This is a genomic window from Burkholderia plantarii, from assembly GCF_001411805.1.
GTDB classification, from domain to species: Bacteria; Pseudomonadota; Gammaproteobacteria; order Burkholderiales; family Burkholderiaceae; genus Burkholderia; species Burkholderia plantarii.
On the sequence record NZ_CP007213.1, the window covers coordinates 802605 to 859476 of the forward strand.

Genomic DNA, 56872 nt, shown 5'->3' on the forward strand with positions numbered 1-56872 from the left:
TGGCGGCCGGCCGACGATCTGGCCGGCCTGCTGGCGCAGGCGTCGGCGGTGGGCATCGAGGCCGGCGCGGACGCGGCGGGCGAGGACGTGATCGGCCTGCGCGCGCTGGTGCTGTACGGCCTGAAGGGCGTCTGCGCCTATGCCCACCATGCACGCGTGCTCGGCTACGAACGCGACGAGGTGTTCGCGGGCGTCGAGGCGGCGCTGGTGTCGCTCGCGGCCGCGCCCACCGACATCACCGCGCTGCTCGGCCAGGCGCTCGAACTCGGCCGCCTGAACCTGATGGTGCTGGAACTGCTCGACAACGCGAACACCGGCCGCTTCGGCACGCAGCGGCCCACGGCGGTGCGCGTCTCGCCGGTGGCGGGCAAGGCGATCCTCGTGTCCGGCCACGATCTCGGCGATCTGCATGCGCTGCTGGAGCAGACGGCCGGCACCGGCATCCAGGTCTATACGCACGGCGAGATGCTGCCGGCCCATGCCTATCCGATGCTGAAGGCGTTCCCGCATCTGGCCGGCAATTACGGCGGCGCGTGGCAGGACCAGCAGAGCGACTTCGCGCATTTCCCGGGGCCGGTGCTGATGACGTCCAACTGCATCATCGAGCCGCTGCCGCAATACCGGCAGCGAATCTTCACGACCGGGCCGGTGGGCTGGCCCGGCGTGCGCCACCTCGAACATCACGACTTCTCGATGTTGATCCGCGCGGCGCAGGCGCTGCCCGGCTTCCCGGCCACCGCGCCCGAACAGACCATCACGGTGGGCTTCGGCCGGCACGCGGTACTCGGCGTGGCCGATCAGGTGCTGGCCGCGATCAAGGCCGGGCAGATCCGCCACTTCTTCCTGATCGGCGGCTGCGACGGCGCCGCGCCCGGTCGCAACTACTACACCGAGTTCGCGCAGCAGACGCCGGCCGACACGGTCGTGATGACGCTCGGCTGCAACAAGTACCGCTTCAACCGGCACGGGTTCGGCGAGATCGGCGGCATCCCGCGCCTGCTCGACCTCGGCCAGTGCAACGACAGCTACTCGGCGATCCGGATCGCGACCGCGCTGGCCGGCGAACTCGGTTGCGGCGTGAACGAGCTGCCGCTGTCGTTCGTGGTGTCGTGGTTCGAGCAGAAGGCGGTGGCGGTGCTGCTGACGATGCTTGCGCTCGGCCTGCGCAACATCCACCTCGGGCCGTCGCTGCCGGCGTTTCTAACGCCAGGTGCGCTGGCCGTGCTGGTGGAGCAGTTCGGCATCCGGCCGATCGGCGACGCGGGCGAGGATCTGGCGGCGGCGCTCGCGCACACGGCCGCGTGAGCGGGGCGGCGCGATGAGCTATCGAATCGAGCTGACGACCCGCGACGGCGCGCGCTTCGACTTCGGCTGCGAGCCCGGCCAGGACGTGCTCGCGGCTGCGGCCGAGGCCAGCATCACGCTGCCGTCGCAGTGCCGGCGCGGCAGCTGCGGCGCGTGCCAGGCGAACGCCGTCGACGGTGCCTACGCGATGCGCGACACCAGCGCCGACGCGCTGCCTGCCGGCCAGCCCGACGCCGTGCTGCTGTGCCGGACCGTGCCGCTCGGCGACCTGCGGCTCACGGCGCCCTACGACGCGGCCAAGGTGCTGCTGCATCCGGTGCCGGCGCGCGCCGCCACGATCGCGGCGCTCGACGCGATCGCCGCCGACACGCTGCGCGTCGAGCTGCAGGTGGTGCCCGACGGCGTGTCCGGCTCGGCCGTGGAGTTCGAGCCGGGCCAGTTCGCGGAGCTGGAGGTGCCGGGCAGCGGCCGGCGCCGGCCGTACTCGCTCGCCAACACCAGCAACTGGGACGGCCGCCTCGAATTCCTGATCCGGCTGCGCGCGGGCGGCTGGTTCTCGACCTACCTGCGCGAGCGGGCACGGCCGGGCGACGCGCTGACCGTCCACGTGCCGATGGGCGGCTTCGGCCTGTTTGCCGAGAGCCTTCGCCCGCGCTGGTTCGTGGCCGGCGGCACCGGCCTCGCGCCGATCCTGTCGATGCTGAGGCGCATGGCCGAGTATCAGGAGATGGTCGATGCGCGGCTGTTCTTCGGCGTCAACCACCAGAGCGAGCTGATCATGCTCGACGAACTCGACCGGCTGCGCGCCGAGCTGCCGCAGTTGCGCGTCGAGCTGTGCGTGTGGCACGCCGGTGAGGCGTGGGCCGGCTTTCGCGGTACGCCGGCCGAGGCCTTGGGCGCGGCGCTCGCGCGGGCCGGCGCGTCGCCCGATCTCTACGTGTGCGGGCCGCCGCCGCTCGTGCAGGCCGCGCGGCAGACCGCGCTCGCGGCCGGCGTGCCCGACGCGCAGTTCGCGAGCGAGCGCTTTGCCGTGTAGCGGCGCGGGTCGACGTCGCCGTGCGTGATGAAAAAACCTCGCCGCCGGGGCTTCCGGCGGCGAGGTTTCATTTTTGCACGGCAGAACGCGGGCTTGATATCAGCCGCGCTCGTCCTCGAGATAGGCGCGGATCACGTCGGCGAACGTCGCGTCGCCGACCAGGCCGAGCGACGCGGCGCGCGACACGTCCCAGCGGCCCGGCCAGCTGCCGACGATCGCCACCACGCGCGGGTCGACCGCGTGGCGGATCTTCGCCACCGGCGCGTCGCCGGCCACCTCGCGCAGCGCGTCGATCATCTCGCCGACGCTGACCGAGATCCCCGGCAGGTTGACGATGCGGCGGCCGCCGAGCTTTTCGCCGTCGAGTTCGCAGCCGGCCACCAGCGCGTCGATCGCGCGGCGCGGCGAGAGCAGCCAGAGTCGCGTGTCGAGCGGCACCGGGCAGACCGATTCCTCGCCGTTGAGCGGCTCGCGGATGATGCCGCTCGCGAACGACGAGGCCGCCGCGTTCGGCCGCCCCGGCCGCACGCTGATGGTGGGCAGCCGCAGCACGCGGCCGTCCACGAAGCCGCGCCGCGCGTAGTCGCAGAGCAGCAGTTCGGCGATCGCCTTCTGCGTGCCGTACGACGATTGCGGATTGAGCGCGGTGTCGTCCTGCACGACCTCGGGCAGCGCGCCGCCATAGACGGCCACCGAGCTCGTGAACACCACGCGCGGGCGATGGCCGCGCGCGCGGCACACTTCCAGCAGCGTGCGCGACGCATCGAGGTTGATGCGCATGCCGAGTTCGAAATCGGCCTCGGCCTGGCCGCTCACGATGGCCGCGAGATGAAAGATCGCGCCGGTGTGCGTGTCGATCGCGCGCTCCAGCACGGCGCGATCGGCGATGTCGCCGACCAGCGTGGTGACGCGCGCGTCGGCGAAGCCGGTGGCCTCGACCACGTCGAGCAGCAGCAGTTCGTCGATGCGCTCGGGCGTGCCGTTCGGGCCGGCGAGTTCGCCGCGGGCGAGCAGTTGGGTGGCAAGGCGGCGGCCGAGGAAGCCGGCGCCGCCGGTGATCAGGACTTTCATGGGTGTGTGCGTGGTTCGGTTGAGGGGCGCGCGACGGGGCGCGAAGCGTGGGCGCGGCGGCTCACAGGTACGGGCGCAGCCAGCCGAGGCCGGCCGAGGTGCCGGCCTTCGGCCGGTACTCGCAGCCGATCCAGCCGTCGTAGCCGAGCCGGTCGATCAGCGTGAACAGGTACGGGTAGTTCAGTTCGCCGAGGTCCGGCTCGTGCCGCTCGGGCACGCCGGCCACCTGGATGTGGCCGATGCCGGCGAAGTCGCGTTCGAGCTTCCTCGCGAGGTCGCCCTCGACGATCTGGCAGTGATAGCAGTCGAACTGCACGCGCAGGTTCGGCGCGCCCACTTCGCGGCAGATCGCCTGCGCGTCGTCCTGGCGGTTCAGGAAGTAGCCGGGCATGTCGCGCGTGTTGATCGGCTCGATCAGCACCTGCAGCCCGGCGCCCTGCGCGGCCTGCGCCGCGTAGGCGAGATTGCGCAGATAGGTGTCGCGGTGGCGCGCGCGGTCGGCGTCGGCGGCCACCAGCCCGGCCATCACGTGCAGCTTGTCGTTGCCGATCACGCGTGCGTAGTCGAGCGCGGTGTCCACGGCGCGGCGGAATTCGTCCTCGCGGCCCGGCAGCGCGGCGATGCCGCGTTCGCCGGCCGCCCAGTCGCCGGGCGGCGCGTTGAACAGCGCCTGCACGAGTCCGGCGCCGTCGAGCCGCGCCTTCAGCTCGGCGGCGGGGAACTCGTAGGGGAACAGGTACTCGACCGCCCGGAAGCCGTCGCGCGCGGCGGCGGCGAAGCGCTCGAGGAACGGCTGCTCGTGGTACATCATCGAAAGATTCGCGGCGAAGCGTGGCATGGCGGCGGTTCCATCAGAAGGAGGGAGCGGCGCCGCGCTCGGGCGTGCCCGGCGCGCGGCGGAGAAATGGATCAGGGTGGATCAGGGCTGCCCGGCGCGGCTCATCGGTTCACGAGCCTGGCGGGCGTCAGCCACACGGCGATCGAGCCGATTACGAGCATGCCGGCCAGCAGGTACATGCCCGACGCGGTGCTGTGCGTCGCGTCGCGCAGATAGCCGATCACGTAGGGGCTCGCGAAGCCGGCCAGGTTGCCGACCGAGTTGATGATGGCGATGCCGGCCGCGGCCGCGCTGCCGGCGAGGAACGCGGTGGGCAGCGACCAGAACAGCGGCGCGCAGGTCAGCACGCCGCCCGCCGCGATCGACAGGAACACGATCGACACGGCGGTGTTGTGCGGGAACAGCGCGGCGACGGCGAAGCCCACGGTGCCCATCGTCGACGGGATGATCAGGTGCCAGCGGCGCTCGCGGCGGCGATCCGAGCTGTGGCCGAACAGGTTCATCACCACGATCGCCACCGCGAACGGGATCGCCGAGAGCAGCCCGATCACGAAGGTGTCCTGGATCCCGGTCGATTTGACGAGCGTCGGCATCCAGAACGTGAGGCCGTACTGGCCGGTCACGAACGTGAAGTAGATCAGCGACATCCACCACATGCGCGGATCGGCGAACACGGCGCGCAGCGAATGCTTCTCGTGCGAGTTCAGGTGCGGCTGCGCGTCGATCTCGTCGATCAGCATCTGCTTCTCGCGCGCGTCCAGCCACTTCGCCTGGCGGATGCCGTTGTCGAGGTAGACCAGCGTGGCCACGCCCACCAGCACGGCCGGCACCGCCTCGATCATGAACATCCACTGCCAGCCGTGGAAGCCCGCGCCGCCGTGGAACTGCTGCATGATCCAGCCCGACAGCGGATTGCCGAAGATCCCCGAGACCGGGATCGCCGACATGAACACCGCGATGATCTTCGCGCGCCGGTGGGAGGGGAACCAGTAGGTCAGGTAGAGGATCACGCCGGGGTAGAAGCCCGCCTCGGCGAGGCCGAGCAGGAAGCGCAGGACGTAGAACTGCATCGGTGTCCTGACGAATACGAACGCGGCCGACAGCAGGCCCCAGGTGATCATGATCCGCGCGATCCAGATCTTCGCGCCGATCTTGTGCATCAGCAGGTTGCTCGGCAGCTCGAACAGGAAATAGCCGACGAAGAAGATGCCCGCGCCGAGCCCGAACACCGTTTCGCTGAACGCCAGATCCTGCGACATCTGCAGCTTCGCGAAGCCGACGTTGACGCGGTCCAGGTAGGCCACCACGTAACAGAGCATCAGGAACGGCACGATGCGCCAGAACACCTTGCGGTAGGTGGCATCGAGCGCGGCCGGATCGGCCTGGATCGTGTCGGGAGAAGCGGCGGCTTGGTACGGGGTCATCGTAGTCTCCAGCAGGTTGCGCGCGCCGTATGGTGGACGCGTCGTCGGTCGTTCGGGGCGGCGCGGCGTGCGACGCGGATGGTCATGCCGGCGGTGTCGGCGCGCTGGACGGGCCCGCCAGGCGTGGCCGAGGTGGCGCGGTTGATGCAGATGGCGAGTGTCACCAGCGCGCGCCGAAGCTGCGGCGCAGGTCGTCGAGCGCGGGCTCGTCGAGCGGCGCCGGCTTCGGGTTCGTCATCAGCCACAGCCGCGCGGTTTCCTCCAGTTCCTCGAGCACCGCCGAGGCCTGTTCGACCGACGGCGCCCACACCACCGGCCCGAGCCGTTCGAGCAGCACGCCGCGCACGCGGTCGGCCAGCGCGGCCACCTCGGCCGCGACTTCCGGATCGCCGGGGCGCCGGTAGCGGATCAGCGGCACGTGGCCGACCTTCATCACGTAGTACGGGGTGATCGGCGGCAGCACGTCCTCGTCGCGCCAGACACCCGCGAGCGTCAGCGCGACGAGATGCGTCGAGTGCGTGTGAACCACGCCGCGCGATTCGGGATTGCGCGCGTAGATGCCGCGATGCAGCGCGAGCGTCTTCGAGGCCTTGTCGCCGGACACGGTGTTGCCGTCGAGATCGACCTTGGCGATGCGCGCCGGATCGAGCCGGCCGAGGCACGCGTCGGTGGGCGTGATCAGCCAGCCGTCGTCGAGCCGCGCGCTGATGTTGCCGGCGGTGCCCACCGCGTGGCCGCGCGCGAACAGGCTCGCGCCCACTTCGCAGATGGTTTCGCGCAGTTGGTGTTCGTCTTTCATGCAAGGCTCTCCAGGCGTGCCAGTGCTCTGGCAAAGAAATCGACGGCGCCGAAATTGCCGGACTTCAGCGCCAGCGCGAACTTGCCGTCGAGCGTGGCGGTGGCGGGCACGCCGGGGTCGATCTGCGCGCCGATCTGCAGCGCGCGCACGCCGAGCGCCTGCACCACCGCGCCCGAGGTTTCGCCGCCCGCCACCACGAAGCGGCGCACGCCGCGCGTGAGCAGCCCGCGCGCGATCTCGGCCAGCGTCAGCTCGACCAGCGCGCCCGCGGCCTCGACGCCGAGCCGCTGCTGCACCGCCTTCACCTCGTCGGGCGTGGCGGTGGCGTAGATCAGCACCGGCTCGTCCGGATGCGCGTCGAAGAACGCGAGGGCGTCGGCCACCACCGGCTCGCCGTGCGCGATCGCGATCGGATCGAGGCGGAACGCCGGGCGGCTCGCGCGCCACTCGGCCACCTGCGCGTTGGTCGCCTTCGACGCGCTGCCGGCCAGCACCACGGCGCCGCCCTCGACGCGCGGCAGCGCCGCCGCGTCGCCGCGCCCGGGCAGCAGGCCCGCGCGGCGGAAGTTGGCCGGCAGGCCGAGCGCGATGCCCGAGCCGCCCGTCACGAGTACGTGATCGGCGCAGGCCTCGCCCACCGCGTGCAGGTCCGCGTCGGACAGCGCGTCGGTGATCGCGTAGCGCACGCCGTCGGCGCGCAGCGCGGCGAACGCCTCGCGCACCGCGCCGGCGCCGCGCGCGATCGTGTCGTAGCGCACCAGGCCGACCCTCGACGGCGTCTGCCGCTGCAGCACGCGCACCAGGTTCGCGTCCTTCATCGGCGTGAGCGGATGGTTCTCCATGCCCGATTCGTCGAGCGGCGCGTCCCCGACGAACAGGTGGCCGCGATAGATCGTGCGGCCCGTCTCGGGGAACGCGGGGCAGGCGATCGCGAGCGCATCGTCGGCGCCGAGCGCGCGGGCGAGCGCGTCGGCCACCGGGCCGATGTTGCCGGCGTCGGTCGAATCGAAGGTCGAGCAGTACTTGAAATAGAACTGGCGGCAGCCCTGCTCGCGCAGCCACGCGAGCGCGGCGAGCGACCGGGCGACGGCGTCGGCGGCCGGAATCGTGCGCGACTTCAGCGCCACGATGATCGCGTCGGCGTCGAGCCGCGCGCCCGGTTCGGGCACGCCGATGGTCTGGACCGTGCGCATGCCGCTCTTCACGAGCATGTTCGCGAGATCGGTCGCGCCGGTGAAATCGTCGGCGATGCAGCCGAGCAGCGGACGGGCGGGGGACGGGGAATCGGTCATGGTGATGAGGATGAGGGCGCGGATCAGCGATTCAGCGGGCCGGCGGCAGCGTGATGCCGGGGAAGGTCTTGATCACGGCGGAATCGTCCTCGCCGCCGTGGCCGGCGCTCGATGCGTTCATGAACATCTGGTGCGCGGTGGCCGACAGCGGCAGCGGGAACTTGCTGCGGCGCGCGGTATCGAGCACGAGGCCCAGATCCTTGACGAAGATGTCGACGGCCGAAAGCGGCGTGTAGTCGCCGTTCAGGATGTGCGGCACGCGGTTCTCGAACATCCAGGAGTTGCCGGCGCTGTGCGTGATCACCTCGTAGAGCGCGTCGGCGTCCACGCCCTCGCGCAGGCCGAGCGCCATCGCCTCGGCGGCCGCGGCGATATGCACGCCGGCCAGCAGCTGGTTGATGATCTTGACCTTCGAGCCCACGCCGTGTTCGGCGCCGAGCCGGTAGACCTTGCCCGAGATCGCCGCGAGCACGTCCTCGCAGGCCGCGTAGGCGGCGGCCGGCCCCGAGGTCATCATCGTCATCTCGCCCGAGGCCGCGCGCGCGGCGCCGCCGGACACCGGCGCGTCGAGCATCAGCAGCCCGGCCGCCTCGACGCGCGCGCCGAGCTGCCGGGCGAATTCCGGCGCGACCGTGGCGCTCGAGATCACCACCGCGCCGGGCCGCATGGCCGGCACCGCGCCGTGTTCGCCGAACAGCACGGTTTCGGTCTGCGCCGCGTTGACCACCAGCGTGACCACCACCTCGCACCGCGCGCCGAGTTCGGCGGGCGTGGCGCAGCCGATGCCGCCCTCGGCCGCGAACGCGTCGAGCACGCTGTCGCGCACGTCGCATGCATGGACGCGGAACCCGGCGCGCAGCAGCGAGCGCGCGACGCCGAGCCCCATCGCGCCGAGCCCGATGACGCCTACTTGTCGTGACATGTGAATCCTCGTATCGAACGGGTGCCCGGATGGCCGGGCGAATGGATCAGCAAAGGCCCGCCTGCGCGAGACGCCGCGCGGCGTTGACCAGGTGGATGCGCGCCGCGGTGCTGGCGGCCAGCGCGTCGCCGGCGCGGATCGCGTCGGCGATCGCCGCGTGCTCCTCGCGCACCTGGCGCGAGAAATCCTCGCGCGTCGCCTCGTTGCGGCGCGTGACGATCACGCCTGCTTCGAGGTACTGGTTCAGGAAGCTCAGCGTCTTCAGGAAATAGGGGTTGCCGGTGACGGCGGCGATCGTGCGGTGGAACGCGATGTCCTCGGCCACGCCGTCGCGACCCGCGGCCACGGCCGCGTCGATCTTCGCGAGCGCCTCGTCGATGCGGCGCAGGTCGGCGTCGGTTCGGCGCTGCGCGGCCTCGGCGGCCACCTCGGCCTCGATCGCGCGGCGCACCGCGAGCAGATGCACCAGCGAGCCCGCTTCCACGGCCTCCGCGTAGTCGATCCGCAGCGGCCGGATCGCGCCGTGCTGCGCGATGAACACGCCGCTGCCCTGGCGCGGTTCGACCACGCCTTCGTTCTTGAGCCGCGAGATCGCCTCGCGGATCACCGTGCGGCTCACGCCGAACTGCTGCGCCAGCACGGATTCGGTCGGCAGCTTGCCGGTGCCGGCGAAGCTGCCGATCTCGATCTGCGTGAGCAGTTGCTGCGCGACGGTGTCACTCATCGCGCGCGCCGGGATTTTCTCGAACATGGATCGGTCGGGTTTGTCAGGTTATGTGGTCATCATACAAATTTTGGAAGATGGGCCGTCATCGGGAATTACCCGGGGAAGGGCGATGCGTCGCGGGTGGGGCGGTGGCGGAAACAGGCGGGCACGGGCGCGGAGCGCGCGGCGTCCTGGAGGGGGGCGGTCCTGGAGCGGGTGGCGGGTTAGCTGGCCGGCGGAGGGTGTCCGCCGGCGCATCACGGCATCACGGCATCACGAAAGCTTCGCGTCCGGCGTGGCCCGTGCGTCGAGCGTCAATTGCATGAACGTCAGGTCGAGCCACTGGCCGAACTTCATGCCGACCTGCCGCAGCGTGCCGGTGTTCTCGAAGCCGAGCGTCTCGTGCAGCCGGATCGAGCCGGCGTTGTTGGCCTCGATGCCGGCCACCATCACGTGCTTGCCGATCGCGCGGGCGCGCTCGATCAGCGCCACCATCAGCAGCCGGCCGATGCCGTTGCCGCGCTGGTCGGCGCGCACATAGATCGAGTGCTCGACGGTGGCGCGAAAGCCGTCGAACGGGCGCCAGTCGCCGAACGACGCGTAGCCGTGGACCTGCTGCGCGTCATCCACGGCCACCAGCACCGGGTAGCCGGCGCGGCCGCGATCGGCGAGCCACGCGGTGCGGTTCGCCGTGTCCACGGCCGTCTCGTTCCAGATCGCCAGCGTGTTCATCACGGCGTCGTTGTAGATTGCCGTGATACCTTCGACATCCTGCTGGCGCGCGTCGCGAATTTCCATCCCAGCCTCCCCGGGCCGTCCATTAAATTGAAACGAGTGTACACGATAGTAGACGATATCGATCAACGCATCGGCGCGCGAATCCGGGCCGAGCGCGAGCGCCGTGGCTGGTCGCTGACGGATCTGGCGCGGCAGTCGGGCGTGTCGCGCGCGATGATCCACAAGATCGAGCGCGGCGAGAGCAGCCCCACCGCCACCTCGCTGGCCAAGCTGGCCGGCGCGTTCAACCTGACCATGTCGGCGCTGCTGGCGCTGGCCGAGCTGGCCGAAGGGCGCCTGCTGCGCGCCGACGACCAGCCGGTCTGGGTCGATCCGCAAAGCGGCTACGTGCGCCGCCATGTGTCGCCGAAATCGGTGTCGCCGCTGACGCTGGTCGAGATCGACCTGCCGCCGGGCGCCGAGATCCCGATGCCGGCCTCGGCCTATCTGCAGATGCAGCAGCTGATCTGGGTGCTTGACGGCGAGCTGGTGTTCGTGGAGGGCGGCGAGCCGCAGCGGCTGCGGGCCGGCGACTGCCTGGAGGTCGGGCCGCCGGGCGACTGCGTGTTCCGTAACGACGGCCGGGCGAGCTGCAAGTACGCGGTGATCGTGCTGCGCAAGCCCTAGCCTTGCCGTGCCGATGAATCAGCATCGAAAGCTGGACGAGACGGACATCGTTTGGGTGACCAGCCCGGAAGGGCGACCGCCTGGACGGCTCTGCATGCGGCTGGCACGACTCGGGCAAGGGCAAGGGCACCCCGAAAACCGCAGTTTTGATACGTCGATGAAGGTATTTCAATGGCCGGATAGCCGCGAACCGCGGCGCGCTCCTGACCCGCGGTCTGCGTCTCGGCTGCAGCGCCGCGGACCGGCCGCGATACGATTGCCTCGCGGCGCCCGGGCCCCGCTTGCATGGAGGCGCCGGTGGCGCCGCCGCTCGATGCGCCGCGACGACATTCCCCGCTCGATCGAGTCGACGATCCAGCGCGCCGATCGGCCGGCGTCACGCGCGGCGGCTGCACCTCGACGTCGTGTCTCGACGTCCGTCCCGATGCGAGTGGCCTGCCCTGAAACTGTCCGGAACGTTCGACACGAATCCGTGGACGGCCCGCCGGGGCCGTATGACTTGCCGACCGTCAAGCCGAGTCGCGGGCGCTCCGAATCAGCGCGACGGTCAGGTCGATATCGGCATCTTCGGTACGCCAGGACGAAACGCTGAGGCGGAATGCGGGACGTCCGTCCCAGACCGCCGGACCGAACCAGGCCTGGCCCGAATGCTCCACCGCCTGGCGGATCGCGGCCGTCTGCGCGTCGTCCTTGCCTCGCACCAGCACCTGGTTGAGAACGACGCGATTCAGCACGTCGAAGCCGGCATCGCGCAATCCCTGTGCCAATCGGGTCGCCTGGGCACAATGACGCTCCACCATCGCGGCCACGCCCTGCCGGCCGAGCGTGCGCAGCGCGGCCCAGATCGTGATGCCGCGAGGGCGTCGGGAGAATTCGAGCGTGAGGTTCTTCTGGGCCAGGCGCGAGCCGGTGGCGTAGACGGCATCGCTGCTCAAGGTTTCCGCCAGCGCGTCGGGATCGCGGCAGATCGCCATCGCGCAGTCGTAGGGGGTATTCAGCCACTTATGCCCGTCGGTGGTCCAGCTGTCCGCGAGCTCCACACCGTCCGTATGGTGTCGCAACGCCTGCGACGCGCGCGCCCACAACCCGAACGCGCCATCCACATGAACCCAGGCACCTGTTGCCTTTGCCTTCGGAATGAGTGCCGCGAACGGATCAAATTCACCAGTGTTCACCTCGCCGGCCTGCAGGCAAAGGATGGTGTTGGCGTCGAGTTCGGGCAGACGTTCGGGATCGACGCGGCCGTGCGCATCGGTGGCTGCCGCAATGACCTGCTCCGCGCCGAAGCCCAGCACCCGCAACGCCTTGAGCACCACGACGTGAATCCGCGCCGATACCACCACGCGAATTCGCGGCGCCCCGTAGAGTCCCTTTGCGTCGAGATCCCACCCCGCTCGCTTGAGCAGGGAGCGCCGCGCGGCCGCGAGGCAACCCAGCCCGCATGCCGTGGCCGACGTGCCGAAGCCCACTGCACTGCCACGCGGAAGATCGAGCGCTTCAAGCAGCCAGTTACCGGCCACCGCCTCGATGCGCGCGCTGACGGGAGACGTCATGGCCAGCGGTGCGCCTTGGTCCCAGGCCATCATCAACCTCTCGGCGGCGGCCGCGCCCGGCAACGACGCCCCGACGACGAAGCCGAAATAGCGCGGCCCATTGGAGGCCACCGTGGCGGGCGACCCGACGTCGTCGAGCAACGCCAGCGTATCGTGAGCCGAATGCCCCTGTGCGGGGAGCGGTTCGTCGAACGCGGTCAAGGCCGCGATCGCATGTGGCGTGGGAAAAACTCGCCGGGTTTCGACCGACTCGAGATATTGGGCCGCGCGCTGATCGGCGTCGGCAAGCAGGGCGATTTCGCCGGCTTTCATGTCGGCAATGCTGCCCGGGGCCGGAAGGGAAGTGGTCATGTCGTCGAGGAAGCGGAAACAGGGTGGGAGGGGCGTGGGCGCCGCGCGTCAGGCAACCGGCGTCGTCGGCAACTCGGTATCGGCATTCGAATTGGACACCGCGGCCACCGTGGCGGCCTTGGCCGCGGGAGCGCTGACCGCATCGAGCCGCTCGAGCTGCTCGGCGTTCAAGGTCAGATTCGTCGCACCGAGGTTGCTGACGAGTTGCGGCAGCGAGCGCGGGCCGATCAGCGGCAGGCCGCCGTGCGCCGCAACCCAGGCGATGGCGACCTGATCGGGCGTGGCCTGCAGCTCCCGAGCGACGTCGAGCACCGTATCAAGCACGTCGGTGCGCTGCCGCGAATCCTCGGCCTGGAACACGGCGCCGCCGAACGCTTCGCGTCGACCCGCTTCGCCGTTGCGATATTTTCCGGTCAACATCCCGCCGCCAAGCGGCGACCAGGTGAGCGTCGCGAGGCCCAGGGCACGGCAGGCCACGAACACGTCGGCCTCGGGTTCGCGATGCACGAGGCTGTATTCAAACTGCGCGGCCGCGATCGGCGTCGCGCGCGTGATCTCGGCAAGCGTGACTGCGCGGGCGAGGCGCCAGGCCGGGAAATTGGACAGGCCGGCGTAGAGGATTTTTCCGGCGCGGGCGAGATCATCGAGCCCGCGCACGATTTCCTCCGAGGACGTAAACACATCGGGCTGATGCACCCACAGCAGGTCGATTCGATCCGTCTTCAGGCGCTTGAGGCTTGCCTCCACCGACGCAACCATCGCCTTGCGGCTGTTGCCGGTCGTGAGACGATCGGGCGTCGGACTCGCACCGCTCGAGAACTTGCTGGCGAGGAAGAAATTGTCGCGCTGGCCCTCCAGCAACGTGCCGATGAATTCTTCGGACTGGCCGAACTGATAAACATCGGCCGTATCGATGAAGTTGCCGCCGGCTTCGGCGTAAGTCTGGAACAGCGCCGCGCTTTGCGCTTCGTCGGCGCCGTGGCCCCAGCGCGTGCCGAAGTTGGCCGTGCCCAAGACGATCTGCGATACGCGCACGCCAGTGCGCCCAAAATTCTGGTATTTCATCGACGTTTTCCTTTCATGAAAATACGGGTACATGCCCGTATTGGCCAAAAACATGCCATCTGGTCGAGGTAGAAGAGGGGGCCCGTTGGGCTTCCCTTCTTGACTGGACATCGAATGCGTTTCGGAGGTGCGCCTAATTGATTGCCTCGCCCAGTTCGGCCAGCACCGCACGCAGCGCCCTAATTTTTCCGGCCCCGATTTTCTCGACCACCGAAACCTGGCAGCGATCCCAAGCCGGCGTGGCACGACGCAGCAGAGCCCTGCCGTCCGCGGTCAGCGACACGACACGTTCACGCTGATCGCCGGCATCGATGTCGATGTGGGCCAACTCACGGCTTTCGAGGACCTTCACGTTTCGGCCGATCGTGGAGCGGTCGAGATCGACGAGTGCGCCCAACTGAGTCAGGCTGACAGGCTGGTGATCGGCGATGGTTCTCAACAGAAAATATTGGGCGATGTTGATGTCGAACGACTCGAGCGCGGCGTCGTAGGCCTCGGTCAGTTTCCGGGAGGCGCGGCGAAGGTCGGTGCAGATGCAGGGTGTATTCATAGATGCGAGTATATACCCGTAATTTCCGAAAAGGCATTCGTATCGTGCGATTCGTTCGCGAACGGCAGTTTGGTCGACCAGTTGTACCGGCTATCGCCGCTCGGCGAATCGATGCTGGCGCCGCTGGCCATGCCGATCGCCTGGGACGAGCAAAGCCATGGCGAAATCAAGCAGGCGCGCGAGCGCCATCGCGAGCGTTCGGGTTGAGCCGTGAGACCGGCTGGACCGGCTCGGCCACCAATCGCGCCTGGACGCCGGGGGGACGACTGCCGACGCCCGCGGCGCATCGACCGGCTTGCTGCTATCGGCGAGGCGCCTCCTTGACGAAGGCCTGGATGCGCCGCATCGCGAGAATCAGTTGCTCGCGCGACGTACACAGTCCGAATCGCAGATGAGTCGGGAAGTCGCCGAAATCGATGCCCGGCGCCACCGACACGCCCGCCTCCTCAAGCAGGCGCTGGCAGAATCGATAGCTGTCGTCGGTGAATCGGCCGGCATCGGCGAACACGAACAATCCCGCGTCGGGCGGATAGGCGATCTCGAAGCCGCATTCGGCGAGCATCGTCAGCATCGTCGTCGCGACGTGCTTCGAGTTCGGTCCTGCGTCGCGCGGCGATCTCGTCCACCTCGTCGGTGAAGCAGGCAAGCGCCGCCGCCTGGGAAATGTCGGGCGGGGAAAGGTAAAGGTGCTGCGCCAGCATCTCGCACCGATCGACCACGCGTTCCGGCACCACGATCCATCCGAGTCGCCATCCTGTCATCGCGTAATACTTCGAAAAGCTGTTGACGACGAACGCGTCGTCGGAATGCTCGAGCGCGGAGCGTTCGCGGCTGCCGTCGTTCAACCCGTGATACAGCTCCTCGCTGATATACAGGCCGCCTCGCCGCGCCGACAGATCCATCAGCGAACGCGCCGAATCCCACGGTATGACGGTTCCCGTCGGATTGGAAGGCGAACCGACCAGAATCCCGCGGGTCCGCGCCGACCAGGCTTCCTCGTATTCGCTCGCGCTCGCCCACAGGGCGCCGGACTGCGAGGCCTTCACCCCGACGATATCGCCGTTCACCACGCTGGCGAACACGGGATGCGACGGATAGCCGGGCACCGCGCTCAGCAGCGTTTCGCCGGCGCCGACGAAGCCCGCCATGATCAACATCAGGCCGGCCGACGAACCGGTGGTGACGATGATGCGACGGGCGTCGATCGACACGCCATATTTCCTGCGATAGAAATCGGCGATCGCCGCACGCAGCAATGGCCTGCCGACCGCCTCGGTATAGCGGCCCGTTCCTGCCTCGATGGCCCGCCTGGCAGCGGCCAGGACCGGCGCAGGCGTTCCGAAATCAGGCTCGCCGACGTCGAGTCGAATGATGTCGCGGCCCGCCGCGATCAATTCCTTCGCCCGCGATAACAGATGCAATGTGCGGAAAGGCTGCAGTTCGGTGGCGCGTGGTGCAAACCGCAAGGTATCCAGCATGTCTGATGAACCCATGTCGTGGTGGTTGGTAAGCTATGCGAATAAATTGAAGAACGAACCGGCGGAGCAGGATAGGATCGAAACAATGACGCGGCAAGGAGGCACGATCGCTGCGCCAGGTAACGTTTTGGTGACCTGGCCCGCGCTTGCCTTGTCGCTGCGCGCAGCGTCGCCGGTTCATTCGAGAAAGCGCGTGACGTGGTCGGCTCGTACCCGAGTCCGTCGCAGAGCGCTCCGGTGCCGGGCGTGGACGAGCAGGGCCGATGTCAGGCGCTCGAGCGCACGCAGCCCGTGCTGCCGATGGTCGGCTGCGTTGACGGTGTCGCTCGCGATTAGGTGCGCCACGGCACCACGACGCTGTTTGCCGCCCTGATGTGCTCGATGGTGCCGTGCTCGCTACCTGCAAGCCCCGTCGCCGACATCATGAATGTCGGTCGTTTCCGCGCGAGATCGACAACGACGATCACGATGTCGGGGCCGGGCCCGGCATGCGTGAGCGGTGCCGGGCGGCGTCAAATCAAGCCCCGCCGCCGCGCCCGCCGGCAGGTTCGAGCAGCCCGCAGACGACCGTCTCGGCATGGCTCGCCGCCAGGGCGTCGAGATCGGGCCGCAACGCGCTGTCGTCGGCGAACACCTCGCGGAAGAGGATCGCCATGATCATCGGTCCGACGATCGACAGCGCCTGCAGGCGCGCGTCGCCGCGCCGGACCTCGCCTCTTTTCTGCCGCTCGGTGAGCACGTCGGCCAGCAGATCGAGCACCCGGGCCACGACGTTGTCGTGCCAGATGCGCGCGAGGTCGGGAAACTTGCGCGATTCGCTGATCACCATCCGCGCGATCGCCGGCACGTCGCTGCCGGTCGCTGTCTGCGCGACCGCGCGCAGCAGCATCGGCACGAGTTCCCGCAGCGGCATTGCCGAGCCGGTTGCCGCTGCCTCCATCCCGCCGAGGTTGGCAGCGAACGCGTCGCGCGCGACCGCCCTGAACAGATCCTCCTTCGTCTCGAAATATCGATACAGGGTCCCCTTGGCGACGCCGGCGTGCCGCGCGACCTCGTCAAGCCTGGTGCCCGCATAACCGTGCCCGGCGAACACGCGGGTCGCCGCCTCGATGATCTCCGACGGGCGTGCCTCCTTGCGGCGCTTGCGCGGCGGGCGACTGGTTTCCTGTTCCATGGTGCTCCTCGTCAAGCTGGATTCGGCATCGTCGCGTCGGGTTGCGCGCGATGCGGTGGTTTCTTTACTTTTCGAGATAATGACTCTACAGTCACTATCTCCTCGTGCCTTGCCGGGTCGATCCGTGCAGGCGTGTTTCCACGACCGAAAGGAAGCGCCATGACCCAAGCTGACGTACTCATCGTCGGGGCCGGCCCCACCGGCCTCGTCCTTGCCATCTGGCTGACGAAGCAGGGCATCCCCGTGCGCATCGTCGACAAGCGTCGCGGCCCGGGAGAAACCTCGCGGGCGATGGCGGTGCAGGCCCGCACGCTCGAACTCTATCGCCAACTGGACATCGCCGACGAGGTGGTGGCCGCCGGCTACAAGACCCCGGCGATGAACATGTGGGCGCGCGGCAAGCGCAAGGCGCGGATCGCGCTGACCGATGCCGGCGAGGATATTTCACCTTACCCGTTCGTGCTCGTGTTTCCGCAGGACAAGCACGAGCGGCTGCTGCTCGCGCGGCTGCGCAGCCTCGGCGTCGAGGTCGAGCGCGAGACCGAACTGGTCGGCTTCGAGGCGCACGACGAGCACGTCGTTGCCACGCTGAGGACGCCCGACGGGCGCGAGCAGACCTGCCAGGCCAGGTTTCTGGCGGGCTGCGACGGCGCGCGTTCGACGATACGCCACGCAACCGGCAGCAGCTTCGAGGGCGGCACCTACAAGCAGATCTTCTACGTGGCCGACGTGGAGGCGAGCGGCGTCGAACCGGCCGGCGAAGCGCACATCGCGTTCGACAAGTCGGATTTCGTCCTGGTGATGGCTTACGGCGAGCCGAACCGGTACCGGCTGATCGGCACGGTGCAGGGCGAACCGGCCACGGACCCGGAGCGGCTGAGCTTCGACGACGTGGGGCACCGGGCGATCGAGGGCCTCGGCCTCGAGGTCGCCGGAGTGAACTGGTTTTCGACCTATCACGTGCATCACCGCGTGACCGAACGCTTCCGCCATGGCCGGGTGTTCCTGCTGGGGGACGCGGCTCACGTCCACAGCCCGGCGGGCGGGCAGGGGATGAACACGGGCATCGTGGACGCCATCAATCTGGCCTGGAAGCTCTCGGCCGTCCTGAAGGATCAGGCGCCCGACGCGCTGCTCGACAGCTACGACACGGAGCGGCGCGCGTTCGCCCACAAGCTGGTCGAGACGACCGACCGCGTATTCTCGTTTGCCACCGCCGAGGGCGGCTTCGCCGATTTCGTGCGGACCCGCATCGCGCCGGTGTTCGCGAGCGTCGCCTACGAGCTGGACAGCGTGCGCGACTACATGTTTCGCGTCGTGTCGCAGACCATGCTCGACTACCGCGACGGCCCGCTCGGCAGCGGCCTGGCCGGCAAGGTCGGCGGCGGCGACCGGCTGCCGTTCGTGCGCTTCGAGGCCGGTGACAACTACGGCTCCCTGACCCGCATCGCGTGGCAGGTGCATGTGTACGGCGCGCCTTCGGACGAGTTGCGGCACTGGTGCGACAGCCGAGGTATCGCACTGCATGCCTTCGCCTGGGTGGACGCGTTTGGCGAGGCCGGGCTGGCGCGCGACGCGGCCTACCTGCTGCGGCCCGACGGGTACGTCGGGATGGCGGTCCCGCACGGGGCGCCGCAGGCGTTGACCGCGTATGTCGAGCAGCACGGCTTGCGGTTCGGGCGCGATTGAGCGGCGCGCATGAGGATGAAGCCGGTTGCCGGGCGCGTCGCCGTCAAGCCGGCGAGCCAGGCTGCGAGCGCGTGCCGGCGCCGCGCGAATCCCATGTCGCCTCTCATGCCGCCGTTGGCCCGCAGCACCTCGCCGGTCGTGAAGCTCGCCTTCCCCGACGCGACGCAGGCGATTGCGTCCGCAATCACTTCCGGCGTTCCCGCGCGGCCGGGCGGCGCCGTGGCGAGCAACGCCGGCTTGCCCGCTTCGAAGCCCGTTATCCGGTCGAGCATGTCCGTCGGTATGGGACCCGGAGCCGCCGCCTTGGCGCGAATCCCCGACGCCGCCACCCCGAGCGCGGCGGATCTCGTGCGGCCCTCGAGCGGGCGTGCTTGCTGGCGACATGGAGCGCGTTGCGCGGCGCATCGCGAATTCCCGTCCGGAACGACACGCCGACGATGCTGCCGCTGCCCCGGGCCGCCATGGTGCGGATCTCGTGCTTCAGCGCGAGCCAGGTGCCGCGCACGTTGGCATCGGACGGGCGGATATTGAGCGACGCTCTGTCCGGCGATGGACGCCGGATCGCCTTCGCAGCCCGCGCGGTTCACCGCGATGTCCAGACGGCGGACACGGTCGACCCCGACGGGCAGATCGTCCGCATCCCGCGGCACGAGCAACACGACGACACGGAGCAGACGTTCCATCGCCGGCGAAGCAAATCCGGCGGCATGGACGTGCCCGAAGTCGGTCGACTCAAGGAACGCGAATCCGGCAATGCTCGCCTCGAGCGACTGATCGCCGGGCAACCGCTGGTGATCGACAGCCTGAAGGAATTCAGCTGAAAAAATGACGACCCCGGCGGGCCGGCGTGGCGCGCCGAGAGGTCCCGGCCCGACGAGGCCATCGCAACGCGAGGCATGTCGTTGCCCGGGGCCGAGTCGCCGAGTGCGGGCCTGTCTCCCGGCGCGCTGCCCCGTGTTTGCCGATCCCGTGATTTCCTCTGCTGGCTCCCGACTCGGCAGCGGCGGCAAATCCGCCATCCGCTCCCCGGGGGAGGCAGGTTTGCCTCGGCGGAGCGGTTTCACGTCGGCGCCGACACGAATCCGGCCGGTACCTTGCGGAATTACGCATTCGCCGGCCACCAGAACGCCTTCACGGACGGCAGCGTGAAGCATCCCGGCAGCGGCGTCATTTACAGCCGATTGTGGGGAGGCGCTACGTTCCGCAGTTGAAGATCGACCATCTTTTCCGATCCAGCCAGCGGTTGGACCCGGCCATGATCTCGCCGACCGGGGCAAAGCCGTGCGATGCTCCCGTCGCACCTCGACATGCGGCACACGGCTGCTTCGCCCCGCATCCGCCAGGCGAAGCAGCCGCCTCAGCGTTTCGCCACCTCGCCGTCGTTGGCGTCGGGCGGCACGTCGAGCCCGCCCGCGAACGCCGTGTACACGTCGACGACACGACGCGACAGCGTGTAGCTCGACTCGGTGTACGCCTGCGCCGACTGCAGGCGCGTGCGCTGCACGTCGAGCCAGTCGAGCAGGTCGATGCGCCCGGCGCGATACTGCGCGTCCGCCAGCGCCTCGGCCTGGGCCGCGTCGCGATCGGCCTCGCGCAGCGCGCCGTTGCGCGCCGCCTCGTGCAGATACGCGTCGAGCGCGACGTCGGCCTCCTCGAGCGCCGCGGTCACGGCGCGGTCGTAGTCGGCCAGCGCCGCGTCGGCCCGCGCGCCGGCGGCCCGCACCCGCGCGCGCAGCGCGCCGCCGTCGAGGAACTGCCAGCTCAGCGCGGCACCGCCGCTCCACAGCTTCGAGGCCGTCTCGTACAGCTGGTTCGGCGACAGCGCGCCGAGCCCGAGCAGCCCGGACAGCGAGATGCGCGGATACAGGTCCGCGCTCGCCACGCCGATCCGCGCGGTCTGCGCCGCGAGGCGCCGCTCCGCCTCGCGCACGTCCGGGCGCCGGCCGATCAGGCCCGCCGGATCGTCGGCCAGCACGAAGCCGGGCGCGCGTACCGGCACCGGCCGCTCGAGCGCGAGAATCTCGGGCGCGTCGAGCGGCAGCGCCGTGAGTGTGGCGAGCCGGTCGCGCCTGGCGCGAACCCGCGCGGCCAGCGGCTCGAGGCGCGCCTCCACGTCGGCGGCCTGGCCGGCGGCACGCACCACGTCGAGACGGCCGACGCGTCCGACACGCTCGCGCGCCGCCACCAGCGTCGCGATGCGCCGCGCCAGTTCGCGCTCGCGCGCAACCTCGGCGTATTGCTGCTGCGCCTCGCGCAGATCGAGGTAGGCCATGGCCACCTGCGCCACCACCAGCCGGCGCAGGTCGTCGCGCGCGTCCGCACTCGCCTGCGCGTCGGCGCGCGCGGCCTCGATGCCGCGCCGGATCCGGCCGAACAGATCGAGCTCCCAGTCGATGCCCGCGCTTGCCAGCGTCGGGCTGCCTACCTCGGGCACGCCGGTGTTGCTGGTCAGCGTCGAGGTCCGCGCTCGCGCGATCGAGGCCCCCGCCGACAACTCGGGCAGCCCGGCCGAGCGCGCCTCGGCCACGCCGGCCAGCGCGGCGGCGTAGTTCGCCTCGGTGGCGCGCAGGTCGTAGTTGGCCCGCCACGCGCGCGCGACGAAGCGGTTCAGCGCGGCATCGTCGAAGTCGGTCCACCACCGCGTGACGGGCACGCCGGGTTGAATCGAGGCGGTGCCGCCGACGGCGCCGTTCGCCACCGCGGCGACCGGCGTGGACGACGGCAGTCGCGCGAGCCGCGCGGTGTCGGGCAGGCCGCGGTGATAGTCGGGCCCCACGGTGCAGCCCGTCAGCGTGCCGAGCAGGCCGGCCGCCGTCATGATCGTGACGATGCGTTTCATGCCGCGCCCCCGGTCGAAGCATCGCGCCCCGTCACCGGCCGCCGGCGCGCGGCGAGCTGCCTTGCCAGCAGGAAGAACAGCGGCGTGAAGACGAGCCCGAACGCCGTCACGCCGATCATGCCGGCGAACACGGCGGTACCCATCGCCTGCCGCATCTCGGCGCCCGCGCCGGTGGCGAACACCAGCGGCACGGCGCCGAGGATGAAGGCGAGGGAAGTCATCAGGATCGGCCGGAGGCGAACCCGGGCCGCGCGGATCGCGGCGTCGGCGGCGGACGCGCCGTCGCGTTGCGCCTGCACGGCGAATTCGACGATCAGGATCGCGTTCTTGGCGGCAAGTCCGATCAGCACGATGAAACCCACCTCGGTGAGAATGTTGACGTCCATGCCGCGCAGGCTCACGCCGACCAGGGCGGCCAGCAGGCACATCGGCACGATCAGGATCACGCTTGCCGGCAGCGTCCAGCTCTCGTAGAGCGCGGCCAGCAGCAGGTAGACGAACGTCACGGCCAGCGTGCCGGCGATCCAGGTGGTGTCGCCGGCCAGTTTCTCCTGCAGTGCCAGCTCGGTCCACTCGTAGTCGTAGCCGTCCGGCAGCGTGTTCGCGAGCACGCGCTCCATCGCCGCGAGCGCCTGCCCGGTCGAATACCCGGGCGCCGCCACGCCCTGCACCTCGGCACCGGGGAACAGGTCGTAGCGCGCCACGCGGAACGGCGTGGTAACCGGCCGGAAGCTCGCGAGGCTGCCGAGCGGCACCATGGCGCCGCTGTCCGAACGCGTGCGCAACGTCGCGAGGTCGCCGATCTCGCGGCGGTACGCCTGATCGGCCTCGATGTCGACCTGATAGGTGCGGCCGTACAGGTTGAAGTCGTTGACATAGAACGCGCCGAGATAGCCGGACAGCATGCTGTTGACGCGGTCGAGCGGCACGCCGAGCAGTTGCGCCCGCACCGGATCGACGTCGGCGAATACGCCGGGCGCGCCGGCGTTGTACGGCGAGAACACGTTGGCCACTGCCGCTTCGTGGCTCGCCGCAGCCGTCACGGCCTGCACCACGTGCTGCAGCCCGGCGGCCCCATGCCCCTGGCGGTCGCGCACGAACAGCTTGAAACCGCCGCCGGTGCCGATGCCGGCCACCGCGGGCGGCGGCAGCACCAGCACGCGCGCCGTGCCGATCGGCGCCAGCGCGTGCCGGATCGCCGCCAACATGTGGCCGCCGTCGAGCCCGCGGCTGGCGCGTGCCTCGAAGTCGTCGAACACCACGAACACCACCGCCGCGTTGGGCGCGGTCGTGAAGGTAGCGCCGTCGGTCCCCGAGATCGCCGAGGTGTGGCGCACGCCGGGCAGCACGTCGAGGCGCCGGGATACGTCGCGCGCGACGTCGGTGGTGCGTGCGAGCGTGGCGCCCGGCGGCAGCTGGATCGAGACGATCGCATAGCCGCGATCCACCGGCGGCACGAAGCCGTGCGGCGTCACGTCGAGGCGCCACACGGTCAGCCCGATCAGCCCGGCGTAGACGAGCAGCAGGAATCCGCGGCGGCCGAACGTGAGTGTCACCAGGCGCGTGTAACGCCCGGCCAGCGCCGCGAAGCCCCGATCGAACCCGGCCAGCGCGGCGGCGATGCGGCCCGGCCGGTGCTGGCCGTGCGAGGCGGAGAACAGCAGCGCGGCCAGCGCCGGCGACAGCGTCAGCGAGACGAATGCCGACAGCGCGGTGGCCAGCGCGATGGTCACCGCGAACTGCCGGAAGAACAGGCCCGGAATTCCCGAGATGAACGCGGCCGGCACGAACACCGCGATCAGCACGAGCGCGATCGCGATCACCGCGATGCCAACCTCGGCCATGCCGCGATGCGCGGCGGCGCGCGGCGTCAGGCCCTCGGCGATGTGCCGCTCGATGTTCTCCACCACCACGATCGCGTCGTCCACCACGATGCCGATCGCGAGCACCATGCCGAACAGCGAGAGGTTGTTGATCGCGACCCCGAACAGCGGCATCAGCGCAAGCGTGCCGATCAGCGAGATCGGGATCGCCAGGATCGGGATGATCGCGGCGCGCCAGGTCTTGAGGAACACGATCACGGCCAGCGCCACCAGCACGGTGGCCTCCAGCAGCGTGTGCAACACGTTGTGGATGGAGGTGCGCACGAAGGCGGTGGGATTGTAGTACGCGTGATATTCGAGATCGCTCGGGAAGCGCGCCTTCATGGCGTCGAGTGTCGCGATGATCGCGTCGGCGGTGGCCAGCGCGTTCGATCCCGGCTTCTGCGAGATGCCGATGTCGACCGTCGTGCCGCCGTCGAGCAGCGTGTCGCTGCCGTAGTCTTGCGCGCCTAGTTCCACGCGGGCCACGTCGCGCAGCCGCACCACGGCGGTGTTGCCGGCGTCGTCGCGGGTGGCGCGGACCACGATGTCGGCGAACGCGTCGGTGTCGCGCAGCCGCCCGCGTGTCAGCACCTGCAGCTGGTAGGCGCCGCCCGTGCCGCTCGGCGGCGTGTTGAGCGTGCCCGGCGAGACTTGCGCGTTGGCGCGCCGGATCGCGTCGATCACGTCGTCGACGCTGATCGCGCGCTCGGCCAGCCGGCCCGGATCGAGCCAGACGCGCAGCGCGTAGTCGCGCTGCCCGCGCAGGTACACATCGCCCACCCCGTCGATGCGTGCCAGCGCGTCGCGAATGTCGAGCGTCGCGTAGTTCGACAGATACTGCTGGGAGAGCGTGCCGTGTGGCGAGACCAGGTAGACCACCATCATCAGGTCGGGAGAGGTCTTCCGGACCTTGAGCCCGATCTGCCGGACCTGCTGCGGCAGGCGCGCCTCGGCCACCGCCACGCGGTTCTGCACCAGCGGCGCCACCGCATCGACGTCGGTGCCGGTGCGGAACACCACGCTGATCGTGACGTTGCCGTCGCCGGTGGACTGCGAACTCATGTAGAGCATGCCGTCCACGCCGTTGACCTCCTGCTCGATCGGCGTGGCCACGGTGTCGGCGATCACCTCGGCCGAGGCGCCCGGATAGGACGCCTGGATCGTCACCGTGGGCGGCACGATCTCGGGGAATTCGGACACCGGAAGCCGCGTGCCGGCCACCGCGCCGACCAGCACCAGCAGGATCGAGCAGACCGCCGCGAACACGGGGCGGTCGATGAAGAAGCTGGAGAAACGCATGGTGCTCACTTGCCTCCCGGTGCGGCCGCCTGGCCGACCTTGACCGTATCGCCGGGCCGCACCTTCGCGAGGCCGTCGACGATCACGCGATCGTGCGGCGCGAGCCCGGCGAGCACGATGCGGCGCGTGCCGTCCAGCGCACCGGGCACCACCGGGCGCGGCTCCACCTTCGAGTCAGCGTCGACCACCAGCACGAAGCGCCGGCTCTGGTCACTGAGGATTGCCGCGTCGGGCACGCTGGCGGCGCTCGTCGGCTGGCCGAGCGGCAGGCGCACGCGCGCGAACAGCCCCGGCAGCAGCACGTGATCGGGATTGGGGAGCACCGCACGCAGCCGGATCGTGCCGGAATCGCGGTCCTCCTCGTTGTTGGCGAATTCGAGCGTGGCGCGGCGCGGCCAGCCCGTTTCGTCGCCGATCTCGACGGGCAGCGTCAGGCGGTGCGCCGGCAGCCCGGCGCGCGCGAGGCGCTGGTAGTCGGCCTCGGTCACGTCGAACGTGATGCGAATCGGGTCGAGCGTGACGATCGTGGCGAGCAGCGTGCCTTGTCCGCTGCCTCCGCTCACGAAGTTGCCGACGTCGACGCGGCGGTCCGACAGCAGCCCGTCGATCGGCGCGGTGACGTGGGTGTAGGACAGATCGAGCGTGGTGGCCTTTAACCGGGCGGCCGCCACCGCCACCTCGGCGTCGGCGCCGGCGGCGTCGGCCGTGCTCTGCTGCACGGCCTCGATGCTGACCGCGCCGGCCTGGCGCAACTGGCCGTCGCGCCCGGACTTCTGCCGTGCGAGCGTCTGGCGCGCCTGCGCCGCGCGCAGGTTGCCGGCGTCGCGATCGCGCGCGGCCTCGAAGGTGGCGGGATCGAGATCGAACAGCGGCGCGCCGGCGCGCACCGGCTCGCCGTCGCGAAAGCGGATCGCCTGCAGATAGCCCGACACGCGCGCGCGCAGCATGACCTTCTGCACCGCCTCGAGCCGCCCCGTGTAGATCGACTCTGCCTGGGTCGGCGCGAACATCGGTTCGACCACCTGCACGATCGGTATCGGCCGGCTCTCGGCCGGCGGCTTCGGCGAGCAGCCGGCCAGTAGCGCCGCGCCGACCAGCGCGGTCGCGACGTGTCGCGCGAGGGGCGCGGCGCGTGGGCGGACGCGAGCGCCGGCGCGCGGTGGCCGGCCTCGCGCCGGCGTCGGTCGGGAGGGTGCCGACGGTGCTGCCCCGTCGCCGGCAAGCGCGGCGCCGTGGCGCCGCAGGGTGGTCTTCATGTTGGCTGTCTCCGGATACGGGCTCGATCGCCTGGCGGCCCGCAATGGCGCGGCACGGCCTGAAACGTCGTGGCGTGACCGGCGCGCGGCCACCTCGCGATCGGGCACCGGGTCGTTCAGTGGATTCGGTCGCGCGCGTTCGTGCGGCCGGCGATGCGTCCTGGCGCACGATGCGATGGCGGGATGTAGGGTTTTTGCTTAGTCATGCTATTCATTACACGCACTGCGGGTGATCCGCTGGATGGAAAAGAGTCCGGTCCGAGGCGGGCCGTCGGTCGAGCCGGACGAGGCGGCGTTGGCAGCGCCCGGTCCGGTCGGCTGCCGTCGTGCCTGATTCGGTCCGGTCAAGGATAAGATCGATCCGGCCGGCTTTCAATTCGCATTCGGGGTGCCGACGGCGGTGGCGCGCGGCCGCTTCCGGGGCGACGCGAAGCCTTGCGCCGCAACGCTCATGCGCGTTGCGGCCGCCGCTCGTCGGCGGCGCGCGCGGCGGCGCCCGGCGTGCCTGCTCGCATTTCCGAGGCCGGATGCGGCGCTGGCGAGGCCCGTGCCTGACATGATTCGACATCAAGTTTTACAGTCGCCAAATTTGGCCGCCTTCGATTCTGTGTAAGCTGCTTCCCGGTATCGGCTCGCAGTCCGTACGCCGGTCGCGCGTGGAGATCCACCCGGCCCGCGGCTCGCGGCTCGATGGCGCCGAACCATCCTGTATCGCCGCATTCGCCCGTCAAGCGCACACCCATGTCAAGAGATCCGACCTCGCCTCCCGAACCACTTCGCGACCGCATCCTCGTGCTCGACGACGAAACCGAGATCCGCCAGATGCTGCAGCGCTATCTCATCGCGCAGGGCTTCGAGGTGCGCGCGGTCAAGGACGGCATGCAACTCGACGCGTGCCTGGAGCGGCAGCCGTACGACCTGCTGGTGCTCGACATCATGATGCCGAAGGAGGACGGGTTGGCGGTGTGCCGGCGCCTGCGCGCGCAAGGTCAGACGATTCCGATCCTGATGCTGACCGCGCGCGGCGATCCCGTGGATCGCGTGATGGGGCTCGAGATGGGCGCCGACGATTACCTCGCCAAGCCGTTCGTGCCGAGTGAGCTGGTCGCGCGCATCCGCGCGATGCTGCGGCGCAGGACGCTCCTGCTGCGCCAGGCCGGGCAGCTCGGCGGCATCGTCGCCGACGCCGACGCGCCGGCGCTGCGCTTCGGTCCCTATCGGCTCGACGTGCGCCGCCAGGAGCTGTTCCGCGACGCGAGCCTCCTCGAGATCGGCTCGGCGGAAATGCGCCTGCTGTGCGCGCTCGCGTCGGCGCCGAATCGCCCGCAGAGCCGGGACAGCCTGCTCGAGCGCGCGAGGGGCCGTGAATACGGCGCGCTGTTGCGCAGCGTCGACGTGCAGGTGCTGCGCCTCAGGCAGATGCTCGAGGACGACGCGTCCAAGCCGCGCCACATTCGCACCGTGTGGGGCGTCGGCTACATGTTGATAGCCGAATACGAGGCGTCATGAGCCCGTGGCCGAGGTCCCTGCTGGGACGGAACTTCCTGCTGCTGGTGGCGCTGGCGCTGGCCAGCCAGGCCGCCGTCATCACCGTGTTCCTGACCTTCATCCAGAAGCCGCGGATCGACGATGCCGCGTCCCTCGTGGCCTCGCAGATCGTCGCCATGCAGAAGCTGCTGGCCGCCCTGCCTGAGCACGAGCGCAGCCGCGAACTGCTGGGGCTGAACGGCATCCCGCAGGAGGCGGTGCCGTTCGAGCGGATGCGCGGCGAGCCGCCGTCGGGCTATGTGCTGCACGTGTTCTTCGAGGGTCTCGAGGCGCGGCTGCCGCCCGACACGACGATTCGCTGGGAACGCGAGGGCGAGCGTCGTTTCTGGGTACGGCTGAACGTCGGTGGCCGCTACGACTGGGTGATGTGGCATCCGGGCTCGGCGGTCGCCCACGTGCTGCCATGGGGTTTGATCTGCCTGTTGCTGACGGTGGCGACGGTACCCGTGCTCGGTGCCTATTTGATGCACCGTCCGGTGGACGCCGCATTGCGGCGCCTGGCGCGCGCGGCGGCCACCGTCGAGCGCGGCGAATGGCCCGACGCGGTGCCCGTGACGGGACCGCGCGAGCTCGCCACGGTGGCCGAAGCGTTCAACCGGATGGTCGCCGTGCTCGCCGATCTCGAGGCTACGCGCACGGAGATGCTGGCGGGCATTTCGCACGACATCCGCACGCCGCTGACCAAGCTGCGCCTCGTGGTGGCCGCGCCGGACGCGTTCGAGGCAGCGCAGGCCAGCGCGGAGCGCTTCATTCAGGATATCGACATGATCGTGCAGCAGTTCATCGATTTCGCGCGCGGCTGGAACGACGAGGCGGTCGTCGCCTGCGACCTGAACGAACTGATCTCGCAGCTCGCCGCCGACTACACCGGTCTCGGGCATTCGTTCGAGGCATCGCTGGAACCGCTGCCGCCGATTCCGGTGCGCCAGATCAGCCTGCAGCGCCTGTTGATGAACCTGATGCAGAACGCGGTCGTGTACGGCCGCACCGGGCTCGCCGTGCGCACCCGCGCCGAGCCGGGATGGGCGATCGTGTGCGTCGAGGATCGCGGCCCGGGCGTGCCCGATGCGATGCTGCCGCTGATCATGCAACCGTTTCGGCGCGGCACGCAGGACAGCGGGAAGGGCGGCACGGGCCTCGGTCTCGCGATCGTGGCGCGCATCGCCTCGCAACATGGCGGCCGCCTCGAACTGTCGGCCAACCGCCCGCACGGCCTGATTGCCACGGTTCGGCTTCCGCTCGCGCCGCCGCGCGCGAGCGGCGCGCGTCTGCGCGTTCCCTGAGGGCGGCACGAAGCGGGACCCGTGCCGCGCCGCGCGCGAGCACGCCGGCGCTCGTGATCAGAAGTGGTAGGCGACGCCGAATGCGCCGAACATGCTGGTGCGCCGCTCCACTATCGGGCTGTCGGCGGCGTCGCCGAGCAGCGTGCCGACGCCGAGGCTCGTGTTCATCGACCAGTGCCGGTTCAGGCGATGGTCCCAGGTCGTCTTGAAGTCGACCTTCGAGAACCCCGACGACGGCCGGTACACGGGCAGCCCGGCCGCGCTGTTCGCCGCCTGCTCCTCGTCGATGCCGAAATACGTGCGCTCGGCCGGACCGTTGGACCAGACGGTGTCCACCCCCACCGAGATCCGGTCGCCCGCGGCCTGGTACACCGTGTAGGCCACGCTCAGCGTCACGTGATTCCCGTATCCGGCATGGGCGGACTGCAGGAACTCGAGGTTCGCGCTGGCCGGGCCGTCGTGCCAGCGCGCGAACGCGCCGTACTCGAATGACGTGGCGATGTCGCCGGTGCCGTCGAGGATCGCCGCGTCGCCCTGGTCGCGGCCGCGCTCCGCGCCGACCAGCAGGCCCGCCGACAGCGACGGCGTCAGCGCGAAGGCGACGCCGCCGTCGAACCCCTGCACGAAGAACGTGACGCGCGAGCCGGTGCCGCTCGACAGGTTCAGCACCGGCAGCGGCCGGATGCGATAGGACTTGCCGCCGTCGTAGCGCGGCACGACGGCCGCGTCGAGGCCGATGCCGTTCTCCGGCGCGGCGCTCTGCGCGAAGGCGGGCGCGCCGTGCAGCAGGGTGCCGCCGAGCACGGTGCAGGCGAACAGGGCACGGCGCGCGGGCAGCCACGCGGGAATACGTCGCGTGAGTCGAAATGGAGACATGAGAGCGAAAGGATCGGTTGATGGAGCGGGTTGGAAGAACGGGTCCAGGCGTGGCGGCGCCGGCTCACACGGCGGCGAGGCGCGCGGCGTCGATGTCGTCGTGCGATTCGACGTCCGGCACGAAGATGTAGCCGAGCCCGCGCACGGTCTGGATGAAGCGCGGCATCGACGGATTCGCCTCGAGCACGCGGCGCAGACGCCATACCGCCACGTCGATCGTCCGATCGGTCGCGGCGTCGAGGCTGGGCCCGTGCAGCGTCTTGCGCAGGCGATCGCGCGTGAGCGTGCGCATCGGCGCGTCGACGAATACCTTCAGAAGCGCGAATTCGCTTTCCGAGATGGCCAGCCGGTGCTGTCCGGCGCGCAGCGTGCGCGCCTGGAAGTCGAGCGTGTAGTGACCGAACCGGTAGGGCGCGCGCAGCAGCGGCGCGGCGGACGGCAGTGGATGCGCGTGGCGGCGCAGCACGGCGCGAATCCGGGCCACCAGCTCGCGCGGGTTGAACGGCTTGACGAGGTAGTCGTCGGCACCGAACTCGAAGCCGATCACGCGGTCGCTTTCGTCCGCGCGGGCGCTCGTCAGGATCACCGGCAGGTCGTCGCCGGTGTTGCGCAGGTCGCGCAGCACGCCGAGTCCGTCGAGGCCCGGCAGCGCGACGTCGAGCACCGCGAGCGCGGGGCGCCGACGCGTGATGCTGCTTGCCAGCGCGCGGCCGTCGTCGAGCAGCGCGACCTCGAAGCCGCACGCGGTGAGGTAGCTGTTCAGCAAATTCCGCAGCTCGGGATCGTCGTCGACGACCAGAATCCGATTCGACATAGTGATGGAAGGCATGCTCGAGTGAGACCCGCGACGCTCCGTGGCGGATCGGCGCCGATCGTGAACCATGCCCCGCGCCGTCGTGCCCGGGGCTCCACGACGCAATGTAGGGAAGTCGCCCCCGCGCAGCTGTAGCAAATCATGTCGGCGCGTGTCGCCGGTGGCGCGCGGCCTCGGCGAGCGGCGCGCCGAACATGAAACCCGCGACGCGATTCGCGGCAGGGCGCGGCCGGGAAAGCGCCGTGACGCGTCGGGCCGGTCGTTGATCGATAACGGTTCGGCGGAGGTGGAAACGCTTCGTCATGGTGATGGCGCGAACGCGAGTGGCCGCGATCAGCCTGACTCGATAAGATCGGCGCATCACTTTCAAGCGGAGATTCGACCATGCGATTTTTGTTGGCATTCCTGCCGGCCTTGTCGTTTTTCGTGATGCAGCGCATTGCCGGAGTGCATCTCGCCCTCGTCGTGGCGGCGCTCGCGGCGGCGGGGCGCATCGCGTTCTACCTGCTGGTGTGGCGCACCGGTGTCAGGGCATTCGACCTCGGCTCGCTGCTGATCTTCGGCGGGCTCGCTGCCTGGGAGCAACTGACGGGGGCCAGCCTGTCGTTCGCCGAGATCCGGCTCGTGATCGATGCCGGTCTGATGCTGGTCGCGCTGATCTCGGTGCTGGCCGGACGACCGTTTACGCTGCAGTATGTCGAGCGCGGGACCCCGACCCACCCGCGGCTGCTCCAGGCCCACGCGGGCATCAGCGCGGCGTGGGCCGCGGCGTTCGCGGGCATGGACATGATCGACTTCGTGTGGATCGTCCATCCGGGCTGGCCGCAGGTCGCGCTGCTCGGCGCGACGGCGCTGCTCGGCTTCGCCGCGTTGCGCTTCACGCGATGGTATCCGCGCCGTCTCGGCCTGCGCGCGGCGGCCGCGCCGCGCTGAGCCACCGGCCGGGGCCGCCGCTTGGCAATGACATGCGGCGACATCTTTCATTACAGCGCGTCATGCCTCGACGCGCGACACTTCGGGCCCTGCTCATGGCCGCGCCTCCGGAGTTACTTCATGCCCCCCGTCTCGTTCCGCATCGTGCTCGCCGGTATCGCCACCACGGCCGCGCTGGCCGCCTGCACGTCGTTTCCGCACGGCACGCCGCCTGACCAGTCGGATCCCGCCATGCACGGCTTCGACGACGTCGATCGGCACCCGACCTGGAGCAACTGCCAGAGCCGCTGCGTCGTCGACGGCCGCCCGCGGTGCTGCGAGACGGCCGACTGACCGGACCGCGGACGCGGCGCCCGGCGGCCGGTGCCGCCGCGATGCCGTTCCAGGCCGCCCCGGGTTTCCTTCCTTCTTCTGTATCCCGCTCGAGCGATGAAAAAGTGGTTCGTATGGTTCGGTATCCTGATCGCCGTGCTGGCTGTTGCTGTCGTGGCACGACGCTTGCATCGCATCGACCTCGCGCGGCACGAGGCGAGTGCCACGGCCTCGGCCGCCACGCCGGTCGGCGCCGTGACGGTGAGGGTGGCCGACGTGCCGGTGTACGTCGATGCGCTCGGCACGGTGACGCCGACGCGCACCATCATCGTGGTGCCGCAGGTCAGCGGCGTGCTCGAATCGGTGGAGGTGGACGAAGGGCAGACGGTGCGCAAGGGCCAGGTGATCGCGCACATCGATTCGCGTGCGCTCGAGGCGCAACTGCAGCAGGCGCGCGGCACGCTCGCGCACGACGAGGCGCTGCTCGCCAACGCGCGCGCCGACCTGCAGCGCTACCGCGCGCTGATCGACGCCGGTTCGATCACGCGCCAGACGCTCGACACGCAGGCGGCCACGGTGCGCGAGGCGCAGGGCACGGTGCAGGCCGACGCCGGCAGCGTGCGCAATCTCGAGGTGCAGCTCGGCTACTGCACGATCCGCTCGCCGGTGGACGGTGCGATCGGCCTGCGTACGGTCGACCCCGGCAATTACGTGACCAGCGCCAACGCCTCCGGTATCGCCGTGATCACGCAACTGCAGCCGGCAACCGTGGTCTACGCCGTGCCAGAGGACACGCTCGGCGCCATTCGCCGTGCCATGGCTGCGGGCCCGGTCCCGGTGCTCGCCTACGATCGCGACAGGCACACGCTGCTGGCGCGGGGCGCGTTGCTCGCCGTGGACAATCTCGTCAACACCTCGACCGGCACCGTCAACGTGAAGGCGCGCTTCGCCGAATCCGGCGCAGCGCTCTACCCGAACCAGTTCGTCAACACGCGGATGCGCGTCGATACGCTCGCGCGGGTGCCGGTGGTGCCGAGCGTCGCGATCCAGCACGGCTCGAACGGCGACTTCGTGTTCGCGCTCGACGCGGCCGGCCATGCACGACTGCGCCGGATCAAGGCGGGCCCCGCGCTCGGCGACGAGACGGCGATCGTCGACGGCCTGAAAGCCGGCGAGCGCGTGGTGACCGAGGGCGCCGACCGACTCGACGACGGCTCGCCCGTGACCGTCGCGGCTCACTGAGCGGAGCGCTCGACGATGAACGTTTCCCGTCCCTTCATCGAGCGACCGATCGCCACTTCGCTGGCGATGATCGCGCTGCTGCTGGTCGGCGTTGCCGGCTATCTGCTGCTGCCGGTCTCGGCGCTGCCCGAGGTCGACTATCCGACCATCCAGGTCTACACGCGCGATCCCGGGGCGAGCCCGGAGGTGATCGGTTCGTCGATCACATCGCCGCTGGAGCGGCAGCTCGGCCAGATGTCGGGGCTCAAGAGCATGCGCTCGACGAGCTCGGACGGCACCTCGATCATCACCATGCAGTTCGATCTCGCGCTGTCGCTCGACGTCGCCGAGCAGGAGGTGCAGGCGGCGATCAATGCGTCGTCGAGCTATCTGCCCGCGAACCTGCCGTACCCGCCGGTGTACAGCAAGGTCAACCCGGCCGACGCGCCGGTGCTGCGCCTGTCGCTGACCTCGAACGTGCTGCCGCTGACGAAAGTCGAGGATCTGGCCGACACGCGCCTCGCGCAGAAGATCTCGCAGATCTCGGGCGTCGGCCTGGTGACGATCGACGGCGGGCAGCGGCCGGCCGTGCGGGTCCAGGCGGACATGGCCGCGCTCAATGCGCTCGGACTGTCGCTCGAGGATCTGCGCGGCGCGCTCGGCAAGGCCAACGTCAACCAGGCCAAGGGCAGCCTCGACGGCAGCCGGCAGTCGTACGCGATCGGCGCCGACGACCAGCTGACGACGGCCGCCGACTATCGCGACCTGATCATCGCGTATCGCAACGGCGCGCCGGTCCGGCTGTCGCAGATCGCCCGATCGGTCGACGCGAGCGAAAACGACGAACAGGCGGCCTGGACCAACGGCACGCCGTCGATCGTGCTCGACATCCGGCGGCAGCCGGGCGCGAACGTGATCGCGGTGGTCGATCGCGTGCGCAAGCTGCTGCCGCAGTTGAGCGCGAACCTGCCGGCATCGGTGCATCTGGCGGTATCGACCGACCGCACCGCCACGATCCGCGCCTCGATCGCCGACGTGCGGCTCGAACTCGCGACCGCCGTGGCGCTGGTGGTGATGGTGATCTTCGTGTTCCTGCGTAATCTGCCGGCCACCTTGATTCCGGCCGTCACGGTGCCGCTTTCGCTGACCGGCACGCTGGCGCTCGCGTATGCGGCCGGCTTCTCGCTGAACAACCTGACGCTGATGGCGCTCACGGTGGCCACCGGCTTCGTGGTCGACGATGCGATTGTCGTGATCGAGAACGTCACGCGCTTCGTCGAGCGCGGCGCGGCACCGCTGGAGGCCGCGCTGAACGGCGCCAGGCAGATCGGCTTCACCATCGTGTCGCTGTCGGCGTCGCTGATCGCGGTGATGATTCCGCTGCTGTTCATGGGCGACGTGGTGGGGCGGCTGTTCCGCGAATTCGCGGTGACGCTGGTGCTGGCGATCGCGCTGTCCGCGTTCGTCTCGCTCACGCTGACGCCGATGATGTGCGCGCGCTTGCTCAAGCCCGGCTCGCGGCGGCACCGCGACGACTGGGTCGATCGCATCAACCGCGGCTACCTGCGCGCGCTCGATACCGTGCTCGACCACCCGCGCGCGACGCTGGCGTTGGTGGCCGCCACCGCGCTGCTGACGCTCGCGATGCTGGCGGCGATGCCGAAGGGCTTTTTCCCGCGGCAGGACACCGGCTCGATCGAGGGCGTCGTGCTGGGGCCACCCGGCACTTCGTTCGTCGGCATGGCGGTGCTGCATCGGGAGGTCGCGGCGCGCCTCGCGCGCGATCCGGCGGTGGCCGGCCTGAGCGCGTTCGTCGGCATCGACCAGACCCGGCCGGTGCTGAACCAGGCCACGCTGTCGATCGACCTGAAGGACCGGCGCGCGCGCGACGGCATCGACGCGGTGATGCGTCGGCTCGCGCGGGACGGCGCCGGCGTGGCGGGCGCCCGGCTGTTCCTGCATCCGGTGCAGGACCTCACGCTCGACGACTCGACGGCGCCGTCGGCGTACAGCCTCGGCGTGCAGTCGGCCGACGCGGCGCTGCTGGCGCGCTGGAGCGGCGTGCTGGTTGACGCGCTGCGCCACGATGCGGCCTTCGCCAACGTGCAGAGCATGGCGATGCAGCGCGGCAGCCAGGTGCGGCTGCGCTTCGACCGTGACACGGCCGCCCGGCTCGGCGTGACGCCGCAGGCGATCGACGACGTGCTGTACGACGCGTTCGGCCAGCGCCAGGTGTCGACCCTCTACACGCAGGTCAACCAATACCACGTGGTGCTGGTATCGGGCGATCGCGGCGCCGATCTCGCGCATCTGCTGTCCGGGCTGTACGTGAACACCGCGTCCGGAAAGCTCGCGCCGCTCGCGGCGATGGCGAGCATGGAGGTGGTGCCGGTGCCGGTACGCATCGATCGCCAGGCGCAGTTTCCGTACGCCGACATCGGCTTCGATCTGCCTCCGCACACGAGCCTCGGCGCCGCGATCGCCGAGCTCGAGCGCGTGAAGCGGCGCGTCGGCCTGCCCGTCTCGGTGCAGGTGTCGCTCGAGGGATCGGCCGCGCTGTTCCAGGATTCACTGAGCCGCGAGGCGCTGCTCGTGTTCGCCGCGGTGGTGGTGGTGTATCTCGTGCTCGGCGTGCTGTACGAAAGCTTCGTGCATCCGCTGACGATCCTGTCGACGCTGCCGTCGGCCGCGTTCGGCGCGCTGCTGGCGCTGTTCGCGTCGGGCACGCCGTTCGACGTGATGGGCCTGATCGGCATCGTGCTGCTGATCGGCATGGTGATGAAGAACGCGATCATGATGATCGACTTCGCGCTGGCGGCGCGGCGCGAGCAGGGGATGTCGGCGCGCGACGCGATCCGCAGCGCGGCCGCGCTGCGCTTTCGCCCGATCCTGATGACCACCATGGCATCGCTGTTCGGCGCGCTGCCGCTCGCGTTCGGTACCGGCATCGGCTCGGAGCTGCGCCATCCGCTCGGCGTCGCGATCATCGGCGGCCTGTGCGTGAGCCAGTTGCTGACGCTGTTCTCGACGCCGGTCATCTATCTGGCGCTGCAGCGCGTCGAGGCGCGCCGCGGCGCGGTGCGCCCGGTGGAGCGCGCGCGATGAAGCCGTTCTCGCCGTTCGTGCGCCGCCCGGTCGCGACCAGCCTGATGGCGATCGCGATAGCACTGTGCGGCCTGCTCGGGTTCCGCCTGCTGCCGGTCGCGCCGCTGCCCGAGATCGACTTCCCGACCATCAGCGTGCAGGCACGCCTGCCGGGCGCGAGTCCCGAGCTCGTGGCCGCCTCGGTGGCGACGCCGCTCGAGCGCCAGTTCGGCCGGATCGCCGGCGTCACGCAGATGACCTCGGTCAGCTCGCTGGGCCAGACCCAGGTCACGCTGCAGTTCGATCTGGCGCGCAACATCGACGGCGCGGCGCGCGACGTGCAGGCGGCCATCAACGCCGCGCGCACCAATCTGCCGGCCAGTCTCGACGGCAACCCGACCTGGCGCAAGGTGAACCCCGCCGATTCGCCGATCCTCGTGATCGGCCTGACCTCCGGGGTGGCCACCCCGGGGCAGCTCTACGACGCGGCCTCGACGGTGCTGCAGCAGAAGCTGATGCAGACGCCGGGCGTCGGCAACGTGGTGGTGGGCGGCGCGGCCCTGCCCGCCACCCGGATCGAACTGAATCCGGAGCGCGCGAGCCATTACGGCATCGGCCTCGAACAGATCCGCTCGGTGATCGAGAGCGCCAACGTCGACCTGCCGAAGGGGTCGGCCGTGTCGGGTGCGCGGGCCTACGGCATCGGCGCCGACGACATGCTGTACGCGCCGGACGATTACGCGCGCCTCGTCGTCAGTCAGCAGAACGGGCGGATCGTGCGCGTGGCCGATCTCGGCACGGTGCGCGAGGACGTCGAGAATCTGCAGAACTACGGCCTGTCGAACGGCAGGCCCGCGGTGCTGCTGATCGTGTACCGGCAGCCGGGCGCGAACGTGATCGAGGCCGTGGAGAACGTCAAGGCCGCGCTGCCGGCGCTCGAGGCGGCCATCGTGCCGATCGCGCCGTCGGTCCGGATCGCGATCGACGTCGATCGCACCAAGACGATCCGCGCCTCGCTGCGCGACGTCGAGACCACGCTGCTGATCTCGATCGTGCTGGTGACGGCGGTCACGTTCTGCTTCTTCCGCTCGTGGCGCACCACGCTCGTGCCGGCCGTCATCGTGCCGCTGTCGCTGCTCGGCACCTTCGCCGTGATGGCCTGCCTCGGCTACAGCCTCAACAACCTGTCGCTGATGGCGCTGACCATCTCGACCGGCTTCGTGGTCGACGACGCGATCGTGGTGGTGGAGAACATCATGCGACACCGCGAGCTCGGCAAGGCGCCGCTCGACGCCGTGCTGGCCGGCGTGGCCGAGGTGGGCTTTACGGTGTTCTCGATCAGCGTCTCGCTGGTGGCCGTGTTCGTTCCGCTGCTGTTCATGGGCGGCCTGGTGGGCCGGCTGCTGCGCGAGTTCTCGGTCACGCTGTCGGTCGCGATCGCCATGTCGATGCTGCTGTCGCTGAGCGTGGGGCCGATGCTGATGAGCCGCGTGATGCGCGGCGCGGCGCCGGACGCCGGTGAGCGCGGGACGGCGATGTCCGGGCCGGTCGACACGACGGCCGTCGCGGGCCGCCTGCATCGGTTCTACGCGCGCTCGTTGCGATGGGTCGTCGCGCACCCGCTGCTGATGGGCGGCGTGACCGTGCTCGTGTTCGCGGTGAACCTCGCGCTGTTCGCGGCGGCGCCGAAAGGCTTCTTTCCGCAGGAAGACACCGGGCTGCTGCTCGGCACCCTGCAGGCCCCGCAGGCCATCTCCTATCTCGAGATGCAGCGCCAGTTCCGCCTCGTCAACGCGCGGATCGGCGCCAATCCGAACGTCGCCTTCGTCGGCGGCGTGGTGGGCGGTTCGAACGCGCTGAACCATGCGTTGCTGTTCGTCTCGCTCAAGCCGCTCGGAGCGCGGCGCGCCGGCGCCGACGCGGTGATCGGCCAGTTGCGCGCGCAACTGGCCGGCCTGCCGGGTTCGCAGCTGTATCTGCAATCGGTGCAGGACCTGTCGGTGGGCGGCCGCCAGAGCGGCGCGCAATATCAGTACACACTGACGGCCACCGATCAGGCCACGCTCGACCGCTGGGTGCCGAAGGTGGTGGCCGCCCTGCGCGGCCTGCCCGCGCTCGCCGACATCAACACCGATCAGCAGGACGACGGCCTGCAAGTGCGGGTCGACGTCGATCGCGAGCTGGCGACGCGGCTTGGCGTCGATGTCGATACGATCGACCAGACGCTCTACGACGCCTTCGGCCAGCGGCAGGTGTCGACCGTCTATCGCGCGGCGAACCAGTATCACGTCGTGATGGAGGTGGCGCCGTCGAACCGGACCGACCCGACCGTGCTGCGCAGTCTCTACGTGCCCGCCGGCCTCGCGCCCGCCAGCCTGAACGGTGCCGCCGCGCGAGCCGGCATGCCGGCGGCGACACCGTCCGCCGCGGCGACCGCGAGCGGCACCGCGCTGGTGCCGCTCGCCGCGTTCGCGCGTCTGGCAACGGGTCGCACCGCCATCGCCATCAATCATCAGGCAAGCTTTCCGGCCATTACCGTGTCGTTCAATCTGCGCCCGGGCGCCTCGATTGGACCGGTGACCAGGCAGATCGAGCGCGCGGTCGCCGCGCTGAACCTGCCGGCGGACGTCGGCGGCGCGTTCGCGGGCACGGCGCAGGCGTTCGCGCAGTCGCTGTCGAGCGAGCCGTGGCTGATCCTGGCCGCGCTGCTGTCGGTGTACGTGGTGCTCGGCATGCTTTACGAGAATCTCGTGCATCCGCTGACGATCCTCTCCACGCTGCCGTCGGCTGGTGTCGGTGCGCTGATCGCGCTGCGGGCCACGCACACCGAGCTGTCGATCATCGCGCTGATCGGCGTGCTGTTGCTGATCGGCATCGTCAAGAAGAACGCCATCATGCTGATCGACTTCGCCCTGAAGGAAACGCGCGAGCGCGGCGCCACGCCCGAGGACGCGATCCTGCGCGCCGGCATCGCGCGCGTGCGCCCGATCATGATGACCACGCTCGCGGCGATCTTCGGGGCGCTGCCGCTGGTGCTCGGCGGCGGCTACGGCGCCGAGTTCCGCTGGCCGCTCGGCGTCTCGATCATCGGCGGCCTGCTGTTCAGCCAGCTGCTCACGCTCTACACCACTCCGGTCATCTATCTCTGGTTCGACCGCGCATCGCGGCGCCAGCGAACCCGCAGGCAGGCTTCATGATTTCCCTTGACCGTTTTCGTGCGGCCCCGCGCCGCTGCGCGTTTGCCGTGATCGCCGCCGCGTCGGCGGCCGCGCTGCTGGGGGCCGGCTGCACGGCGGGCCCGGACTACCATCGACCGGCACTGGCCGTGCCCGCGCAATTCAGGGAGGCCGGCGCGCAATGGCGGCGCGCGGCGCCCGATCCACTGAAGGCGGTGTCGAGCCGCTGGTGGGACGATTACCACGATCCGGTGCTGTCGCGGCTGGTCGACGACGCGCTGCGCGCCAATCCCACCATTGCCGCGGCGCAGGCGTCGTGGCGCCTGGCCCGAGCCACGGTGGCGGCGGACCGGGCCAGCCTGTGGCCGACGCTCGGCCTCGACGCGTCGGGCTCGCGCGGGCAGAGCACGCCGTCGTCGCGCTTTTCCGGGGCCGCCGGTCCGTTGCTGTCCGAGCAGCTCGGCGGCGTGCGAAACACGGTGTCGCTGTCGGGCAGCGCCAGCTGGGAGCCCGACCTGTGGGGCGCCGCGCGGCGTCAGCTCGAGTCGGGCAAGGCCAGTGAGGCGGGCGCCGCCGCCACGCTGGCCGGCCAGCAGCTGTCCATCGCGGCCAGCGTCGCGACCAGCTACCTGCAGCTGCGCCAGTGCGATCTCGACGTCGATCTGCTGCAAGGGCAGCGCGAGATCGACGCGCGCCTGCTGGTGATCGCGGGCGCGGCCTTCGATCACGGCACGGCCTCGAACGACGACGTGCTCGACGCGCGCGCGAGCAGGCCGAGCACGCGCTCGCGGTGTGGACCGGCGTGCCGCCCGCGTCGTTCTCGATCGCGCCGGACCCCGACTACGCGTTTCGCGAGCCGGCCGAGCCGGCCGCGCTGCCGTCCACGCTGCTCGAGCGACGGCCCGACGTGGTCGGCGCCGAGCGCGCGGTGGCCGCCGCCAACGCGCGTATCGGTGTGGCCGAGGCGGCCTTCTTCCCGAGCCTGGACCTCGGCGCGCAGGGCGGCTTCCAGCACGACAGCCTCGCCAATCTGCTGTCGATGCCGAACCGCGTCTGGGCGGTGGGGCCCGCTCTCGCCGCCAGCCTGTTCGACGGCGGCGCGCGGCGCGCGGCGGTGCGCGAGGCCGAGGCGACCTACGACCAGCAGGTTGCGAATTACCGGCAGACCGTATTGAGCGCATTCCAGGGCGTGGAGGACAGCCTCTCGAACGTCAACCATCTGCGCGAGCAGACGCGCGCGCTCGATGCCGTCTATCGCATTGATCTGCAGCTGTTCGACAGCGCGCGCGCGAAGGCCAGCGCGGGGACCGCGAGCACGCAGGCCGTGCTCGCGCAGCAGCTCGCGGTGCTCGGCGCGCGCCAGAACCTCGTCGACATGCGGTCGGCGCTCGCGCAGGGCGACGTCGCGCTCGTCAGGAACCTTGGCGGCGGCTGGGACGGCGCGGCTGCGGCGCACGCGAGCGAACGGCGCTGACATGTACCGACATGGTTTTCCAACAGCTTGTTCGAGGCCACGTCCTTACATTGGAAGCGTTGGGAACGTAACGTTCCCGTTCACGGAGTCGATCATGAATACACGGATTTCACGCGGCACGCTGGCCGCGTGCCTGCTGCTGGCGAGCCACGTCGCGCTCGCCCACGTCGCGTCGTTCGCGACACCATGGTCACGCGGCGGCCGATACGGCTCGTGCGGCGGCGGCAGCTGCTCGCACGGCGGCGCGGTCGAAGGCAGGTACGGCGGCGTCGCGGCCGATCACGGCACGATCACGCGCACCGCGCCCGGGCAGTTTTCGAACAGCGGCACGGCCACCGGGCCCGGCGGACGCAGCTACGCGCACGGCGGGGACACGAGCTGCGGCGGCGGCACCTGCACACATACGGGCAGCGTGACCGGGCCGGACGGCCACTCGGTCAGCACGAGCGGCAGCGTGACGCGAAACGGCGCGGGCCAGTATTCGTCGTCGGGCGCGCTCACCGGCCCGCGCGGGACAACGACGCGCAGCGGTTCGACCGATTGCGGCGCGGGCACCTGCACGCATTCGGCCAGCGTCAGCGGCCCGAACGGCAACTCGGTGAGCCGCACCGGCACCGCCGCGCGCATCGCGCCTGGCGTCGTGGCGACCTCGCGCACCACGACGGGCCCGCACGGCGTCACGATCGGCACCGGCGGCGTGGTGGTCGGGGCGGGTGCGGTGGCGCCGGGGCCGGCGGTCGGTCCGCATGCGGTCGTGGTGTCGCCCGGGCGCGCCCCGGTGGTGGTCGCGCCGGGGCCGGCGGTCGTGGTGGGGGCCGCGCCGCCGGTGCTCGCGCCGGTTCCGCTGCCGGTCGCCGCGCCGGTGGTGGCGGCACCGGTCGCGGTGGTGGGCGTCACGCCCGTGGTGGCCGCGCCGGCGGTGATCGTCCATGCGCCCCCCCGGCCGACCGTGTGGATCCGCGGGCATTGGGCCGGCGGGGTGTGGGTGCCCGCGCACCGCTTCTAGCGCGGTGCGATCTCGCGGTCGCCGACCGGCCCCGACATCGGGCGACACATGTTTTCAACAGCTTGTAGCGGGCACTTTCGCTAGATTTGACGTGGGACGCAGGCACGAGGATCCGCCGCTCCCGAACCTCCCTCGATAGACAGGATCAGCCATGAAGACACTTCGACTTGCCCTTCTTTCCGTGATCGCCACCGGCTCCGCGCTGGCCGCCCAGGGCGCCTTTGCCGGCGTCGTGGCGGTCGGTATCGGGGTGCCGGCCGCCCCCTTCGTGATGGCGCCCGCGGTGCCCGTGTATCCCGTGCCGGTGGCGGTCGCCGCGCCGGTGGTGGCCGCGCCGGTGGTGGTCGCCCCGGGCCCGGCCGTGGTGGTGCGGACCGGCTATGTGTACCGCCCGACGGTACGCGCCGCCGTGATCGTGCGCTGATGTCCCTTCGTCATCCAAAACGATCATGAACGACATCCAGAACCGGCGACGTGTTTCGCGATGGCGGTGCGCAGCCGGCCTCGCGACGGTGTTCGCGCTGGCCGGTTGCGCGGTCGAGCCGCCGAGCAATCCGACCGTGATGGCGCTGCCCGCGAAGGGCAAGAGCCTGAACGAGTTCCAGCAGGACGACTACGGCTGCCGCAACGTCGCGAGCCGCGCGGTCCAGCCGCAAGCCGATTCGCCGGGCGCGCGCAACGGCGCGCTCGCCGCCGCGGCGCTCGGCGGCGCCGGCGGCGCCGCGGTCGGTGCCCTGATCGGCTCGGCCTCGGGCAACGCGGGGCCCGGCGCGGCGATCGGGGCCGGCGTGGGCCTGCTGGCGGGCGGCGCCAGGGGCTCGCAGCAGCGCGCGCAGACGGCCGCCTCGTTGCAGCAGCAATACGACAACGCGTACGCGCAGTGCATCACCGCGAAGGGCGACGTGATCGAGGCGCCGCAGCCGGCGCCGGTGGCGTGGGTACCCGTGGTGACCGCCGCGCCGCCGCCGGTGGTCTACGCGCCGGCGACCTACTACTACGTACCGCGCTGAACTTCGCTTTTTCCAACTTTCAGGAGTGAACCATGAAACGTCTGTCAATCATTCTCGTCGCACTGGTCGCCGCCTCGTCGGCCTATGCGCAGAGCAGCATGCAGCAGAAGCTCGAGCAGCGCTTCGCGGCCGCCGACGCCGATCACGACGGCAAGCTCACGCTCGCCGAGGCGCAGGCCGGCATGCCGCGCCTGGCCGCCCATTTCGACGAGATCGATACGGCGCATCAGGGCTATGTGACGCTCGATCAGATCGAACAGTTCGCCGCGAGCCGACGTCAGTAAGGTCGGCCCCACCGCGATCCGGTTGCGATCGCGGCGCCGAGCCGGCGCGCCGGCTCCGCGTTTTCCTCCAGCATCCTGCGGGTCGTCGGGCGTGCCCGCTTCCGGTCACGATCCGCCGCGGTCCTCGATCGCCGACGCGCCGTCCCGGCGCCGCATCCGCCGCGACGGCGCGAGGCCGGCGCCGACCGTGGCGAGCCGCTCCGCCGTCACGATCTGCGGCGTCCCCATCAGCGCCGCGCCGTAGGTGGACATCCAGCCGGCCTGGTTCGCGGCCCGCGGTCCGGTGTCGTGCATGAACAGCAACAGCACCGCCGGCATCCGGCGGCAGCCGGCCGCGCCGCGCGGCCACGCGTCGGTCGCGAAACGCCGGCAACGATCCGGCCAGCCCTGGCGCATCATCGTCATGGTCCGCCGCCTGCGCCGCCAGCGGCACCTGCCGCGGTTCCGGAATCCGGGCGAACGCGGCCAGCGCGCCCGCGGCCAGAGCGCCGGTTATGCCGTGGAACATGCCGCCGAGGCGGGCGCGGCGATCGGCGCGCCACCGGCCGCGCCGGCCGCCCGTCCCCGCGCCGACGTATCCGCGCCGACGTCCCCGCGCCGACGTAACCGCGCGCCCAAGCGAAGATGTGACGGTGTCGCGGGGCGGCCACCACGTCGGAGATCACGGCGCATATGGCGGGATGCGACGCGCATTCGAACCCACCGATCATCGGCAGCACGACGGCGATCGCCGCCACGCCGCCACGCCGCCGCACGACGGCAGCGGCGGGAAGCCGCCGCCCGCGCCGAGCAGCGAGCACAGCGGCACCGGACGTCGCCCGTCATGATCCGCCGCGCCGCCGAGCCACGACGTGGCGAGCGGTTTCCTGCCAATGGCGGGCCGGCAGCGCGACCTGGCGGGAACGCAGGGGGGCCGCCAGGTCGGCCCGCAAGGCCGGAAGCGGCATGATCACGCCGTCGGCGAGGCCGACGCTCAGGCACTCGGCCATGGCGCAGCGCCGGGCGGCGGCGACAGCGAAAGGAGGGGCCGCGGAAGAAGGCTTCCCTACGCAAACCATGGACGCATGGATCGCGCCGGCAGGGTCGGACGGCGCCCGGCTGCGCGTTGATGGATCTCAACCCGCCACGGCGGCGAGCGTACGGCCGAACGCTGTCGCGCAGCGTGGCGGCGGCATTCGCGGTGTCGACGAACCCGCCACGGGCAAGCTGCGGCCGGCCGACACCAGCGGCAGCGCCGCCACGTCGCCGAATGCGAGTGTCGCGGCGCGCTCGGCGAATCGTGAGGATGGCGAAACGTTCGACGATTGCCGGGAAGGCCCGCCAGTCAAGGCTGCCGGGCCGGCTCGCCGTTCCATGCCCGCATGTTTCCCAATGCGAATGGAAAATGCGACGGATCAATCGTATTCTTGACTGCGAGGAATTCGCGGTGTCGTCGTCGCGCTTCCCGGTGCAAACGGCCTCGACGGCCAGGGCCGGAAGCCGGCGCGAGCGGTAGGAAGCCACCAGTCACGGCACCGGTCGCCGGTGCCGCGAATTCGCCCCGATGGCGCGCGCCCCGCGTGTGCCCCGTCCGCATTCACGTCGAACTTGAAACCCATGTCTACACCCTTGCAAACCGATTCATCGCGCACGCGGCTTCATCTGCTCGCCGCGATCCTGTTCGTTTCCTATCTCTGCGTGGCAATTCCGCTGCCGGTGATCCCCGTCTTCGTCACGCATCGACTCGGCCTCGACAACGTCTGGGCCGGCCTCGGCGTCGGCATCGCCTTCCTGAGCACCATCTTCACGCGCGGCTACGCCGGCAATGTGGCCGACCGGCTCGGCGCCAAGACGGCCGTGGTGCGCGGCATGCTGCTCTATGCCGGCGGCGCGGCGATCTCGCTGCTGGCCGGCTTCGCCGGCGCGCCGTGGGCCGCGTTCGGCACGCTGGTGCTCGGGCGGCTGCTGCTCGGGCTCGGCGAGAGTCTGGTCGGCGTCGGCATCATCACCTGGGGCGTCGGGCTGGTCGGGCCGGCGCGCTCGGGCCAGGTGCTGGCCCTCGTCGGCGCGGCCATCTACGGTGCGTTCGCGCTGGGCGGGCCGATCGGGCTGGTCCTGCTTGAGCGCGTCGGCTTCTCCGGCACGATGGCCGTCAGTGCCTTGCTGCCGTGCATCGGGCTGGCGGTGGTGGCCGGCCTGGCCGGCATCGCGCCGCACCCGCACGGCAAGCGCCCGTCGTTCGCGAGCGTGGTCGGACGGCTCTGGTTGCACGGTCTGGTGGTGTGCCTGCAGGGCATCGGCTTCGCCGCGATCGGCGCGTTCTTCGCGCTCGACTTCCTGCACAACGGCTGGCATTACGCGGGGCTCGGGCTGACCGCATTCGGCGTCGGCTTCGTGCTGGTGCGCGTGCTGTTCGGCCATCTGCCCGATCGTGTGGGCGGCCTGCCGGTGGCGATCGGGTCGCTGGCGGTCGAGACCATCGGGCAGTTGATGATCTGGAGTGCGAATGATCCGGGGCTGGCGCTGGCCGGCGCCTTCCTGACCGGGCTCGGCTGCTCGATGGTGTTCCCGGCGATGGGGCGCGAGGTCGTGCATCTGGTGGCGCCGCATCTGCGCGGCGCGGCGATGGGCGCCTACGCCGCGTTCCAGGATCTGGCCTACGGCCTGACCGGGCCGGTGGCCGGGATGCTTGCCGATCGCAGCGGCTACGGCGGCGTGTTCCTCGCCGGCGGCGTGGCGGCGTTGATCGGCATGCTGGTCGTGCTGTATCTGCAGCGCGTGCGTGCGCCCGTCGCGCAGTGACCAGCCGGAGCGAAGCATGACGACCTTTTCCCGACCGCGCGGCCACGCCACGGGGCCGACGATCGAGCGCGTGCGTCACGACGATCGGGTGCGCATGCTGCGGGTGGCGCGCGTCGAGCGCCTGACGCCGCACATGTCACGCGTGAGCTTCGTGGGCGAGGCGCTGGTTGGCTTTCACAGCCTCGCGCCCGACGATCGCGTCAAGCTGTCGTTTCCCGGCGTCGGCGCCGCCGGTGCCGAGGCGCGGCGCGACTACACGGTGCGCCGCCACGATGCGGCCGCCGGCACGCTGGTGATCGACTTCGCGCTGCATGACGCGGGGCCGGCCTCGGACTGGGCGCGCACGGCGCGGCCCGGCGACACGCTCGCCGTCGGCGGTCCGAAGGGCTCGGCAGTGATCGCCGGCAGCGTGCGGCGCTGGCTGCTGATCGGTGACGAGACGGCGCTGCCCGCGATCGGCCGGCGCATCGAGGAAGCCGGTGCCGGCACGCGCATCACGAGCCTCGTGTGCGTGGCCGGCGCGGCCGAGCGACAGCAGTTCGAGACGGCCGCGAGCCTCGACGCGCGCTGGGTCCATCGGCCGCTGTCGCAGGCGCATCTGCCGGACGCACTGCTGGCGGCGGCGCGGCAGCTCGAGATCGGGCTGGACACGTTCCTCTGGGTGGCGGCCGAGGCTTCGGTCGCGCGTGCATTGCGTCGTCATTTCGTCGACGAACGCGCGCATCCGACCGGCTGGTTCAAGTTCTCGGGCTACTGGGTGGCGGGAGAGGCCAATGCGCACCGGCGCCTCGACTGAAGCACGGCGGTGCGCTTGAGCGCCACGCCGCGCCTCGGTAAGATGCGAGAGGACGATCGCGTCGCGACATCCGCAAGGTTCCTCGCCGCGCCGCCGTTTTTCCCATTCCTCATATCCGCATCGGCCGTCGTTCGCCCCGGCCGCGCGGCGCCGGCCCCACCATGACCCCACGCCGAACCACCCGTATTTCCGCGCGCAAGCTGCCGCAACAGGCGCGCTCGACCGAGCTCGTCGCGGCGATTCTCGATGCGGCCACCCAGGTGCTGGCGAAGGAAGGCGCGCAGCGCTTCACCACGGCGCGCGTCGCGGAGAAGGCCGGCGTCAGCATCGGCTCGATCTACCAGTACTTCCCGAACAAGGCGTCGATCCTGTTCCAGTTGCAGTGTGACGAATGGAGCCGGACCGCCGAGATGCTGCGCTCGATCCTTGATGATGCGCGTCGCCCGCCGCTCGAGCGGTTGCGCACGCTGGTCCATCGCTTCGTGCAATCGGAGTGCGAGGAGGCGGGCATGCGGGTGGCACTCGGCGATGCCGCGCCGCTGTACCGCGACGCGCCGGAGGCGAGCGAAGCCCGCATCGCGGGGCAAGGCATCATCGACGCGTTCATGGGCGAGGCGCTGCCCCTTGCCTCGAAAGCCGAACGCCAGCTCGCCGGCGATCTGGTCAACACCACGCTGCGCATGCTCGGCAAGCGGTTTTCCGAGCATCCGCGCACGCCCGCCGAAATCAGCAGCTATGCCGACGGCATGGCCGACATGTTCTGTGCCTACCTTCGCGCGCTCGCGCGCGAGTGAGCGCGCGGGCGGACCTGCGCGCATCCACGCGCCGCGAGCGTCGCCAAGTCGGGACCACGGCGAGCCGGCGTCCAGCGCCCGACGAGATCAATATCGACGGCCGCGCCGGGCGGTGGCGCCGCGGCGCCGACGCAGCTGCGAGCGGGGCAGGGCGCCGTGAAGGGCCGCGCGTTCACCGCGTTCGTCGCGGCGACGTTCGAGACGTCGGGCGGATATCGCCAGAGGGGCGGCTCGCGAATTCGGACGGCGCGATAAGGGGGCGCCCGGGGTCGAGCCGGCGATGATGCCGGCAAAGGAACCGGGAACATGACGCAGAGAACCCGACGCACGCACTCGCGGCGGTCAACGGTCAAGGCCCGGGCGGTGCCGGCGGCAGTCAAGGGCGGGCTGGCCAGCAGTCCGACGTCGATCCGAAGCGGATCACCGGATGGAAGCGGCCGTTGCAGGCGCGTGCGGCCGACGGGTCCGGCATGGCGGGCACCGTTTCGAGCGAGCCGCCGGGAGACGTCGAGACCGTGGAGGCTCGTCCGGTTCGGTCAAACAGCCGATCAGGCGAAATCGACCAATTCGTCGCCCGCTACAACGAAAATGGCAAACCGTCCGTCTGCACCGCGTCAGCCGCTTCCATTCCCGAAAAGCTGCACTGACTTTGCCGTCGAATCGACGGAACAGGGCGCTGGCGGCGGATCGTCGCGTTTTCCCGCCGAGGTCCCGCCAGGCGGCGCGGCGGCGGCATCGGCGGGACGCGGGATCCCTGCCAAAAAGCAAGCTGGCGATAGTTTTGCCCCGATGCTGACGAACTCCTTGCAATCGAGTTGGGGTAACATGCGCTACCTTTTAAACCAACCAGTCTGCCGATAACAAAGCGGAACGCGCTTGATGTCTCAGCCGGATAAAGAATCGGTCCATGCCAGTTCGACCCTGTCGAACAAGGTCTTCAACGAACTGCGGCGCGATATTCTGCTCGGAATATACAAGCCCGGGCAGAAGCTGCTGCTCAACGAACTGAAGCAGCGCTACGCGGTGGGCGGTTCGCCGATTCGCGAGGCGCTGCTGCAACTGGTCTGGAAGAAATACGTGGTCACCGAACCGCAGCGCGGCTTCTGGGTGGCGCCGGTGTCGCTCGACGAACTGCGCGAGGTGCTGATCGTGCGGCGCGGGCTGGCCGAATACGCGGTGCGCCGCTCGCTGGAGCAGGGCGACGAGGCCTGGGAGCTCGAAGTGCTGTCCGCGTACCATCGCCTGAGCCGCATGGACCCGCGCAATCCGGCCACCGATCTGCAGGAGTGGGCCGACCGGCACACCGCCTTCCACATCGCGATCATGAACGGCAGCCGCTCGCCGGTGGTCGTCGACCTGATGGAGTCGCTATACGACCGGCTCGAACGCTACCGGCACATCTGGTTCGATCCGAAATTGCCGGTCGACATGCAATACAGCGATGAAGGCGAGCACGAGGCGATCCTCCACGCGGTGCTGGCGCATGACGTGGCGCGCACGCTCGAGCTGCTGGCGCAGCACTATTCCCATGTGATGGCGGTGGCCGAGAGCCTCACCGCCGAATCGTTCGAGACGAAGACGGCCGGCGCCGGCCGCGGCTGAGCGGCCCGCGCCGGCCCGGTCGCATCAGGCCTGCCAGCACAACAAGGCGTACTGCTTCCGGCCGCGCTTGAGCAGCGTATAGCGGCCGAATTTCCGGTCATCCGCGTCGAGCGTTCGTTCGATGCCCGTCGCCTGCTCCACCCGCTCGCCGTTGATGCCGATCGCGCCGCTGTCGATCAGCGTGCGCGCCTCGCTTTTCGAGGCGGCCAGCCCCGTCATGCACAAGGCTTCTAGCAGCGCCAGCCGCGGCGCCTCGCAGACGGCGTGCGGCAGGCCATCCTGCGCGAGCTGCGCGAAATCCTCCGCCGACAGCGACGTGACATCGTTGCTGAACAGGCTCGCCGTGATCCGTTGCGCGGCGGCGAGCGCGGCGTCGCCGTGGATCAGACGCGTGACGTGCTCGGCCAGCACCCGCTGGCCTTGCGGCTTGCCGTCGCCGGCGCGGTCCGCGGCCTCGATCGCGTCGATCTCTTCCATGTCGAGGAACGTGAAGTAGCGCAGGAAGCGGTAGACGTCGGCGTCGGCCACGCCGAGCCAGAACTGATGGAATCGATACGGCGAGCACTTGCCGGCATCGAGCCACACGGCGTTGCCCTCGCTCTTGCCGAACTTGGTGCCGTCGCTGTTGGTGATCAGCGGCACCGTCAGGCCGAACGCCTGCACCTGGTTCACGCGCCGGACCAGATCGATGCCGGCCGTGATGTTGCCCCACTGGTCGGAGCCGCCGATCTGCAGCACGCAGCCGAAGCGCCGGTTCAGCTCCACGAAGTCGTGGCTCTGCAGCAGGCTGTAGGCGAATTCGGTAAACGAAATGCCGACCTCGTCGCGATCGATCCGCTGCTGCACCGATTCCTTCTTGATCATCGCGTTGACGGAAAAGTGCTTGCCGATGTCGCGCAGGAAATCGAGCGCGCTCATTTGGGCGAACCAGTCGTGATTGTTGACGAGGCGCGCGGCGCTGGCGCCGTCGAACGACAGGAACGGCGTGAGCTGGCGGCGGATCTTCTCCACCCAGCCGGCCACCACCTCGCCCGTGTTGAGCTTGCGCTCGTTCGCCTTGAAGCTGGGATCGCCGATCATGCCGGTGGCGCCGCCGACCAGCGCGATCGGCCGGTGGCCGTGCATCTGGAAGCGGCGCAGCAGCAACAGCGGCACCAGATGCCCGACGTGCAGGCTGTCGGCGGTCGGATCGAATCCGCAATACAGCGTGATCGGCTCGCGCGCGAGCAGCGCGTCGAGCGCCTCGGGCGAGGCCACCTGCGAGATCAGCCCGCGCGCCTGCATGTCCTTGATCAGTGTTCCGTGCCGCATGTGTGTTTCTCCGGTTGAGGGATGGCTGGTGAGCGAGGGTGTGTGGGGCGCCGCTGCCTGTCGCCGTCAGAACACCGGCAGGCGGCCCTGCATCACGAGGATCTGGATCACGATGATGCCGAGCCCGGCCGCCGCCACGAGCCGGTGCGCGGCGGCGCCGCCGATGACGCGATACGCGGGCTGGCAGGCGCCGAGCCGGCGGCGGTGCGTGCCGTCCATGCGGCGCAGCTTGATGAGCGCGGTGGCCGGGAACAGCACCGCCAGAATAGTCAGGAATATCGCCGCGGCACCGAGCGCCATGACGAAACCCTTGGGGAACAGCAACACGAACGCGAATGGCGGCAAGTAGGTGACGCACGCCGTCTGGATCCGCTCGCGCAATTGGTCGCCGCGCCGCAGGCTGCCGGCCAGCGCGTCGAACAGGCCCAGCGAGACGCACAGGTAGGACGTGAACAGCGCGATCGACGAAAACGCCGAGAGCAGCGTGGGCACGCGCGGGCTGTTCGCGAGCAGGTGGAACTGGTCGAGGAACATGCCCACCGAGCCGTGGCAGTGCGAGATCGCCGAGAAGCTGGTCGCGCCGAAGCGCGGCAGCGTGCCGAGCGTGTTGAACACCCACAGCAGGTAGACGCCGAGCGGCAGCAGGCTGCCGGCCACGAACACGTTGCGCAGCAGGCGCGGCCGTTGCGGGCCGAGATACTTGACCATGCTCGGCACGCTGCTGTGGAAGCCGAACGCGGTGAGAAACACCGGCAGCGCGGCGAGCACGTATTTCGCGGCGTCGTCGCCGGCGCGCAGGTTGGTGCTCGACACATACGGCTGGATCGTGAGGCTCAGCAGCAGGAAGATCAGGATGTTCAGCGCGAACAGCAGGCGGTTGACGCGATCGACGGCGACGGTGCTGATGCAGACGATCGAGCCGATCAGCACGGTGAAGGCGGACGACAGCAGGGTCGGCGAGGCCGAGACGCCGAGATAGTGATGCAGGTTGGAGGCGTAGGTGGAGCCGCCGCCGGAAATGTAGGCCGAGGACAGCGAATAGAGCAGCAACAGCAGGCTGGCGTTGATCACGTACATGCCCTTCGCGCCGAACAGCCGCTCGGCGATCGCGTCGAACCCGAAGCCGACGGGAAAGGACAGGCAGATCTCCAGCAGCATCAGGCCGGTGTAGCACATCAGCGCCCAGATCAAGAGCAGCGCGATGCTCGCGTATTCGAAACCCATTCCTGCCGACATCAGCGGTAAAGCCAGCATGCCGGCGCCGAGCATGGTGCCGGAGAGCAGCAGGGTGGCGCCCAGTGCCTTGAAGCCGATTGGCATGATGAATCCTTGGGCCGCCTCGCGCCGTGGCGCGGGGTGGAGAAAAGTGAGGCGCGGCGGGGCCGCCCGCAGGGGCGGCGCGCCGGGCCGGGGAACCGCTCCCGGTGGACTGCCCGGGAGCGGTGGGGGCTCGGAATGAACTCAGGCCGGGTTCAGCGTGGGCTCAGGCCGGCACCAGCGGCGAGTTGAAGAGGGCGTTTTCCTTCTCTTCCATGTCGACGATCTGCCGGAGCTTGGCCGTGAACACCTCGCGCAGTTCGTCCCAGTACGCGTCGAAGTCATCGGGCTTGGCCAGACAATGCGTCATCACGGCCGCGCGCAGGATGTAGACGCTCTCGACCTCGTCCCACTCGGCACGGCTGAAGCCGCGTTCCAGCACGTAGTGCAGCGGGGCGTGGCCGTATTCCTCGACGCTCAGCGAAGTGGACGACGTGAGGAAGTCGTTCGCGTAAGTGCGGCCCGACGCATACGAGCAGATCTCGTACATGCGCTTGTTCAGGCGGTTGTGGTCTTCCAGGCTGCCGTTGCCGATTTCCTTGAACGTGAAGTTGACCATGTGGAAGTCGGGATGCATGACCGGGCGCACCTCGAACCGGCGCTCGCCGATCACGAACGGCGGCGCGCTGGCGAGGCGCCGCGCGAACCAGTCGGCGGCGACGATGCCGCGCGCGATCACGCGGCCGTAGCCGGAGATGTTGAGCGGCACCAGCCGGTGGGCTGCCCAGACCGCAGCGGCCGTGGCGCCGGCCTTCGAGCCTTCCATGATCGAGGAGCCGAGCACGACCTGCGCTTCGGTGTCGGCTTCCTCGGCCACTTCCTCGAACACGTAGGCGGCGTGGTACGACACCAGATCGACGATGCGCTTGTCCTTCATGCAGATCGCGCCGGCCGAGTAGGGCACGTAGCCGACCTTGTGCGGATCGACGGTGATCGAATCGGCCTCTTCCATCGCCTTGAAGCCGTCGTACACGGCGCGCTTCGGCCAGACCACGCCGTCCGGCACGATGCCGTCGGCGCGGTAGCGGGCGATCAGCGCGTCGTATTCCATGAACCGGTCCTGCTCGTCGAGGAACATCGAACGCACGTAGCCGCCGTAGGCCGCGTCGACGTGGACGTAGAACGACACGCCGTGCCGCGCCTCGCATTCGGCGCGCAGCTTGATCACTTCGTCGACGCGGTCGATCGAGCCTTCCTCGGTGGTGCCCACCACCGACACCACGGCCAGGATCGGGCTGCCCTGCTCGATCAGCTCGAACACGATTTCACGCATCCGCGCCACGTCGGTCCGGTAGTTCTCGTCCACCGGCAGCGGCACGATCATGTCCTGGCCGATGCCGAGCACGTCCATCGCCTTCATCCACGAGTAGTGCTTCGATTGGGGCACCAGGATCTTGCCGAGCGTGGCCGGCTTCACGCCCGCGCCACGGCACGACAGCGCGCGCACTTCCTCGAACAGGCCGCGCTTCTTCAGCTCGTCGGTCAGGTCGAGGATCGCGGCGGGCCGCATGTTGAGCAGCTCGCGCTCGCTCATGCCGGCCACCAGGTCGCGCGCTTTTTCGTGCTGCGCGATGGCGAGCGGCATGGTCTTCAGGTTGCGGGCCACCCACACGCCTTCATAGTTCGCCACGGTGCCGCCGGAGGTGATGTGCCCCCACGCGCGCTTCGGGTCGTAGCCGAACATCCGGCACAGATCGTTGCCGGCCTCGATCTCGAGCCCGGTGGTGGTGGGCGAGGCCTCGTGCGCGCAGTTGTTCGGGTTGTACATCATCGTCATCACGTAGGCGAGGTTGGAAACCATCAGCGTGTCGGCGTTCATGTGCCCGAGGTAGCGCGGCGAGAACCACGGCACCGAGGTGTTCTTCAGCTTCGACGAGAGCTGGCGCAGGATGCCTTCGGTGCGATACAGGGTCTGGCGGAAGTCCGGCGCGTGCTGCTCGACGGGTGTGACCAGCGCCGGATCTTCCGGATGGAAGTCGGTACGCCAGTGCATGTGCTCGCTCACGGCGTAGCCCACCATTTCCTTGAAAAACACGCTGTTTTCGGACTTCGGACCCAGGAACAGTGCGTCGACGTTGAGGTTGGATTGTTGTTTGTCAGTCATTTTGGACACCTTGCTAATAAAACGGGATCGGACGAATGCGGTTGCGTGCCTGCTTACTTGCGGTGGCGCGTGGGCACCACCACGCGGGCGGGCGCCACGTCCGGCCGGACGGCCGGTGCCGCGAGGCGGCTGCGCCGGCTCTTCTGGCCGTACGCGTAGACGAGGAACGGAATCACCAGCATCACCAGCAGGCCGATCAGCTGAAATTCCACGTACTGGCTGCGCGCGCCCTGGAACGTGCCCGGCGGAACGAAGCCGAGGTAACCGGCCAGCAGCGAGACGGCGAGGCCGAGGCCGGCGCAGATCCACATGCCGAGGTTGCCGCCCGGCACCTTGAAGCTGCGCGCCACGTCGGGGCGCTTGTAGCGCAGATGGATGGCCGCCGCGAACATGAACAGGTAGGCCACCAGATAGACCAGCCCGGTCAGCCCCATCAACATGAAGTAGAAGTTGTCGACGTTCGGCATCACCGTGATCAGCACGCCGACCAGCGTGATGGCGAATGCCTGGATCAGCACCAGCGTCACCGGCACGCCGTGGGCGTTGGACTTCTGCAGGAACGCGGGCAGCGCGCCGGAGTTGGCGGTGGCCTGCAGGCCGCGGACCGGGCCGAGCACCCACGAGTTGACCTGCCCGACCAGGCCGAGGCCGACGCAGAGCGCCATCACGGGCGCGAGCCACGGCATGCCCCACTGGCGGAAGTAGAGGTCGAAGGCCTGCATCAGGCCGGCCGTCATCGAGATCTGCTGCTTCGGGATCGCCACGAAGATGGCGGCCGAACCGATCACGGAGAGCAGCACCATGACGATCGACACGAGGATGATGGCGATCGGGTAGTTGCGGCGCGCGTCCTTGATGGACGATACGTTGGAGGCCGAGACCTCCATGCCCATCACGACGAACACGAAGCCGATGAAGAGCCCCATCGTGCCGCTGTCGCTGAAGCTGGGGATCAGGTTGCTCCAGGTCCACGAGACGTCGGTCATGATCGGATGGCCGGCCAGCACATAGGTGATGCCGCAGCCGATCAGCAGCACGCCGGGCAGGAACACGCCGAGGCTCACGCAGACCGTCGAGACCCAGCCGAGCGTCTTCACGCCGCGCATGTTGACGAGCGTGCAGCCCCACCAGATGCCGAGGATCATCGCCAGCATGTAGAACTTGTTGCTGGCGAGCGCCGGGTCGAACACGTAGGCGAAGGTGGCCGCGATCACCATGATGATCGAGGTCATGCCGAACACCATCTGGATCCACTGCATCCAGACGGCCACGAAGCCGATCCGCTCGCCGAACGCCTCGCGCACCCAGATGAAGATGCCGCCGTCCTGCGGCCACGCGGTGGCGAGTTCGGCCGAGACCAGCGCGGTGGGCACGAGGAACAGCAGTGCGGAGGCCAGCGTCAGGAAAAGCGTCGTCATGCCGGGCTGGGCCGTCATCGGCAGCGTGCGGACGCTGACGACCACGGCGGCCGTGATCATGACGAAGGTGAAAACCCCGATCTTGGCGGGGGGTTTGGTATCTGTCGTCATTACCTTACTCCATCGATTTTTTATGCTTGAACGTAAATTTCAAAAATTTCGAAATTCAGGAAAAGGATAGGCCCCTCACCGATCCGGAGCATGATCTCCGTCAAGTTTTTGAAAGGAACGGTGCCTTGCTGGCGGCCTGCCTGGACGTTCCGGAGCCGCCATGGGCGGTGAAATCGGCGCGGGGCGGGGCGATGCGGCGATGGCTGCGCGACAGGCGCTGGATGCGTGGTTGATTGCCGCAGATCCGCCGTCTGGCCGGCGGAGCGCCTCTCGACGAGGCCGCAGGCCCATGAGGCGAGCGGCTTCGGCGCGCGTGGGGGTCGGTCGCGGCTGATCGTGCCGCGGATGGGCGAGTCGTCGCCCGTTCAGGTTGGCGAGATGCGGCAATTTGCCCATTTCCGGATCCGTCGCCCGGGCAGGGTGGGCACGCTCTCGTTCATCATCTTGCGCAAATTGATGCGCAAAAACCTTCTAATTATCTGCAACGTCGGCTTTCACGCTTTTGGCTGGTCGCGTCGCGTGGCTTTTTCCCACCTTCTCCACTCGATGACGCTTCGCCGCGCGTCTTTTTCGACATTGATGCAGGTCAGCTTACAAAACGTCGACGACGTTACGATATTTCGAAATTTTCGATTTCAACGTTTTATTCATAAAAATCGATCGAACCGCGATTCCAGAAGGGGGTTTCATGAAAAAGTCCGTGCTCGCGCTCGGTGCGGCGCTGCTCGCCGTCTCGGCGCAACCGGTCCTGGCGCAGGGCTCCGTGACGCTGTACGGGCTCGTCGACACCGCCGTGCGTTACCAGACCCATGCCGACGCGAACGGCGGCGGCCTCGTGTCGATGCGCGAAGGCGTGGTGACGCCGAGCCGCTGGGGCCTGAAGGGCGCCGAGGAACTGGGCGGCGGCACCCGCGCGATCTTCCGGCTCGAAAGCCAGTTCAACCTGCCCGCCGGCCAGCTGTCCACGGCGGGCCTGCTGTTTCAGCGCAGCGCCTTCGTCGGGCTGTCGAACGACCGCTACGGCACGATCACGCTCGGCCGCCAGCAGACCCCGTTCTTCGACATGATGGGCGGCGGGTACGACCCGTTGACCGTCGCCGACTACTGGCAGGACTGCTGGGTGTTCAACCCGGTCGGCCGGCACCTGTTCACGAACAGCTCGGTAAAGTACGACGGCCGCTTCGGCGCGCTGCACCTGGAAGGAATGTACGGCTTCGGCGGCGTGCCGGGCCGCGCCGGCGAAGGCAGCATGGTGGGCGTGAGCGCGGAGTACGGGTTCGGCGCGCTGTCGACGGACGTCGGCTTCGAGCAGAACGACGTGGCCGGCAAGAAGTTTCAGATCGTCAACGTGAGCGCCATCTACACCTTCACGCCGACGCTGCGCGTGATGGCCGGCTGGCTGCATTCGCAGGACAACACCGGCCTGACCGATTCCGACTCGCTGCAGCCGGGCGCCGCCGCGCTGCCGCGCGTGAGCCCGAACCGCATCGACGACAACGTCTACCTCGGCGCGAAGTGGCAGGCCACCGCGCCGCTCGCGATCACGCTGGTCGGCTACGGCGGCCACGCGCGCAACGCGGCGCGGCGCGACGGCTCGCTCGGCAGCGGCACCAACTACTCGGCCACGCTGCTCGCCGAGTACGCGCTGTCCAGGCGCACCGAAATCTACGGCTCGGTCGATTTCACCCATGGCAGCGGCAG

General features: G+C 69.7%; 51 protein-coding genes and 2 pseudogenes (2 of these 53 only partly in view). 28 read left to right on the forward strand and 25 right to left on the reverse strand.

Annotation, left to right across the window (positions count from 1 at the left end):
- Both hcp and bpln_RS20940 read left to right on the forward strand, forming a co-directional pair.
- On the forward strand, window positions 1-1305 hold the 3' portion of the coding sequence (gene hcp / locus bpln_RS20935; protein ID WP_055139869.1) for a hydroxylamine reductase. The gene continues 363 nt to the left of window position 1, outside the view; only the last 1305 of its 1668 coding nucleotides appear in the window; the start codon falls outside the window, past its left edge; its stop codon occupies window positions 1303-1305.
- Window positions 1306-1318: 13 nt separating this feature from the next.
- Window positions 1319-2341: a 2Fe-2S iron-sulfur cluster-binding protein gene (locus bpln_RS20940; protein ID WP_055139870.1), complete on the forward strand. Its 1023-nt coding sequence runs from the start codon at window positions 1319-1321 to the stop codon at window positions 2339-2341.
- A 99-nt stretch (window positions 2342-2440) separates the two neighbouring features.
- Here bpln_RS20940 and denD read toward each other — a convergent pair whose 3' ends face one another.
- The 8 genes from denD to bpln_RS20980 all read right to left on the reverse strand — a co-directional run bounded on the left by denD (window position 2441) and on the right by bpln_RS20980 (window position 10191).
- Window positions 2441-3412: a D-erythronate dehydrogenase gene (gene denD, locus bpln_RS20945; protein WP_055139871.1), complete on the reverse strand. Its 972-nt coding sequence runs from the start codon at window positions 3410-3412 to the stop codon at window positions 2441-2443.
- Window positions 3413-3473: 61 nt separating this feature from the next.
- Window positions 3474-4250: a 2-oxo-tetronate isomerase gene (gene otnI / locus bpln_RS20950; RefSeq protein WP_042627262.1), complete on the reverse strand. Its 777-nt coding sequence runs from the start codon at window positions 4248-4250 to the stop codon at window positions 3474-3476.
- A gap of 101 nt (window positions 4251-4351) precedes the next feature.
- A complete protein-coding gene (locus tag bpln_RS20955; RefSeq protein ID WP_055139872.1) occupies window positions 4352-5674 on the reverse strand; it encodes an MFS transporter in 1323 nt (440 codons plus the stop codon).
- A 160-nt stretch (window positions 5675-5834) separates the two neighbouring features.
- Window positions 5835-6473: a 3-oxo-tetronate 4-phosphate decarboxylase gene (gene otnC / locus bpln_RS20960; protein ID WP_055139873.1), complete on the reverse strand. Its 639-nt coding sequence runs from the start codon at window positions 6471-6473 to the stop codon at window positions 5835-5837.
- Window positions 6470-7765 carry a 3-oxo-tetronate kinase gene (otnK, locus tag bpln_RS20965; protein ID WP_055139874.1) on the reverse strand — a complete coding sequence of 432 codons (1296 nt, stop codon included), beginning with the start codon at window positions 7763-7765 and terminating at the stop codon, window positions 6470-6472. The genes otnC and otnK overlap by 4 nt, the downstream gene beginning before the upstream one ends.
- Window positions 7766-7796: 31 nt before the next feature.
- Window positions 7797-8687: an L-threonate dehydrogenase gene (gene ltnD / locus bpln_RS20970; protein WP_042627265.1), complete on the reverse strand. Its 891-nt coding sequence runs from the start codon at window positions 8685-8687 to the stop codon at window positions 7797-7799.
- A 46-nt stretch (window positions 8688-8733) separates the two neighbouring features.
- Window positions 8734-9438 carry a FadR/GntR family transcriptional regulator gene (locus tag bpln_RS20975; protein WP_042627266.1) on the reverse strand — a complete coding sequence of 235 codons (705 nt, stop codon included), beginning with the start codon at window positions 9436-9438 and terminating at the stop codon, window positions 8734-8736.
- Window positions 9439-9666: 228 nt separating this feature from the next.
- Window positions 9667-10191, reverse strand: coding sequence for a GNAT family N-acetyltransferase (locus tag bpln_RS20980; protein WP_042627267.1), 525 nt, complete (start codon window positions 10189-10191; stop codon window positions 9667-9669).
- A 36-nt stretch (window positions 10192-10227) separates the two neighbouring features.
- Here bpln_RS20980 and bpln_RS20985 point away from each other — a divergent pair, with 36 nt between their 5' ends.
- On the forward strand, window positions 10228-10797 hold the full coding sequence (locus bpln_RS20985; RefSeq protein WP_042627268.1) for a helix-turn-helix domain-containing protein: 570 nt from the start codon (window positions 10228-10230) through the stop codon (window positions 10795-10797).
- Window positions 10798-11306: 509 nt separating this feature from the next.
- Here the strand turns inward: bpln_RS20985 and bpln_RS20990 are convergent.
- The 3 genes from bpln_RS20990 to bpln_RS21000 form a co-directional block, all read right to left on the reverse strand.
- Window positions 11307-12701, reverse strand: a complete 1395-nt coding sequence (locus bpln_RS20990; protein ID WP_082465381.1) for a pyridoxal phosphate-dependent decarboxylase family protein — start codon at window positions 12699-12701, stop codon at window positions 11307-11309.
- Between the two features lie 48 nt (window positions 12702-12749).
- A complete protein-coding gene (locus bpln_RS20995) occupies window positions 12750-13766 on the reverse strand; it encodes an aldo/keto reductase (protein WP_055139876.1) in 1017 nt (338 codons plus the stop codon).
- 133 nt (window positions 13767-13899) lie between these two features.
- Window positions 13900-14316 carry a MarR family winged helix-turn-helix transcriptional regulator gene (locus bpln_RS21000; protein ID WP_042627270.1) on the reverse strand — a complete coding sequence of 139 codons (417 nt, stop codon included), beginning with the start codon at window positions 14314-14316 and terminating at the stop codon, window positions 13900-13902.
- Window positions 14317-14385: 69 nt separating this feature from the next.
- Here bpln_RS21000 and bpln_RS37425 point away from each other — a divergent pair, with 69 nt between their 5' ends.
- Window positions 14386-14523: a hypothetical protein gene (locus tag bpln_RS37425; protein ID WP_209444936.1), complete on the forward strand. Its 138-nt coding sequence runs from the start codon at window positions 14386-14388 to the stop codon at window positions 14521-14523.
- 239 nt (window positions 14524-14762) lie between these two features.
- On the opposite strand, the gene bpln_RS21005 is transcribed toward bpln_RS37425, so the two are convergent.
- Complete coding sequence (locus bpln_RS21005; protein WP_158512053.1) at window positions 14763-15794, reverse strand: aminotransferase class I/II-fold pyridoxal phosphate-dependent enzyme; 1032 nt, start codon at window positions 15792-15794, stop codon at window positions 14763-14765.
- 183 nt (window positions 15795-15977) lie between these two features.
- Here bpln_RS21005 and bpln_RS38560 point away from each other — a divergent pair.
- Window positions 15978-16249: pseudogene (locus bpln_RS38560) on the forward strand (IS630 family transposase); the annotation flags it as partial.
- Window positions 16250-16311: 62 nt separating this feature from the next.
- Here the strand turns inward: bpln_RS38560 and bpln_RS21010 are convergent.
- Window positions 16312-16968: a TetR/AcrR family transcriptional regulator gene (locus bpln_RS21010; protein WP_055139878.1), complete on the reverse strand. Its 657-nt coding sequence runs from the start codon at window positions 16966-16968 to the stop codon at window positions 16312-16314.
- Between the two features lie 159 nt (window positions 16969-17127).
- On the opposite strand from bpln_RS21010, the gene bpln_RS21015 reads away from it, so the two are divergent.
- Entirely contained in the window at window positions 17128-18657 is a 1530-nt protein-coding gene (locus bpln_RS21015) for an FAD-dependent monooxygenase (protein ID WP_055139879.1), read from the forward strand.
- Here bpln_RS21015 and bpln_RS38450 read toward each other — a convergent pair.
- Window positions 18549-19208 (reverse strand): SDR family oxidoreductase, encoded by a 660-nt coding sequence (locus bpln_RS38450; RefSeq protein WP_420807383.1) that lies wholly within the window; start codon window positions 19206-19208, stop codon window positions 18549-18551. The genes bpln_RS21015 and bpln_RS38450 overlap by 109 nt on opposite strands.
- Here bpln_RS38450 and bpln_RS36775 point away from each other — a divergent pair.
- A complete protein-coding gene (locus bpln_RS36775) occupies window positions 19095-19478 on the forward strand; it encodes a hypothetical protein (RefSeq protein WP_055139880.1) in 384 nt (127 codons plus the stop codon). The two genes, bpln_RS38450 and bpln_RS36775, sit on opposite strands and share 114 nt — an antisense overlap.
- A 536-nt stretch (window positions 19479-20014) precedes the next feature.
- Here the strand turns inward: bpln_RS36775 and bpln_RS21025 are convergent.
- The 3 genes from bpln_RS21025 to bpln_RS21035 are packed head-to-tail and all read right to left on the reverse strand — an operon-like array spanning window position 20015 to window position 25916.
- Window positions 20015-21496, reverse strand: coding sequence for an efflux transporter outer membrane subunit (locus bpln_RS21025; RefSeq protein ID WP_055139881.1), 1482 nt, complete (start codon window positions 21494-21496; stop codon window positions 20015-20017).
- Window positions 21493-24660, reverse strand: coding sequence for an efflux RND transporter permease subunit (locus tag bpln_RS21030; RefSeq protein WP_055141159.1), 3168 nt, complete (start codon window positions 24658-24660; stop codon window positions 21493-21495). The genes bpln_RS21025 and bpln_RS21030 overlap by 4 nt, the downstream gene beginning before the upstream one ends.
- Before the next feature lie 5 nt (window positions 24661-24665).
- Window positions 24666-25916, reverse strand: a complete 1251-nt coding sequence (locus tag bpln_RS21035; protein ID WP_055139882.1) for an efflux RND transporter periplasmic adaptor subunit — start codon at window positions 25914-25916, stop codon at window positions 24666-24668.
- Between the two features lie 741 nt (window positions 25917-26657).
- Here bpln_RS21035 and bpln_RS21040 point away from each other — a divergent pair.
- Together bpln_RS21040 and bpln_RS21045 are read left to right on the forward strand one after the other, a co-directional pair.
- On the forward strand, window positions 26658-27425 hold the full coding sequence (locus tag bpln_RS21040; protein ID WP_042627274.1) for a response regulator: 768 nt from the start codon (window positions 26658-26660) through the stop codon (window positions 27423-27425).
- Window positions 27422-28747 (forward strand): ATP-binding protein, encoded by a 1326-nt coding sequence (locus bpln_RS21045; RefSeq protein ID WP_055139883.1) that lies wholly within the window; start codon window positions 27422-27424, stop codon window positions 28745-28747. Before bpln_RS21040 ends, bpln_RS21045 begins: the two co-directional genes overlap by 4 nt.
- A 57-nt stretch (window positions 28748-28804) precedes the next feature.
- Here the strand turns inward: bpln_RS21045 and bpln_RS21050 are convergent, their stop codons facing one another.
- On the reverse strand, window positions 28805-29623 hold the full coding sequence (locus bpln_RS21050; RefSeq protein ID WP_055139884.1) for a MipA/OmpV family protein: 819 nt from the start codon (window positions 29621-29623) through the stop codon (window positions 28805-28807).
- Between the two features lie 64 nt (window positions 29624-29687).
- Complete coding sequence (locus bpln_RS21055) at window positions 29688-30437, reverse strand: response regulator (protein WP_055139885.1); 750 nt, start codon at window positions 30435-30437, stop codon at window positions 29688-29690.
- A gap of 384 nt (window positions 30438-30821) precedes the next feature.
- Here bpln_RS21055 and bpln_RS21060 point away from each other — a divergent pair, with 384 nt between their 5' ends.
- From bpln_RS21060 to bpln_RS21105, 11 genes and pseudogenes are all read left to right on the forward strand, one after another.
- The gene (locus bpln_RS21060) at window positions 30822-31370 is read left to right on the forward strand and encodes a hypothetical protein (RefSeq protein ID WP_148654112.1); all 549 of its coding nucleotides are present in this window, start codon (window positions 30822-30824) and stop codon (window positions 31368-31370) included.
- 120 nt (window positions 31371-31490) lie between these two features.
- Window positions 31491-31703, forward strand: a complete 213-nt coding sequence (locus bpln_RS21065; protein ID WP_055139887.1) for a hypothetical protein — start codon at window positions 31491-31493, stop codon at window positions 31701-31703.
- Window positions 31704-31799: 96 nt separating this feature from the next.
- Window positions 31800-32924, forward strand: coding sequence for an efflux RND transporter periplasmic adaptor subunit (locus bpln_RS21070; protein ID WP_055139888.1), 1125 nt, complete (start codon window positions 31800-31802; stop codon window positions 32922-32924).
- 15 nt (window positions 32925-32939) lie between these two features.
- A complete protein-coding gene (locus tag bpln_RS21075) occupies window positions 32940-36008 on the forward strand; it encodes an efflux RND transporter permease subunit (RefSeq protein ID WP_055139889.1) in 3069 nt (1022 codons plus the stop codon).
- Window positions 36005-39184, forward strand: coding sequence for an efflux RND transporter permease subunit (locus bpln_RS21080; RefSeq protein WP_055139890.1), 3180 nt, complete (start codon window positions 36005-36007; stop codon window positions 39182-39184). Before bpln_RS21075 ends, bpln_RS21080 begins: the two co-directional genes overlap by 4 nt.
- Window positions 39181-39888 (forward strand): annotated as a pseudogene (locus tag bpln_RS38455) (TolC family protein); the annotation flags it as partial. The gene bpln_RS21080 and the pseudogene bpln_RS38455, both read left to right, overlap by 4 nt.
- Window positions 39889-39953: 65 nt before the next feature.
- Window positions 39954-40637: a TolC family protein gene (locus tag bpln_RS37880; protein WP_244486985.1), complete on the forward strand. Its 684-nt coding sequence runs from the start codon at window positions 39954-39956 to the stop codon at window positions 40635-40637.
- Between the two features lie 94 nt (window positions 40638-40731).
- Window positions 40732-41643, forward strand: a complete 912-nt coding sequence (locus bpln_RS36785) for a hypothetical protein (RefSeq protein WP_158512056.1) — start codon at window positions 40732-40734, stop codon at window positions 41641-41643.
- A 151-nt stretch (window positions 41644-41794) separates the two neighbouring features.
- The gene (locus bpln_RS21095; RefSeq protein WP_055139891.1) at window positions 41795-42067 is read left to right on the forward strand and encodes a hypothetical protein; all 273 of its coding nucleotides are present in this window, start codon (window positions 41795-41797) and stop codon (window positions 42065-42067) included.
- Between the two features lie 25 nt (window positions 42068-42092).
- Window positions 42093-42653, forward strand: a complete 561-nt coding sequence (locus bpln_RS21100; protein WP_042627285.1) for a glycine zipper domain-containing protein — start codon at window positions 42093-42095, stop codon at window positions 42651-42653.
- Window positions 42654-42685: 32 nt separating this feature from the next.
- Window positions 42686-42937: an EF-hand domain-containing protein gene (locus bpln_RS21105; RefSeq protein WP_055139892.1), complete on the forward strand. Its 252-nt coding sequence runs from the start codon at window positions 42686-42688 to the stop codon at window positions 42935-42937.
- A 105-nt stretch (window positions 42938-43042) separates the two neighbouring features.
- Here bpln_RS21105 and bpln_RS21110 read toward each other — a convergent pair whose 3' ends face one another.
- The gene (locus bpln_RS21110; protein ID WP_055139893.1) at window positions 43043-43342 is read right to left on the reverse strand and encodes a hypothetical protein; all 300 of its coding nucleotides are present in this window, start codon (window positions 43340-43342) and stop codon (window positions 43043-43045) included.
- Window positions 43343-43758: 416 nt separating this feature from the next.
- On the reverse strand, window positions 43759-43926 hold the full coding sequence (locus bpln_RS36790; RefSeq protein ID WP_158512057.1) for a hypothetical protein: 168 nt from the start codon (window positions 43924-43926) through the stop codon (window positions 43759-43761).
- A gap of 67 nt (window positions 43927-43993) precedes the next feature.
- Here bpln_RS36790 and bpln_RS35870 point away from each other — a divergent pair, with 67 nt between their 5' ends.
- The 6 genes from bpln_RS35870 to bpln_RS21130 all read left to right on the forward strand — a co-directional run bounded on the left by bpln_RS35870 (window position 43994) and on the right by bpln_RS21130 (window position 48910).
- Entirely contained in the window at window positions 43994-44347 is a 354-nt protein-coding gene (locus bpln_RS35870; protein WP_148654113.1) for a hypothetical protein, read from the forward strand.
- Between the two features lie 186 nt (window positions 44348-44533).
- On the forward strand, window positions 44534-45718 hold the full coding sequence (locus bpln_RS21115; RefSeq protein WP_055139894.1) for an arabinose transporter: 1185 nt from the start codon (window positions 44534-44536) through the stop codon (window positions 45716-45718).
- Between the two features lie 16 nt (window positions 45719-45734).
- Entirely contained in the window at window positions 45735-46514 is a 780-nt protein-coding gene (locus tag bpln_RS21120; RefSeq protein ID WP_055141161.1) for a siderophore-interacting protein, read from the forward strand.
- A 161-nt stretch (window positions 46515-46675) separates the two neighbouring features.
- Window positions 46676-47308 (forward strand): TetR/AcrR family transcriptional regulator, encoded by a 633-nt coding sequence (locus bpln_RS21125; protein WP_055139895.1) that lies wholly within the window; start codon window positions 46676-46678, stop codon window positions 47306-47308.
- 440 nt (window positions 47309-47748) lie between these two features.
- The gene (locus bpln_RS37885; RefSeq protein ID WP_244486986.1) at window positions 47749-47955 is read left to right on the forward strand and encodes a hypothetical protein; all 207 of its coding nucleotides are present in this window, start codon (window positions 47749-47751) and stop codon (window positions 47953-47955) included.
- 232 nt (window positions 47956-48187) lie between these two features.
- Window positions 48188-48910: an FCD domain-containing protein gene (locus bpln_RS21130; protein ID WP_080937346.1), complete on the forward strand. Its 723-nt coding sequence runs from the start codon at window positions 48188-48190 to the stop codon at window positions 48908-48910.
- Between the two features lie 24 nt (window positions 48911-48934).
- Here the strand turns inward: bpln_RS21130 and tyrS are convergent, their stop codons facing one another.
- The 4 genes from tyrS to bpln_RS21150 form a co-directional block, all read right to left on the reverse strand.
- A complete protein-coding gene (gene tyrS / locus bpln_RS21135) occupies window positions 48935-50221 on the reverse strand; it encodes a tyrosine--tRNA ligase (protein ID WP_055139896.1) in 1287 nt (428 codons plus the stop codon).
- A 66-nt stretch (window positions 50222-50287) separates the two neighbouring features.
- Entirely contained in the window at window positions 50288-51541 is a 1254-nt protein-coding gene (locus tag bpln_RS21140) for an amino acid permease (RefSeq protein WP_042627292.1), read from the reverse strand.
- A gap of 163 nt (window positions 51542-51704) precedes the next feature.
- A complete protein-coding gene (locus bpln_RS21145) occupies window positions 51705-53642 on the reverse strand; it encodes a pyridoxal phosphate-dependent decarboxylase family protein (protein ID WP_042627293.1) in 1938 nt (645 codons plus the stop codon).
- Between the two features lie 53 nt (window positions 53643-53695).
- The gene (locus bpln_RS21150) at window positions 53696-55171 is read right to left on the reverse strand and encodes an APC family permease (RefSeq protein WP_080937347.1); all 1476 of its coding nucleotides are present in this window, start codon (window positions 55169-55171) and stop codon (window positions 53696-53698) included.
- Window positions 55172-55197: 26 nt separating this feature from the next.
- Here bpln_RS21150 and bpln_RS35880 point away from each other — a divergent pair, with 26 nt between their 5' ends.
- Window positions 55198-55404 (forward strand): hypothetical protein, encoded by a 207-nt coding sequence (locus bpln_RS35880; protein WP_148654114.1) that lies wholly within the window; start codon window positions 55198-55200, stop codon window positions 55402-55404.
- A 455-nt stretch (window positions 55405-55859) separates the two neighbouring features.
- Window positions 55860-56872: the 5' portion of a porin gene (locus bpln_RS21155; protein WP_055139897.1), read on the forward strand. The gene runs 70 nt beyond the window's last position; 1013 of the gene's 1083 nt are visible here — the first part of the coding sequence; it begins with the start codon at window positions 55860-55862; its stop codon lies beyond the right edge, outside the window.

Coding starts and splice junctions, on each gene's coding strand:
- bpln_RS20940 (WP_055139870.1), top strand. CDS start 1,319: ATGAGCTATCGAATCGAGCTGACGACCCGCGACGGCGCGCGCTTCGAC.
- denD (WP_055139871.1), bottom strand. CDS start 3,412: ATGAAAGTCCTGATCACCGGCGGCGCCGGCTTCCTCGGCCGCCGCCTT.
- otnI (WP_042627262.1), bottom strand. CDS start 4,250: ATGCCACGCTTCGCCGCGAATCTTTCGATGATGTACCACGAGCAGCCG.
- bpln_RS20955 (WP_055139872.1), bottom strand. CDS start 5,674: ATGACCCCGTACCAAGCCGCCGCTTCTCCCGACACGATCCAGGCCGAT.
- otnC (WP_055139873.1), bottom strand. CDS start 6,473: ATGAAAGACGAACACCAACTGCGCGAAACCATCTGCGAAGTGGGCGCG.
- otnK (WP_055139874.1), bottom strand. CDS start 7,765: ATGACCGATTCCCCGTCCCCCGCCCGTCCGCTGCTCGGCTGCATCGCC.
- ltnD (WP_042627265.1), bottom strand. CDS start 8,687: ATGTCACGACAAGTAGGCGTCATCGGGCTCGGCGCGATGGGGCTCGGC.
- bpln_RS20975 (WP_042627266.1), bottom strand. CDS start 9,438: ATGTTCGAGAAAATCCCGGCGCGCGCGATGAGTGACACCGTCGCGCAG.
- bpln_RS20980 (WP_042627267.1), bottom strand. CDS start 10,191: ATGGAAATTCGCGACGCGCGCCAGCAGGATGTCGAAGGTATCACGGCA.
- bpln_RS20990 (WP_082465381.1), bottom strand. CDS start 12,701: ATGACCACTTCCCTTCCGGCCCCGGGCAGCATTGCCGACATGAAAGCC.
- bpln_RS20995 (WP_055139876.1), bottom strand. CDS start 13,766: ATGAAATACCAGAATTTTGGGCGCACTGGCGTGCGCGTATCGCAGATC.
- bpln_RS21000 (WP_042627270.1), bottom strand. CDS start 14,316: ATGAATACACCCTGCATCTGCACCGACCTTCGCCGCGCCTCCCGGAAA.
- bpln_RS21005 (WP_158512053.1), bottom strand. CDS start 15,794: ATGCTGGATACCTTGCGGTTTGCACCACGCGCCACCGAACTGCAGCCT.
- bpln_RS21010 (WP_055139878.1), bottom strand. CDS start 16,968: ATGGAACAGGAAACCAGTCGCCCGCCGCGCAAGCGCCGCAAGGAGGCA.
- bpln_RS21015 (WP_055139879.1), top strand. CDS start 17,128: ATGACCCAAGCTGACGTACTCATCGTCGGGGCCGGCCCCACCGGCCTC.
- bpln_RS36775 (WP_055139880.1), top strand. CDS start 19,095: ATGCTGCCGCTGCCCCGGGCCGCCATGGTGCGGATCTCGTGCTTCAGC.
- bpln_RS21025 (WP_055139881.1), bottom strand. CDS start 21,496: ATGAAACGCATCGTCACGATCATGACGGCGGCCGGCCTGCTCGGCACG.
- bpln_RS21030 (WP_055141159.1), bottom strand. CDS start 24,660: ATGCGTTTCTCCAGCTTCTTCATCGACCGCCCCGTGTTCGCGGCGGTC.
- bpln_RS21035 (WP_055139882.1), bottom strand. CDS start 25,916: ATGAAGACCACCCTGCGGCGCCACGGCGCCGCGCTTGCCGGCGACGGG.
- bpln_RS21040 (WP_042627274.1), top strand. CDS start 26,658: ATGTCAAGAGATCCGACCTCGCCTCCCGAACCACTTCGCGACCGCATC.
- bpln_RS21045 (WP_055139883.1), top strand. CDS start 27,422: ATGAGCCCGTGGCCGAGGTCCCTGCTGGGACGGAACTTCCTGCTGCTG.
- bpln_RS21050 (WP_055139884.1), bottom strand. CDS start 29,623: ATGTCTCCATTTCGACTCACGCGACGTATTCCCGCGTGGCTGCCCGCG.
- bpln_RS21055 (WP_055139885.1), bottom strand. CDS start 30,437: ATGTCGAATCGGATTCTGGTCGTCGACGACGATCCCGAGCTGCGGAAT.
- bpln_RS21060 (WP_148654112.1), top strand. CDS start 30,822: ATGCGATTTTTGTTGGCATTCCTGCCGGCCTTGTCGTTTTTCGTGATG.
- bpln_RS21065 (WP_055139887.1), top strand. CDS start 31,491: ATGCCCCCCGTCTCGTTCCGCATCGTGCTCGCCGGTATCGCCACCACG.
- bpln_RS21070 (WP_055139888.1), top strand. CDS start 31,800: ATGAAAAAGTGGTTCGTATGGTTCGGTATCCTGATCGCCGTGCTGGCT.
- bpln_RS21075 (WP_055139889.1), top strand. CDS start 32,940: ATGAACGTTTCCCGTCCCTTCATCGAGCGACCGATCGCCACTTCGCTG.
- bpln_RS21080 (WP_055139890.1), top strand. CDS start 36,005: ATGAAGCCGTTCTCGCCGTTCGTGCGCCGCCCGGTCGCGACCAGCCTG.
- bpln_RS36785 (WP_158512056.1), top strand. CDS start 40,732: ATGAATACACGGATTTCACGCGGCACGCTGGCCGCGTGCCTGCTGCTG.
- bpln_RS21095 (WP_055139891.1), top strand. CDS start 41,795: ATGAAGACACTTCGACTTGCCCTTCTTTCCGTGATCGCCACCGGCTCC.
- bpln_RS21100 (WP_042627285.1), top strand. CDS start 42,093: ATGAACGACATCCAGAACCGGCGACGTGTTTCGCGATGGCGGTGCGCA.
- bpln_RS21105 (WP_055139892.1), top strand. CDS start 42,686: ATGAAACGTCTGTCAATCATTCTCGTCGCACTGGTCGCCGCCTCGTCG.
- bpln_RS21110 (WP_055139893.1), bottom strand. CDS start 43,342: ATGACGATGATGCGCCAGGGCTGGCCGGATCGTTGCCGGCGTTTCGCG.
- bpln_RS36790 (WP_158512057.1), bottom strand. CDS start 43,926: ATGGCCGAGTGCCTGAGCGTCGGCCTCGCCGACGGCGTGATCATGCCG.
- bpln_RS35870 (WP_148654113.1), top strand. CDS start 43,994: ATGGACGCATGGATCGCGCCGGCAGGGTCGGACGGCGCCCGGCTGCGC.
- bpln_RS21115 (WP_055139894.1), top strand. CDS start 44,534: ATGTCTACACCCTTGCAAACCGATTCATCGCGCACGCGGCTTCATCTG.
- bpln_RS21120 (WP_055141161.1), top strand. CDS start 45,735: ATGACGACCTTTTCCCGACCGCGCGGCCACGCCACGGGGCCGACGATC.
- bpln_RS21125 (WP_055139895.1), top strand. CDS start 46,676: ATGACCCCACGCCGAACCACCCGTATTTCCGCGCGCAAGCTGCCGCAA.
- bpln_RS21130 (WP_080937346.1), top strand. CDS start 48,188: ATGTCTCAGCCGGATAAAGAATCGGTCCATGCCAGTTCGACCCTGTCG.
- tyrS (WP_055139896.1), bottom strand. CDS start 50,221: ATGCGGCACGGAACACTGATCAAGGACATGCAGGCGCGCGGGCTGATC.
- bpln_RS21140 (WP_042627292.1), bottom strand. CDS start 51,541: ATGCCAATCGGCTTCAAGGCACTGGGCGCCACCCTGCTGCTCTCCGGC.
- bpln_RS21145 (WP_042627293.1), bottom strand. CDS start 53,642: ATGACTGACAAACAACAATCCAACCTCAACGTCGACGCACTGTTCCTG.
- bpln_RS21150 (WP_080937347.1), bottom strand. CDS start 55,171: ATGACGACAGATACCAAACCCCCCGCCAAGATCGGGGTTTTCACCTTC.